The following is a 51583-nucleotide window of genomic DNA, read 5'->3' on the forward strand; positions in this document are numbered from 1 at the left end:
GGCGACTGACAGATACAAGAAGGCCGGCAACCACAGCAATGTATGTGGTCACCGGCCTATTTGGTTCTCAGCGATCAGGCCTGGAACTTGTTGCCGTAGGCGTCGCCTTGGCTGGCGACGACCTCGGCCTGGCGGGCGATGGAGAGCTCCTCGTTGGTGGGGATGACGCAGACGGCGACCGTGCTGTCGGGGGTGGAGATGATCCGGGCCTCCTTGGAGCGCTGGTCGTTCTTCTCCTGGTCCAGTTTCACACCAAAGGGCTCCAACTGCTCGATGACCCGGCGACGCACGATTTCATCATTCTCGCCCACGCCGGCCGTGAAGGTGATAGCGTCCAGACCACCCATCTGGGCCGTGTAGTTGCCGATGTAGCCGACGATGCGGTGGATGTAGATATCCAGGGCCAGCTTGGCGTCCTCGTCACCCTCGGCGATCAGCTTGTGGACCTCGCGCATGTCGCCATGGCCGGTCAGGCCGGTCATGCCGGAGCGCTTGTTGAAGAGGGTGTCCAGCTCGTCAACGCTCATGTGGGCGTTGCGGATCAGGTGGAAGACGACGGCAGGGTCGATATCGCCGGTGCGACCGCCCATGACCAGGCCCTCCAGAGGGGTCAGGCCCATGGAGGTCTCGACGGGATGCCCGGAGACCTGTGCCGAAGCGGAAGCCCCGTTGCCGATGTGCAGGACGATCTGCCGCAGGCCTTCTGCGGGCTTGCCCAGCAGGCCGGGAACCAGCTGGCCCACATACTGGTGGCTGGTGCCGTGGGCGCCATAGCGACGGATGTGGTACTGCTTGGCGATGTCCTTGTTGAGGGCGTAGGTGGAGGCCTTCTTGGGCAGTTCGAAGAAGAAGGAGGAGTCGAAGACGAAGACCTGCGGGGTCTGCGGCATCAGCCGGCTCATGACTTCGGCGCCCTCAGCCTCGGGTCCGTTGTGCAAGGGGGCCAGCACGGCAAGGTCCTTGACCTGGCTCAGGGTCTTCTGGGTCAGGAGGGCAGGCTTGGGGAAGATGGCTCCACCCTGGACGACTCGGTGACCGACGGCGATGATCCCGGCCTTGTCCAGATCAGGTCCATACTCCTTGAAGAAGCCCAGGACGCGCTTGAGACCGACCTCATGGTCGTGGATGGGCTCCTCAAGCTCATGCTTCTCGCCGTTGACCTCGTGCTTGTAATGGCCGTCGGTGGGCTCACCGATCTTCTCGACCAGACCCGAGGCAAGGCTCTGGCTGGTCTCCAGATCGACCAGCTGGTATTTGATCGAGCTTGAACCCGAATTGATGACTAGGACGGTTTTCGCCATTGGGGCATCCTCCTGATGTGCTTGTATAGAGCCTGCGCTCCTCAATCAGTCTTCAAGATTACTCGTCGGCCCTTACAAGGCGCGGTATATTGCCAGGCTGACATGATTTTGGGGCTGCTACTGAGTCCGTGTTGAAGATGGGAATCAGCAACAGCCCCAGGGGGTTTATCGGAACGTTATAGGACGGTGATCAGTCCTGGGCTTCAACGGCGGTCAGAGCAACGGTGTTGATGATGTCAGCCACCAAGGCGCCGCGTGAGAGGTCGTTGACAGGCTTGTTCAGACCCTGCAGGACCGGTCCGATGGCCAGGGCACCCGAGGTGCGCTGTACGGCCTTGTAACCGATATTGCCGGCGCTCAGGCTGGGGAAGACGAAGACGTTGACTGTTCCGGCAACCGGATCGCCTTTGGCCTTGGTGGCTGCCACAGTGGGCGACCAGGCCGCGTCGAACTGGATGGGGCCCACGATAGGCAGGTCCGGCGCCTTCTCCTTGGCCAGGCGGGTGGCCTCTTCGACCAGGTCGACATCCGGACCCTTGCCTGAGCCCAGGGTGGAGTAGGAGAGCATGCCCACGCGCGGGTCCACGCCGAAGGAGCGAGCGGTCTGGGCCGACTGGATGGCGATGTCAGCCAGCTGTTCCGACGATGGATTGAGGTTTATGGCGCAGTCGGCGAAGACCGCCACATGGTCGGGGAAGCACATGAGGAAGGCTCCGGAGACCAGCGAGGCCCCCGGCTTGGTCTTGATCACCTGCAGGGCTGGGCGGACCGTGTTGGCCGTGGAGTTGATGGATCCGGACACCAGGCCGTCGGCCTTGCCCAGCACCACCAGCATGGTACCAAAGTAGGAGGGGTCAGCCAGTTGCTTGCGCGCCTGCCCCGGGGTCATGCCCTTCTTGGCGCGCAGCTGGCAGAGGCGATCGACCATGGGGGCCAGCACCTGCTCGTCGTCCATGGACTGGAATGAGGCCTTGTCGAGGTTGTTGAGGCCAAGCTCCTTGCCGCGCGACAGAATGGAATCCTTGTCGCCCACGATGATCAGGTCGACGATGTCGCGCGCCAGCAGGTAGTCGGCCGCATTGATGATGCGGTCCTCGCCACCCTCGGGCAGGACTATGGTCTTCTTGTTGGCTTTGGCCTTGGCCAGCAGATCGTTCTGGAAGGCCACAGGCGTAGTGGCCTTGGGACTGGCGGCTTCGGCCGCCTTCAGCACCTGGTCGACATCCACCTCCTGCTGGAATGTCTGACTGGTGGCCTGGCGGGCCTGATCGGCGGATGGATCCGTGTCGAAGTCCATCTTGGAGACGGTCCAGGTCGGCAGGTCGTACTCCTGGAAGGCCTGGGTGAGAGGCGCCTTCTGCTCGGTCTGGCATCCGGTGATGAAGACTCCGGCAAGCACGGCTCCCTGGGCCTCGATGGTCCGACGGCAGGCGGCCACGGTCTTCATGACCTGGCCGGGTTCCTTGCCGATGGTGCAGACGGCCAGCATGACTGGGGACCTCAGATCGGCGGCAATCTGCGCATTCAGAGCGAACAGGCCGGGATCGAAGAGTTTTGAAGCATCGCTGCCCACGATCAGGACGCGCTCGGGATGGGTGGCCTCCACCAGCCCGTCATAGGCATTGAGGACATCAGCCCGGGTCTGCATGGGATCCTCAGTGGCGTGCCCGGGGCACTTGCCACGGCAGATCTCCGGATCAGTGTCGGGGAATGAGCTGGCTGCAACCAGTTCCGGGGTCAATGGGTGCTTCCTGCAGGCGATTGGCCTGAATACGGCCGTTTTGGCTTTGGCGCTCAGGGCCTTGGTCAGGCCGTAGGCCACGACATTGCGGCCGTTGGCGGCTTCTGGGCTGATGATGGTGATGCTTGCAAGACTCACTGTGTCTTCTCCTGTCCGGACGTGGTTGCCTTTATGACTGCTTTGTTCACAACCTTGTCCAGTATACAGAAACCGCCCGCCATGCGGGCTGCGCATGACGGGCGGTTCCAGGGGCGGATCAGCGTATCACTCGTTGTCTCCGGCGGTTGCGGCGGTGGCGGAGATGGTCTCCTGACCGGCGCGGTTGGCATCGGGCCAGACCCAATCGGTGTAATCGGGGTGGTCGTAGCCCTTGTCCACGGCGAACTGGAAGGCCTCGTCGCGGAACTTGGTCCACTTGTCGATCTGGTCGGCGTACTTGCCGGCGTCCACCAACTTCAGGGCGGAGGCGGCCAGGCACCAGCGATCCATGTTGTTGACGCGCACCATGTCGAATGGTGTGGTGGTGGAGCCCTGCTCCTCATAGCCGTGCACGGAGAAGTTGTCGTGGTTGGGACGTCCGTGGATCAGGCGGTAGATGGAGCCGGGGTAGGCATGGAAGGCGAACAGGACCGGCTTGTCCTTGCTGAAGAGCTCAGTGAACTCCTCGTCGGACAGGGCCTGATCGTTCTCCTCGGTGTCCTGGATCTTCAGCAGGTCGACCACGTTGACGAACTGGACCTTCACGCCCAGCTTCTGCAGCATGTCGTCAGCGGCCAGGGCTTCCTGGGTGGGGATGTCGCCTGCGGTGGCGATGACGACATCAGCATCCTCGGCATCCTTGGCGTTGGAGGCCCAATCCCAGCGGGCGGCCCCCTTCTCCAGCTCGGCGGCGGCCTCGTCCACGCTCTGGTAGGTGGCGGCGGGCTGCTTGCCGGCGAAGATGGCGTTGATGCAGTTGGTCGACTTGTAGCAACGCTCGCCCACGTTCAGCAGCATGTTGGCGTCGGCGGGGAAGTAGATGTTGACCACATGATCGTTGTTGAAGTTCTTGTTCAGCAGGATGTCAACGAAGCCGGGATCCTGGTGGGAGAACCCGTTGTGGTCCTGACGCCAGACGTGCGAGGTGACCAGGAGGTTCAGGCCGGCGATGGGCTTGCGCCACGGGATCTCGCGGACGGTGGCCTCCAGCCACTTGGCGTGCTGGTTGATCATGGAGTCGATGACGTGCACGAAGGACTCGTAGGAGCTCCAGATGCCGTGGCGTCCGGTCAGCAGATAGCCCTCCAGGAAGCCTTCCATCTGGTGCTCGGAGAGCTGCTCGATGACCTGGCCGGTGTGGGCCATGTGCTCGTCGGTCAGCTCCGACAGGTAGTCGGCATCCCACTGCTTGTTGGTCACCTCATAGGCGGCGGCCAGACGGTTCGATGCAGTCTCGTCGGGCCCGAAGATGCGGAAATCGGTGGGGTTCTTGGCCAGCACGTCGCGGGTGTAGTAGCCCAGGACGCGGGTGGCCTCGGTGGCGCCCCAGCCATGGCCGTGCTTCTTGACATCGATCTCGTAGTCGTGGATGTCAGGCAGCTCCAGCGGCTTGAGCAGACGCCCGCCGTTGGCGTTGGGGTTCTCGCCGATGCGCAGGTCGCCCTTTGGCATGAAGCTGGTGACCTCGGGACGCAGTGCGCCCTTCTCGTCGAAGAGCTCCTCGGGCTTGTAGGAGGCCAGCCAGTTCTTGAGGATCTGGAAGTGGGCCTCGGTGTCGCGGGCGGAGGTCAGCGGCACCTGGTGGGCGCGCCAGGATCCCTCGGTCTTCTTGCCGTCGATGAACTTGGGGCAGGTCCAGCCCTTGGGGGTGCGGAAGATGATCATGGGGTAGAAGGGACGGGTCATGTCGTCGGTTTCGGCCCGGGCCTTGATGTTGCAGATCTTGTCGAAGACGGTCTCCAGCAGGTCGGCGAAGCGACGGTGGATGGACAGGTGGTCCTCGTCGTCGAACCCTGCAACGAATTCGAAGGGCTCATAACCCATGCCGTGGAAGTACTCATGCAGCTCTTCATCGGAGATGCGCGAGAGGATGGTCGGGTTGGCGATCTTGTAGCCGTTCAGGTGCAGGATGGGCAGGACGATGCCGTCGGTGCGGGGGTTGACCAGCTTGTTGGACTGCCAGCCGGTGGCCAGAGGGCCGGTCTCGGCCTCGCCGTCGCCCACGATGCAGGGCACGAAGAGGCTGGGGTTGTTCATGATGGCGCCATAGGCGTGGGAGAGGGCATAGCCCAGCTCGCCGCCCTCGTGGATGGACCCGGGGGTCTCAGGCGCGAAGTGGGAGGGGATGCCGCCCGGGTAAGAGAACTGGCGGAAGAACTTCTGCAGGCCAGCCTCATCGTTGGTGATCTTGGGGTAGTACTCGCTGTAGGTGCCATCCAGGTAGGACTGCGAAGTGCCGGCGGGGCCGCCGTGGCCGGGGCCCATGATGATCACGGTGTTCTGCTGATGGTCGGCGATCAGACGGTTGATATGGCCCAGCAGGAAGTTCAGGCCGGGGGTGGTGCCCCAGTGGCCGACCAGACGATGCTTGACATCCTCCCGGGTGAAGGGCTCCTTCATCAGGGGGTTGCTGCGAAGATAAATCTGTCCGATGGAAAGATAGTTGGCCGCCCGCCAATACTTGTCGACGGCCTCGAGGGTCTCCTCGGCGATTGGGGTCTCCAGCTTCGCCCAAGGGGTGCCGATAACAGGATTCGTCATGTGTACTCCTGCACTTTAGTGCGATTGTTTATTTACCTCGGTTACGGGCTTGTACAGTGTCATTCCAGGCATCTGCCGGGTCCGTACCCAATGCCTACATGGTACGTGAACGAGCAGACTTTTCTGAACGTTTTCTTGCAGTGTGTGTTCGCTCTTGTGAGAAAATGCGATGGAATTGTCTGCTTGCAGGCATGGATTGCCGTCTGGGGTGCCGGTGAGGCCTCAATGACGGTAGCATTGTCGAAAACTGCAACCATACTGGACTTGTCCGAGGGCCTTGAATCGTCGCTCTTGGGCATCCTTGGCAGATACAGCATACATATATAAAGGAGTCTTATGGCACAGGGTCCCGTCCTGGTGGTCGATTTCGGTGCACAGTACGCCCAGCTGATCGCTCGTCGAGTCAGGGAGGCAGGGGTCTACTCCGAGCTGGTGCCTCATTCGATGAGCCTGGATCAGATGCTGGCCAAGGATCCCAAGGCGGTCATCCTCTCCGGCGGTCCGGCCTCCGTCTACGTGGACGGGGCGCCTACCATCGATAAGAGGATTTTCGAGTCGGGTGTGCCTGTGCTGGGCATCTGCTACGGCTTCCAGGTCATGGCCCATGAGTTGGGCGGCGAGGTGGACAAGGCGGCCCTGGGGGAGTACGGCAAGACCGAGGCCTTCATCGACAACGCCAAGGGAATTCTGCAGGATTCCCCCGCGAGGCAGGATGTGTGGATGAGCCATGGCGTCGCCGTCAATCGTGCGCCTGAAGGCTTTGAGGTTTTGGCGCATACCGAGGGTGCTCCTGTGGCAGCCATGCAGGACCCTTCCCGTGGACTGTACGGGGTCCAGTGGCATCCCGAGGTGACCAACACTCCTCTGGGGCAGGACCTGATCGACCGCTTCCTGCATCAGTGCGCCGGACTGCCGTCGGACTGGAACGCCTCGGGCATCATCGAGCAACAGGTGGAGAGGATCCGTAGCACGGTGGGTGACGACCAGGTCATCTGCGGCCTGTCAGGCGGCGTCGATTCAGCTGTGGCAGCCGCCCTGGTCCACAGAGCAGTTGGCGACCAGCTGACCTGCGTCTTTGTGGATCACGGTCTGCTGCGTAAGGGAGAGGCCGAGCAGGTCAAGCATGATTTTGTGGCCGCCACTGGCATCAAGCTGATCGCCGTGGATGCCTCGCAGGACTTCCTGACCGCCCTTAAGGGCGTTTCCGAGCCTGAGCGCAAGCGCAAGATCATCGGGGAGAAGTTCATCCGCACCTTTGAAAAAGCCCAGCGGCAGGTGATCGAGGAAGCCGGCAAGACCGGCAAGGAGGTCAAGTTCCTGGTGCAGGGCACACTCTACCCTGACGTGGTCGAGTCGGGCGGTGGAGACGGAGCGGCCAATATCAAGTCCCACCACAATGTGGGCGGTCTGCCCAAGGACGTCAAGTTCAAGCTGATCGAGCCCCTGCGCACCCTCTTCAAGGACGAGGTCCGGGCCATCGGCACCGAACTGGGCCTGCCTGACCAGATCGTCTGGCGTCAGCCCTTCCCGGGCCCCGGTCTGGGCATCCGCATCATCGGCGAGATCACCCAGGAACGTTTGGAGACCCTGCGCGAGGCCGACGCCATCGCCCGCGAAGAGCTGTCCAAGGCTGGGCTGGATCGGCAGATCTGGCAGTGCCCGGTGGTGCTGCTGGCCAATGTGCATTCAGTAGGTGTGCAGGGCGACGAGCGTACCTATGGCTCGCCGATTGTGCTGCGTCCGGTCTCTTCCGAGGACGCCATGACTGCTGACTGGACGCGTCTGCCCTATGACGTGCTGGCCACTATTTCCACACGCATTACCAACGAGTGCCCGGGCATTAACCGTGTGGTACTGGACTGCACCTCCAAGCCACCGGCAACCATCGAGTGGGAGTGAGCATTTGGGCCGACAAGCCATACGGATACGTTGAAGACGATATTGTCACATATGACTTGTCGGCCCAGTTATTTAGTTCTTGGGTTCTTAAATGTCGATAGTCGATAAAGGAGCTCAGGTCCTGCATTTCATTCAGTTCATTGTTTATTGCTTTGTAATGGCCGCATTGATCCTATTGACCAGCTCGCGGGGTTGCTCCACCCCGAGCACCAGTCGGTCATAGTGTTCGTCCTTGAGTTGGATGACAATGGGACTTTCCGGTCTGGTGACATTCCAGAATGTCTTTTCCCCATGCTCAATGTATGTGCCGGCCCATTTACCGGGGACATGAAGGCCGGGCGCACGCAGCCCCTTGGTATCATCAAGAATGCCCGGATCCTCGCTCGCACCGAGAACATGCTCGAGCGGCACCACCAGTTTCCCTTTGAACGACCACATCTTATCCAGGCCCTGCGGTTCAATCTCCAGCGTTTGTCCGACAATTGCCACCTTGTTGTTCATGACTTATCTTCTTTCATCATCAGACTGCAACCGAATATGTGCACGCTGCAGCAGCGTCGCACCAAGGAGCTTGGCGACATCAACGGTCACAGCATTGGCATCTCCCGATCCCGAGCAGGACAGCTTCGCAAGGTAATCTCTGACCAGCACACGAACCTCAATATCATGATCTGACAGCTCCATGAGTGCTACCAATACCAGATTGAGCACTCTTGAATCGCGCGAATCCGAATCCGTAGCATCACGAAGCGCAGCCACGAACATCCCACGCTTGCTGCCGAAGGCACCGTAGAGACTGCCCCGGAGCAGACCTGTGGCCTTGACGAGGGCATCAATCGACGTACCCTCATAGCCATGTTCCAGGAAAACCTTGCAGGCACGGGCAAGTACCTCATCATCATCGAAACTTCTCTTGCGACCCATGCTCGTCAAGATAGCATTATTTGACTAAACAGTCAAGAATGATAAACGGTATTTTTACCCGCAAATATCGTTTCCTCTTTTTGGAAGCTGTCGGTGCTGGGAATAGTAATTCGTTGGCTGAGCTACCGGTAATGAACGCTAGAATCAAGAGCCATGGAGATGGCCCCCATCCCAGCATGAAGATTGTGATAGGAGAGGGTGATAACCAGTGTAATAATTACGTATCCCAATGACACTGCTGGCCCTGAAGGACTTTCTGTGTTCTGTTTTTCGATTGAATGAAAATATTCACGGTTTCCAGGGAACTGATCAGGAATAAGAGTACCAGCTCGACAGTCACGAGCATTGTTGAAAAGGCCGAAACCGCTCCGCGTCTCTTCCTGGTTTCATTCGACGTTCCTTAATTACCAATAAAGTTGGTGATGACCAACATTTTTGACGTCAGTGGTCGCCAGAATTGCAAATGCCCAGGCCATAAATCAGCTGAAATGCTGTCGTATTACGCAGTCAAATCTCAATTATTCCCAACATCACATTGGGGACAACTTCTCTAGTCGGAGCCTGTTCAATTATTAGCTTCTGCGCAGTTGTAGTGAGTTCTGGGGTGCTAGCTGTTTTAGCAACACCAACATCGGCGCTGCTGACGTGCTTGTTGGTACTTGGGCCAGTAGCTTGTGTTTTCTTTGACCGCATATCAATCTCCTTTGGTTGATATGCATGCCAAACGGCATAGCCCTACTGTAGCTGTGGCAAAAACAAAAATCGACATAATTGCTGATGAGACCAATCCCGCAGGAAAGACACGAGATGATTCACAGTCTTCTACAGCACAATTGGGGAATGCCTCATTGGCTCCGAGTAATGCGCTGGTAAGCTTGGCAAGCGCTCTAAGCCAAGTCGAACCGAGATCTTCAGCAATCCACGCAGGCGTTCTGGTATGCACCATCAGAATCATCAAGACCTGAGTATGGCCATACCGGTGTTACACCGGGTCAGAGCGCAGGCGGCTCATTGCCGCAAAGCAGCGGGGAAGACGAGAAGCATTATCCTCTTGGGACAGAAGGTAGGCCTAAACAAAGAGTCTCAATCACAGTGAGCCGAATATATCGTCTTAGGTGACTTCGAGGAATACCCATATCACCGGTTCGCTTGAATGGGACTGGGAGGGGGCTCACGGAATATTGCGATTGGTGTCCAGCAGACTCTTGATGCCTGTTCCATCTGTGTTGTGTTCGGTTCGGGAAGCTTTCGCTGTCATCTGGGCAAGGTACACGGCGGATTTCAGACTTAGACTCGGCTCCGCACGCCTGAGTTCACGGATAAACACAACTTGATCCTTGCTGGGATTTATTCCCCTGGAACTGGCGATGCTTTGGGCCCATTCCACTGCCGCAGTCATGGGGTGTTCGTAGTCGGCAAATATCTTTGTGACTTCAACCCTCGGATTCTTGTCATTCGTCAAGCTCATGGCTATTCCTCTCAAAATTCCTGGTGCTCATTGTTGGCCGCTGAAGATCTGATCGCTTTTAGAATCCAGCCGCGAGAGTCGTCGTCACAGAAGCCGCCGATACCTCAACGCTTTCATGAATCGCCTATGACTCACTTTCATAACAACTATATAGCAACATCACGAAATCAACAATCGCACGTTTTGTGTCGTCAAACTCTGATGTCGCGGCCTTGGCCACTCTCAACTCCCAACGCCTTCTGGCTCTATCCGTCAGTACGTTGCATATTTCGAACCTACTGATCTGTGCGTAGCAGGTTGCTCCCTGGCCGGTTAGCAGGCTGCTGGTATGGTGTCGACTCAGTCATCTGGCCACGCATATGGGGTGGAATACATGTTGGATGCCAGCCACCGCGCCCAAGGCATGTTGTTCCGGTCCATGAAGGCCTTCATTTTGGTATGAATTTGCTTGCCGTCGCTAAAACTGAGGCGATTGTTTTGCCTTTCTTTGCGAGGAAACCACCTACTACTAACACGCCTCCGCCGATGGTGGACATGTTTTTCTTGACATGATCTACGCGGTCTTTTCTTTTGGCCAAACAGCGGGCGCAGAAGATGCTGTCCGGGTTATCCAAGAAAGTGTGGCATCCGCGGGAGTTGCATACGGTCATCAGTTTTGAGCCGCATTTTGGACAGTAATCGAAGTCTTTTTTATATTTCAAGTTCTCTTTGTAAGAGCCGCATTCCTGGTTGGTGCAGCCTCTAACGCTCTTCATGGCTCTCATCCTTTTTATCAGTTACCTTTAGGTACAAGTGCTTTTCGGGCAACGCTAGGGATTTGCTTAGTTTGGATACGTCAAGTTGGAGTGCGGCCCGAGATCGCCAAATTCCCTGTTCTGTTCCTGTATCGGAGCGATCGCATTCCGCTAGAAGGCCCGCATTGTCTCCTACGGTCTTCTTGATAAAGTGCGAATATGTTTCCAGGGCTTTCACCATGGCCTTGGGCTCTCCCTGTTCGCAAAAAATGGCTGCTCTGGCAATTGACGCCTCGTGTATGGCAGGAAAGCAACCGTTGATGCTCTCCATTCTTTCATCGATGAGTTTTGTACGTTTGCCTTTTTCATGCTCGTAGTCGCCATTTGCGAGATATTTTACGTCAGACTCCATCTTCAGCTCGAGCTGGGCCTCTGCGTCCGATAGAGCGCGCAAAGCCTGAGATATAAGGAGTTTTCTAAGAGTGTCGTCGTCAACTTCACGGGCCTGCAGATAAAGGCGCATGCCGCTCTGTAGGAGGCCGAGCCTGTCGTTCTGTTGCCCCTCGAGTACTTCCTGCACGCGCACATCTATGACTGCAATCTGGCGGGCGATGTCTTCAAGCTGACCTTGAACTGCCCTGAGTTGTATTGCGTTCGCCGCTTGAACGGGATCAATTCCCTCGCTGAAATCCTCGCGCTTGATGGGTAATTTCTTTCCGTATCGCCCGTTGGTATCCAAAAGTTGGGCAAAGGTGTTGCCTGCTCTATCGGTGGTTAGCTTGATGTCACCATTAGCGATGGCATCGAGGGTATTTTTTGGAGCATCTACCACCAAACGAAAATCGCTGTTCATGGCTTTATGGGCCAAGGCGAATTCGGAGGATTCACGTTCCAGTGCATGAACGATATCTTTGATGGCGGTATTGCCTTTAGTGATGCCATTCTTTATTCCGTTCCGGAAAAATGCCAAGGGCGAGTCCGGATCGGCACTGAACTCAGATTCTTCAGGCTTCAACCAAACCCCCTATCGAAGAACATGCCGACTGCACGCTAATAGCTGACGATAATTAATTAGATTATAACCGTCCATTGCTCAAAGGCGTTTAAAGCAATTGCTTTGTTTGGGAGTGGTCAGAGACTGAAACAAATATCAACGAATAGGCGCGGCATAGTATTTGCAATATCCAAACCTAACGTCATTCACACGTCCGTCCTCATCAGCACCAGCCTTAGGCAAGGAAAGTGATGTATATCAGACTCTTGGTATTTCACAATAGCCAGGTCAGAACTTTGCCTCACCAAACTTAAACTTCCTTGCGCACATCTGGCTTCAATGGCGTATTGCTCTGGCACATAGTTTTAGCGTTCAGAGGTCCTTGGCATGGACCATCAGGTAGTCCCAGGCACGGGTGGGGACCAGGGCATGAAGGGCGACCAAAGGTTTGGCGCCGAAGCCCAGAAGGTAGCGTGGACGGGGATGGCGTACCGTTGAGGCACGGACGATGGCCCTGGCGATAGTGGATGGTTTGGTCAAATGCCTGCTCGAGTACAGTTTGCGTAGTCCGGCTGCAGCCCTAGATCCCGACTTTTGATAGGCACTCATGCGGGTGACCGCCTGGAGATGGTCGGCGGCGATTGCGCCCCAGTTGGTGGCGATGGCTCCTGGCTCGATCAGGACCACGTCGATGCCGAAGGGTCGCATTTCCATACGCAGTGCGTCGCTGAAGGCTTCAAGGGCGTACTTGGTGGCGTGGTACCAGGCACCCATATAGGTAACCATCCGGCCTGCCATGGAAGAGGTGTTGACGATCCGGCCGCGTCTGGCCCGGCGCATGGCGGACAGTACCAGCTGGGTCAGGCGGGCAAGGCCGAAGAGGTTGACCTCGAATTGTCGGCGGACCTCATCAATGGAGACCTGCTCGACCGGGCCATAGGAGCCATAGCCGGCGTTGTTGACCAGCAAATCAACCCGCCTCTCCTTCTGCAGGATTCGTGCGACAGCCTTCTCAATGGAGGCGGAATCTGTCAGGTCCATCTGCACGGCTGTCACCCCTTTGTCGCCCAGCGGCTTCAGTCGTTCGACACGTCGTCCTGCTGCATACACCCGGTATCCATGCTCGGCGAGCATTCGAGCGGTTTCATACCCTATGCCGCTGGTGGCCCCAGTGACCAGCGCCACTCGATTGGTCATTTCCTCACCCCTTTTGACGGACATCCAAGAATTCTGTCTCTTGCCTGTCTTTGAGGCAAAGTATATGACGGCGATCTCAATGCAAAGGCCTGTACAGTCAGACAAGGCCACTTTTATGATCGATTTGGTAGTACGATACAGCTTTGACATGACTCTTTACCCAGTTCGTTTTAGCTGGTCATAGCTTGCCGGCCATAGCGAAGAGATGAGCTCAGCATACAACCGATCAATGCTTCGGGATGTAATGGGTCGGAACGAGATGAGAGCTTGTGTGGGGAGGGGGCTATCTCAATATGTCAGTAAAGATCCACAGGCTATGATTTGCCAGCCTGGTGAATGGGTGATCCGAGGAAGCCTACCAGGGAACCTGAAGATTAATCTGGCTTGGCATCGTGTCACCTGCATAAAAACGTGTTTTGGATACCTGTCGTGTCCGCAAAATGGAAGCGCCTGGTCAAATAATGGTCGCGTTTATCGGATTGCCGCAACTTCGCTGTACGCTTACCATCAATGCTGATTGCAGATTCCGCAGGAGGTTTCAGCATGCAGGGCACACGATTTACCTATTGGTGGCACGGATTCGATCTGTGACGCCGCGTGCCTTGTAGGAACGGTTGCATGGATCGGAACCCACCGGCCCTGCAGTCGTCGACAGCATTTCCCGTGCATCGTCACCGCATAGTCGGTAGGGCAGCACCAGCGACAATGGTTGTAGTAACGGCATGGGAAAGGACAAGCCAATGACATTGGCGGATCATATGAATGCCAGGGTCAAAGCTCTGGCGCCGAGCGACATTCTCGAGTTCAACAAGGACATCGCCGGAATAGACGGCATCGTGAAGCTGACTCTTGGGGAGCCGGACTTCTTTACTCCTGAGCACGTCAAGCAGGCGGGTATCCAGGCCATCCAAGACAACCACAGTCATTACACCGAGAGTCGCGGCATGCCCAGTCTTCGCAAGGCGGCTGCCGATTATCTTCAGACCAAGTACGGGCTGGACTACGACCCTGACAGTCAGATTGTGATTACGGCCGGGGCCACGGGGGGCATCTTCTCGGGCCTGACCGCCATGATCAACCCGGGTGATACGGTCATTCTGCCCACTCCCATCTTCCCTCTCTATATCCCTATTGCCCAGCTGAGTGGTGCCAAGACCGTCTTCGTCGACACCTCTGACGACGGCTTCATTCTCAAGCCGGACAAGCTGGAGGCCGCCGTTAAAAACAGCGATGGTCCGGTCAAGGCCCTGGTGCTCAACTACCCGACCAACCCGACCGGTGTGACCTATGCCCGTGAGGATCTGGAGGCCCTGGCCCAGGTGGCACGCAAGCATGGCTTCTTCGTGCTCAGCGATGAGATCTACGCCGAGCTGACCTACCAGGGCACCCATGTGTCCATGGGCACCATCCTGCCCGAGCAGACGGTCGTTCTTGGCGGGGTTTCCAAGTCCCATGCCATGACTGGATGGCGGGTCGGCATCGCCGCTGGCCCCGCTGACGTGATTGATCAAATCAGCAAGGTCAACGAATTCACCATCACTTCGGTTACCACCAATGCCCAGTATGCGGCCCAGGAGGCTCTGACCAAGGGCATGAACGACACGGATCCGATGCGCGAGGCCTACCGCAAGCGGCGGGACTATCTGGTCAAGGCCCTGCCGGAGGTCGGGCTGGACGTGATCGATCCCAAGGGGGCCTTCTATATCTTTGCCCGGCTGCCCGAGGGCATGCGCGACAGCTGGAGCTTCGTCTATGACCTGGCTCACAAGGCCAAGGTGGCGGTAATCCCCGGAGCAAGCTTCGGGCCCGGTGGAGAAGGCTACGTTCGCATCTCCTACGCGGCCTCCATAGAGGATCTGCATACCGCCGTGGAGCGGATCGGCGACTATATGCGCGCTCAAAATCGCAGCTGATTCATCTGGCGATTCATCTGACAACCATCAACGAAGACAGTTACCGAGGACTAGAAAATGACCAGTATTCTCATGTATTCAGTACGCCCCGACGAGCAGAAGGCCATTCAGGCCTGGGCGCAAGCCAATGATATCCAGGTTGATACCACAGACCGCGATCTGGGGATGAAGACCGTGGACATGATCAAGGGCTACGACGGCATCGTCATCCAGCAGCATGCGGCCCTGTCCGAGCCCGAACTCTACCAGCGGCTCAAGGAGTATGGCCTCAAACAGCTGACCCTGCGGATCACGGGCTATGACATCGTCAACCTGCAGGCCGCTCGGGAGAACGGGCTGGTCGTCACCAACGTGCCTGCCTATTCGCCCCGGTCGGTCTCCGAACTGGTCCTGGCCCAGGTCATGCGTCTGGTTCGGCATCTGGGGGAGGCGAGCGCTCGCGAGGCCAATGACGACTATACCTGGGATGGGCTTCAGGCCCACGAGATCCACAACCTGACCGTGGGGATCATCGGAGCCGGCAAGATCGGATCTGCTGTGGCCAGGATCTTCCGTGCCCTGGGTTCCACCGTCATCGCCAACGACCCGGTCCACCGTCCCGAGCTGGCAGACACCCTGGATTACGTGGATCTGCCCACCCTCTTGAAGCGGGCCGACATCGTCACCGTCCATACACCGCTGGACGAGACCACCCACCATCTGATCAACGCGCAGGCCCTGGAAGCCATGAAGCCCTCGGCCTTTCTGATCAACGCCGCCCGAGGCCCCATCGTGGAAACCCCGGCCCTGATCGAGGCCCTGCAGACCAAGTCCATCTCCGGTGCCGCCATCGACACCATCGAGGGTGAGGCCGGCATCTTCGAAAAGAATCTGAGCGGGACCAAGGTCGACAACCAGGCCCTGGAGACCCTCAAGGCCATGCCCAATGTGGAGGTCTCGCCTCATATCGGCTTCTACACTGATGCCGCCGTGACCGCCATGGTCAATATCTCCCTGAACGATGTGAAGACCATCCTGGAGGGCGGCACCAGCGAGCATCAGGTGGACTGACTTGACTATTTCCGCGACCCGGACCAGGTGTCGACCTGCTCAGGCGGGATTGTGAGCAAAGGTGATGGTGCCTCGGTCCGGGTCCATGCTTTCCACGATGGCCAGGGACTGGAGGTTGTAGCCCTCTTTGCGCAGGGTGCGGCCGCCCTCCTGGAAGCCCTTCTCCACGGCGATGCCGATGCCCTCAACGACGACCTTGGCATCATGGCAGATGTCGATCAGACCATGTAGGGCGTTGCCCTTGGCCAGGAAGTCGTCAAGGATCAGCACATGCTCACCCTCTTTGAGGAAGCGCTTTGCCACGATGACAGGGTACTCACGCTGCTTGGTGAAGGAATAAATGCGGGCCGTGTACTGGTCGCCGTCAAGGTTGATGGACTGGGTCTTCTTGGCGAAGACCACCGGCACGTCCCCGAAGTGGCGGGCGGCCAGGCAGGCGATGCCGATGCCGGATGCCTCGATGGTCAGAATCTTGTCGATTTGGTGACCGGCGAACAGGCGGGCCCATTCAGCGCCCATGTGATCGAAGAGCCGCACGTCGCACTGATGGTTGAGGAAGGCGTCCACCTTGAGTACATTGCCAGGCTTGACCGTGCCCTGGCGGCGGATTCGCTCCTCAAGTTCCTGCATGTCATCGTCCTTGTCGTCATGAAAGCGGGGCCCCTCTGGTCCCGACGGATAGACACCAAGATAACCCGGTTCTGGGACTGTGGTCAGAAGGCCCTGATTCGTCAGGTTTCACCTCCAGCGGATTGGAGTGTCTTCCTGGCGTGTCAGCCCGTCAATCCGCGGATTCAAGGCCCTGACTGTTACAGTGAAAATTGACCGCAATGGTCACGCATCGTCGCGGTGCGTTAAAGGACCTAAGGAGGACCATATGGGGATTCTTGATGATGCAAAGGATGCCATGAAGTCTGCCGGCGAGAAGATTTCCGACGTCGCTGGCGATGTAAAAGACACCGTTATGGACAAGGCATCCGATGCCAAGGACGCCGTTGCCGATAAGTTGGGCGACGCCAAGGACGCTGCCCAGGACAAGATGGGCGACGCCAAGGACGCCGCCTCTGACAAGATGGACCAGGCCAAGGCCGATGTCAAGGTCGGCAAGGCCAAGGCTGAGCAGGGCGCCACCGAGGCTGTCAACAACGCCAAGGACCAAATGCGCAACTGACTGGGTCATCTCGACTTCCCCGACTTGCCCCGTTCGCTTTACCTTTCTAAAGCGGACGGGGTCTTTTATGTCTGCCGGCTAACCCGTGAGCCAAGGTTGATGACACCGCTTTGTGGTAGAAATAGTTGTTTGCCGGGTGTGCGCCATCCGGCCTGTGACGGTGACCGAGACCAGATGGCAAGAGGTGGCTTGTGAACGAGGAACCGGACTTGATCCAGCGCAGCGCCAAGGAGCTGCTCAAGGGGCTCAACGATCGTCAGGCCGAGGCAGTGCAATACCAGGGGCCGGCCCTGCTGATCGGGGCAGGCGCGGGCTCAGGCAAGACCAGGGTGCTGACCCGCAGAATCGCCTGGATTCTCAGTCAGTTCGGCGCCTGGCCCAGCCAGATCCTTGCCATCACCTTCACCAACAAGGCTGCATCCGAGATGCGCGAGCGTCTGCGTCGGCTGATCGGGCCCGTGGCCGACCGCATGTGGGTGTCCACCTTCCATTCGGCCTGTGTGCGCATTTTGAGGCGTGACGGCAAGGAGATCGGCCTGCGATCGGGTTTCACCATCTATGACACGGCCGATTCCGAGCGCCTGATCAAGTTGATCGGCAAGGATCTCAACATTGATCTGAAGCGCTACACACCCAGAAACATTCTGAGCCACATATCCGACTACAAGAACAACCTGCAGGATTGGCGCACACAGCTGCAGGAGTACGCCCCCGACTACCGACCCGGGCAGCGCGGCCAGCAGATCACCGCCCGCTTCGGTAACGAGGAAGAGCTCTACTCAGTGATCTATGCCGAGTACGAGCACCGGCTGGCTCAGGCCAACGCGGTCGACTTCGACGATTTGATTGTGCGCACGGTCCAGTTGCTTCAGCAGTCCCCGATGGTGGCGCAGTATTACCACCATCGCTTCCGCTACGTGCTGGTGGACGAGTACCAGGACACCAACCATGCCCAGTATGTGCTTATGCGCGAGCTGGCCGGTGCCGATGCTGGCAAGCAGGACCAGGCCTGGATCACCGTGGTGGGGGATTCGGACCAGTCCATCTATGCCTTCCGAGGGGCCGATATCAGCAATATCAGGGACTTCGAGAAGGACTTCCCCGGAGCCCGGACGATACTCCTGGAGCAGAACTACCGTTCCACCCAGACCATTCTGGATGCGGCCAACGCAATCATTGTCAAGAACGAGGGGCGCAAGCCCAAGAAACTCTGGACCGCCTTGGGCAAGGGGGAGCCCATCGTGGGCTATGCAGCCGACAATGCCCAGCAGGAGGCCGCATGGATTGCCACCGAGATTGCCAGGCTGCGCAGTGAGGAGGGCATTCCATACTCCGACATGGCCATCATGTACCGGGCCAACGCTCAGTCCCGCGCCCTGGAGGAGGGGCTGATCAACGCCGGGCTGCCTTATCAGCTGGTGGGCGGTACCCGTTTCTACGAGCGCAAGGAAATCAAGGACGCCCTGGCCTACCTTCATGCCATTGCCAATCCCCAGGACGACGTGAATATGCGGCGGATACTCAACGTGCCCAAGCGGGGCCTGGCAGCACGTGCCGAGGCGGCGGCGACCTCCTATGCGGATCTGCATCAGGTCTCCTTCTGGGAAGGGGTGAAGCATATCGAGGAGGTGCCCGGGGCCTCTACGCTGATGATCAAGCGGATGAAGGCTTTCAGGGATCTGATCACCTCCCTGACCGACTTTGCCACAGAGCACGATTCCAAGCCGTCTCAGATCGTGGAGAAGGTTCTGGAGGATTCCGGCATGTTGGATGAGCTTCGCAAGTCGGTCGATCCGCAGGATGCTTCCCGGTTGGAGAACCTTGGCCAGCTGCAGTCCGTGGCCGCCGAGTTCGAGCAGAAGACTCCCGACGCTACGTTGGCTGGCTTCCTGGAGACCACGGCACTGGTGGCCGATTCGGACCAGTTGCCGGGTCTGGGTGACGACTCGGGCAAGGTGACGCTGATGACCCTGCACACGGCCAAGGGCCTGGAGTATCCAGTGGTCTTCCTGACCGGCATGGAGCAAGGAACCTTCCCGCACTCCCGCTGCCTTGAGGATGCCGATGAGATGCAGGAGGAGCGTCGACTGGCTTATGTGGGCGTTACCCGTGCTAAGAGGCGTCTTTACCTGACCCGGGCGGCCGTCCGGTCTCAATGGGGGCAGGTCAATGAGATGCTGCCCAGCCAATTCCTGGATGACATCCCTGACGATCTGATTGACTGGAAGCGTCGGCAGGCCGGCAACGAGCGGATGCGCGCAGGCTGGGACCTGGGTGAAGACGAGGACGAATTCGGCGGCTTCGAGGATGAAAGCGATGGCCGTGCATTCGGTCATCGTTCATTCGGCGGTTTTGGCTCTTCTCACAGTGGGTATGGGCGCTCGCGGGCCTCCTCACAGCGTTCATTCGGTTCTTCCGGATACGGCTCTCGTAACTCCTCCTCCAGAAGCGGAAGAGTTACAACCAGGAGGAGCACAGCAAGCTCATCGTCATCCGCACACCCTGGCAAGGCCTCGGCCCAGCCCAAGTCGAATGGCTTGTCCATTCAGGATTTCTCCTTGGGAGACAGGGTGGCCCATGACCAGTATGGCCTGGGCAAGGTGGTCGACATTCAGGACAAAGGGCACAACTCAGTCCTGACCGTGGACTTCGGTTCCGAGGGGACCAAGAGGCTGATGCTGCGCTTGGCGCCGATTGAGAAGCTCTGAGCAATCGGGACCTCAGAAGCTTTATGCTCATGACTCTTGTGAGGACAGCCATTCCACCGCGAGCTGGGTCCGGTTGGCCAGGTTGGTCTTGGCCAGGATGGCTGAGATGTGATTGCGAACGGTGCCTTCGCTGAGATAGAGTCGACTGGCGATGGCCTGGTTGTCGAGGCCGTCGGCCACCAGAGCGACGATTTCACGTTCGCGGTCGGTCAGCGTTTGGAAGCGCCGGGGAACAGGCTCAGCTGTATCCTTTGTATCCTTTCGCGCCTGCTCCTCCTGTTCGCCAAGCGATAGGTTGGCAACGGCTTCAGCCCCAAGAACCGTCTGACCGGCCATGACGGCTTGGAGGGCCGGCACCACTGAGGCCACGTCCTGCTTGATTACATAACCCCTGGCACCCAAGGCCAGTGCGCGGGAAATATACTCCTTGTCGGCAAAGGTGGTCAGAAAGAGTACCCGGGCAGTCGAATCCATGGCGAGGATGTGCTCCGCCGCTTCCAACCCATCCATGCCGGGCATCTGCACGTCAAGCAGCAGCACGTCAGGCCTGCCGTCGGCGGCCTGGTAACAATCCAGGGTTGACTGACCGTCATTGGCAGTCCAGAGCACGTCTGCAGTACCAGTTGCCGTCAAAATCGTTGATAAGGACGAGCAAACGATCGGATCGTCATCAGCGATAGCGACTTTCATGCCATTACCCTCTTATTCTCTACATGGTCTGTTGCGCTTTGGTTGCTCCAGGGTTCCTTAGGCAAGGATACGAAAACCTTCCATCCCTGTCGGTTGGGTCCGCTGTTGGCTGTGCCGCCCAAGGCTCTGGCTCTGGCCTCCATATCGGCCAGCCCCATGCCCCGCTGTAGCCTTGACTCCTTATTAGCCGAGCTGTCAGGCTGCGACTGCTGAATCCCGCCGTCGTCCTGTACCACCATCTGCCAGAAGGCTGGGAGGTCGCGCAGAATGACCTGTGCCGACCTGGCTGAAGAATGCCGGACCGTGTTGGTGAGGGCCTCGCGAACAATGGTGGCTAGGCAACGGCACACTGGTGCAGGGGCTGTCTTAATGCCGTTGTTCAAATCGACCTTTAGCCGCCCCATGGAAGCCTCGGAGCTGGCATCCTCCATCTGGGATGCGAAGTCAGTGCCCTCATCCTCCAAGTCATGCACCGAGCGACGAATCGTAGTCATGGCCTGGTCCAAGGTCTTGCCAACACTCTCAAAGACATGCTCGGTACTCTGATCGCCCTTACTCTTAGCAACCACCCGGCCAGCCTGTGTCTGCATGATGGCTCGGGTGAGCAGGTGGCCCACATTGTCATGAATATCTCGGGCGATCCGGGTCCGCTCCGATAAGTGCGCCATCCGGGTCGCTTGGGCTCTCTCCTCGTCCAGATCGCTGATGCGGCCATGCAGTTGGCGAATCCTGTAGCGCTCGGTGTCTTCAATCTGCCATACGCGACCCTTGGCCACGGCCAAGTGTGCGCACGTCAGTCCGCCGCCTTGCGCCAGTGCCGAGGTCAATAAAGCCAGCAGGGCATAGCGTTGGGGGAGGCCTCTGAAGAGTATGAGGTCTGCCGTGGCAGGTATCAGCCAAAAGAATGCCGGCAGCAAGGCCAAGAGCAACCTGGGCCAGGCCGGTCCGGAGTTCTTGGCTTGGAGATCTTTCATGCCGACTGACCTGGTGGCCGGAACCATGGTTCCGAGTCCGACGCCCGCCTCGAAGGCCAGGGCTGGTAGGAAGAAAAGCCAGTCTGGTATGAACGTTGCCAAAATCGATACCAGAGCGCCGCCCCAGATGGACACCGGCGCAGGCAGCAGCCATTCACACAGGGCACCGGCGGCTACTGAGGCCAGGAGGCCGGTGATCAGGGTTCCTGAAACCCCTGAACTGTACCATGATCCGCATAAGGTCCCCAGGCCAAGCAGGACCAGCCAGCCAGCTATCCTGCCCATGAATGTCTCCTCGCCCTGTTTGACCTATTGTCTCAAATAGTAATTGGCGGGCTACCCGTTCCTGAGCCTTAGCACAGGCGACCACCCATGACAAATGTCATGGATTAGTTTGAGCTTCCATAACATTGATGACGGCTGTCATGGTGTTGGGCCAGCCCTAGCTGGGATGATGGAGTTATGAACAGTTCACGTGAGCAAGAGCCGGCCTTGCAGGTCAGCGCATTGGTGAAGCGCTACGGCGACATGGTGGCCTTGGACCACTTCGACATGGAAGTCAGTCGTGGTGAAGTATTCGGACTGCTGGGCCCAAATGGTTCAGGCAAGTCAACCGCCATCAACTGCATACTGGCCCTGCTCAGCTTTGAATCGGGGACGGTTCGGATATTCGGGCAGGAGATGACCCCGACCTCCTACGACCTTAAAAGTCATATCGGCGTGGTTCCGCAGAATGTGGCCGTCTTCAACGAACTGAGTGTGCAGGAGAACATCGACTATTTTTGCTCCCTCTATGTGCCCAAGAAGGCCGACCGCAAGGATCTGGTTGAGCAGGCCATTGACTTCGTGGGACTGGGCGACTTCCGCAAGTTCCGTCCCGGCAAGCTGTCGGGCGGTCTGCTGCGCAGGCTCAACATCGCCTGTGGCATCGCCCATCAGCCCGACCTCATCTTCTTCGACGAACCCACCGTCGCCGTTGACCCCCAGAGCCGCAACGCCATCCTGGAAGGTATCGAACGGCTGAATGCCCAGGGGGCCACGGTGGTTTACACCAGCCATTACATGGAGGAGGTGGAGCAGATCTGTACACGCATCATGATCATGGACCACGGTCGTCAAATCGCCTTAGGCACTGCCGAGGAGCTCAAAGGCATGGTCCAGGCCGGCGAGCAGGTCACCGTTGAGACCTTGGATCTGCAGGAGTCCACCCTGTCCCAGATTCGTGCCCTGCCCCTGACCCAATCCGTCGACTATGACGGCAAGGAACTGGTCATCCATTGTCGCCAGGGCGAGCACAACCTCCAGGACGTGCTGACTGTCCTGGAATCCACTCAGACCAGCTACGGCCACCTGACCAGCCGTCCGCCATCCCTGAACGATGTGTTCCTGGAACTGACCGGCAAGGAACTGCGCGACTGAGCGCGGTCCCCAGGCTCAATTGCCGTAAGGAGCACCTATCTATGTGGAACTCATTCCTGATCAACGTCAAGACCTCGATACGCAACACCTCCTCCCTCTTCTGGGTCCTGGCCTTCCCGGTCATTCTGGCCGCTCTGATGCTAGGAATCATGGGCAACCTGCAAGACAGTTACACTGCTGAGGCGCAACATTTCGCCATTGTTTCGGATGCCAACTGGAAAGCCAGCCCAGGCGCTGACGAGTTGGTTTCCTCACTATCGAAGAAACCCGAGGCTGGATCCAAGGACACTCAGCTGCTTATCCCGACGACGGTGGCTACCAAGGCCGAAGCAAATACGCGTCTGGATAGCCGGAAGGATATTGGCTACCTGTACGCGAATTCTGACGGACTGGTCAACATGGTCCTGTCCGACCGCGAAGCCGCCAGCATCCAATCCGATGCAACCGCCTCCGAAGGCATAGCGGTCTCCATTCTGTCCGCCTCTCTGGGCAGCTTCAACCAGGCCAACTCCTCAAGGGCAGCCATTGCCCCACCAAGCAACCAAATTCTGCTGCAATCTGGCGGACAGACCTATACCAAGCAAATCCGCCTGACGCACATCCATCCTTCTATGACCGCGCCCTACTTCTTCGCTGTGCTTGCTATGGCCTGCCTTATCGGAGCCAGCACCGCAGCCGAGATGATTGCCAGGACTCAGCCCAACCTTTCAGCCCTGGGAGCCCGACAGGCCAGCTCGCCCAGCCCCAAGTGGAGGCAGGCAGCTGGCGCCTTCCTGGCCTCCTGGCTCGTCTCTGCAGTCAGCCTCCTGGTCGCCTACATCTTCGTCCGCACAGTCTGCGGCGTGCAAAACGGTGGTCGTGACCCGATAGCACTCATAGCCATCGCCGTGGGCACCTTTATGGCCACCGCTTTCGGCTCTATGATGGGCGCTATTCCCAAACTCCTTACCGAAACGAAGGTTGGTCTGGTCATAGGCATCGATTGCACCCTGAGCACCTTTATCGGCCTCTACGGCAGCATGACCATGGACCTCAACAACGCCATCCAGGAGCATGCTCCTATCCTTCACCTGCTCAACCCAGTCAAGCAGGTCTCCAACCTCTTCTACGACATCGTCTACTACGACAGCCTGGCACCCTTCGCCCGCACCTGCGGCATCGTGGCCATTATGGCCGCCATCTTCCTGACAATCTGTGGTCTGCTTCTAAGGAAACAACGGTATGAATACTTGTAAAACAGCACTGCGCGTCATCTGGGCGCATAAGTTCTACCTGCTCCTGTACCTGGTGGGCATGAGCCTGATCATGGTTGTCGTCGGTTCCGCGAATATGCAGGCCACGGTGCGTGCCAATGCCTCAAGCTCGGTTGGTCGCTTTGAACCCGCACGTGCGAAGGTGGTCGTCATCAACAGGGATTGCGGTAACCAGATTGGTTGCGAGCTGGGCCAGGGTCTGAAGAAATATTTGGGCAAGTCGGCCCATCTGGAGACAGTCGACGATAAACCTCAAGCTCTGCAGGATGCCAACGTATCCGGCAAAAGTGATTTAACTGTCATCATTCCTAAGGGATATGGTCAACGGTTCCTTGAGGCGCTTGAAGACACTGCTGCCCAAGCTCACAGCGGCGGTAAGACGTCTGATTTTCCCAAGGTTGAAACGGCTGCCTCCTATAATTCCAGCCGCGGCAGTCTGGCACAATTGCAGGTGGACAGTTATTTTGATGCTCTTCGTACTGCCTTGCTTACGGGTCTGGGCCAAAACGGTTCGATGGATCAGCATTCGTTTACGGCGGTCAAGGATGCTGCTGCCTATGCAGTGGCCCACTATTCCGGCAACCAGCCACATGTGAGCATCCATGCCAGCCCGAAGTCTGATGGACATGGAGCCCTGTTGAAAGGCTTCGCTACGACAGTCGGCCTGGCTGCCTTTCCCCTGATGACGGCATTGACGGTCTGCGTTGCCACGCTCTTCGGAGCTTTCATTTCTCCTGACCGACATCGACGCCTGCTTGCCTCTCCAATGCGATCAACCAGCCTGAACGGACAGGAACTCACAGCAGCCCTCATCCTGGCAGGCTTCTCTTGGGCATACTACGTGGCACTTGTTGCCTTCAGTATGGCGGCATCGGGGGTGTCCCTGGCTTCACTTGGCTGGGATAGGGTGCTGCTGAGTTTTTTCGCCATGCTGGTATTCGCTGTTTCGGCGGCATCCTTTGGATTCGTGCTTGCTCAGTTCAATCCTTCTTCTTCGCTCATAAACTCCGTCGGGGTCACCTTCGGCCTGGTGGTTATGTTCACCTCCGGGTCAAGTTCCGGCGGCCCTCTGCCTCCGATTATGCAGACTATCGGCAAACTGACGCCGGGCTGGTGGTACAACACTGCAGTCCAATCAATCATGGATTCGAGCGCAGCAGATTTGGCCTCTTGGGGTCTTCCGCTGACCGTGGTTTTCCTGTTCGCTCTGGCCTATGCCTGTGTCGGTCTCATGGTCTCCCGTCTGACACGCACCCGGGCCACCCTGGTCGCTCCTGTCAGCTCCGACCCCAGTATGATCGGATGACTCCTGATTTGCCAGTCATTCGTCCGGTTTCATGGCCAGCCTGGCTACCAGGCATGTCAGCAGTGTCACAATGACCACTCCAGTGATAATCAGGGTCATGGGGCAGTGGTCGATCAGCGGGCCGAAAGCGGCCTGCCCCAGCGGAATCGCGCACATGCATAGACTGTTGGTCAGCCCTATCACCTTGCCTATCAGCATTGAAGGGGTATGAATCTGCTCATATGACAGGGAAGTGATGTTGACCGTCTGCACTATTCCCGCAGCCAGAGCCATGCATCCGGTTACCAGGGCGAAGAGGGCATATGTAGGCAAATGCAAAAGCAGTCCTGCCGCAATGGGTAGGAGAACCAGGGCACTGCCCGAGAGCAGTATGGGTATCCGTTGCAGATAGAACCAGTCCGGACGGATGGACACCAAGATGGCTCCAAGTAGGCTTCCGCAGGCCAGTATTCCTTCGGCCAGCCCCTGCATGGCATTGCTCAGACCCAGCGTGCGAGTGACCATGTATGGCAGGGCCACGTTGATGTAGGAGGCAAAGATCAGGTTGGCTGCCAGGCTGAGTCCTATGACCACTTTGAGGTTGCTATGTCTGACGAGGAATTGTGCAGCGGCTTTGGTGTCCGTGACCAGGTGGCCCACCAGCGCTCTTGGGCCTTGTGAGGGGCCCTGCGCTGGTTCGGGAATCCTGACGGCGATCCTGATCCAGACGGCAGAGAGAAGACAGGCCAAGGCGGCAACTCCGACCACTTGCATGATTCCGAAGAATCCCATGACCATGCCGGCCAATACTGGTCCGATCATTCCTACCAGGGAGATCGCCTGGGAAACCAGGGCTGATGCACGGGTCAGGTCTTTTCTGTCTACCAGGCGGTGAAGGGCCGCCTGTACTGTTGGGCTGTAGCAGGCCCTGTAGGCATTAAACAGCATCATGCAGGTCACGGTCAAAAAAACCGGATCAATCTTGTGGCTGATCAGGATATATAAGAAGGCGGTCAATGCTGACAAAATGTCCAGAACCGCCATGGTGGACTGCTTGTGCAGCCGGTCGGCCAGAGCTCCGCCCAGAGGGGTCAGGAGTATGGATGGAAGGACGGCCAGAGCGGATGCCATGCCATAGAGGGATGCCGATCCTGAAATATTGAGCAGGTGAAGCGGCAGGGCGAAGACCAAGCATGTTTGCCCCAGATTGGAAAGAATCTCAGTCGTCAGAAGAGCAATGAAGGGCAGTGTCAGCAGCCCTCTGCCCTTGGAGCGGTCTCTACTTGGACCTTGGTCGTGAGCGGGCGGGTTCATATCGTGACTTCGCTTTCAGTCTTCTCATGGTCGTTGCTTTTGGCGTCGGTGCCGAAGGATGCCAGAAGGTCCGAGAATCCCTGATCTTGTAGGGGGATGCCCAAGCCCTGCATGATCGAGAAGAAACAGGCGGCTCTGGCGCGCAGCTCCGTCTGCGTGCCCCGGCGAAAGAAGGGCAGCAGCCACATGTTGGCCAGTAGGCGGAGGATCTCCGCGGCTTGTTCGACTTGGTCCACGTGCATTGAGCCGTCCTGATTGCCCTGCTTCAAGAGGTCGATAAAGTCGTCCCGCTCATCTACTAAGGCGGTGAATTCCATGCCGATCATCTTGGGATTGGCCTTTGGGCTGAATTCGCGGAACATCAAATTCGCGGCCTCCAGTCTCTTTTGCGCTCGCTTGGGAGAGAAGAGTGACTGCAAATGGTTCAAAGCCGTGCCTTGCTTCGACCGGGTATGGTTCTTGCTGGTCGTCTCGCTCATGGTGTTCATCAACCTGTCGGAAACGGCGTCGAAGAGGTCCTCCTTGGATTGAAAGTGGTGGTAGACGGCCCCCTTGCTCAAGCCTCCGGTCGCATCAATGATGTCCTGCATACTGGTTTTGTCGTAGCCCTGGCGGGTGAAGAGCTCCGTGGCGGCTTTGATGATTCGTTCCTGCGTCAGCTCAGGATGTGCGTTGCGGGCCATGGCCGTTTTCCTTTCAGGTAGATGATGATGAGTCGTTGTTGATTGGTTGGGCAGTCTGCCAGTCTTGACCCAATATCATACCGACCGTTGGTATGAATATATCACAACATACGCTCTGCCGTCGGTCGGGCACATGTGGTTTAATAAAGCCTTGGTTTGCGCATTTGTGCGCGGACCTATCTGGAGTCTCAGCCCATCAATGGGTCGGCGGCCGCAAGGTCGTTCGTGCTTGGCACGGTGAAGCATTGGAGAGGCCTGACTCGACGGTTCCGGCCGTCTTCGTTCAGATAACGACAGAAGCAAGTAAGGATTGCATCAATGACTAACATTCAGCGTGCGCGTCGCCAGGTCCGCCTGTCCCGCGCTCTGGGCATCGCCCTGACTCCCAAGGCCCAGCGCCTGTTCGAGAAGCGCCCCTATGGCCCCGGTGAGCACGGCCGCAGCCGCCGTCGCACCGAGTCCGACTACGCCGTCCGTCTGCGTGAGAAGCAGAGGCTGCGCGCCCAGTACGGTGTTTCCGAGAAGCAGCTGCGTGCCGCCTATGAGCGGGGCACCCACGAGTCCGGCCAGACCGGTGCCGCAATGCTTCGCGAGCTGGAGTGCCGCCTGGACAACCTGGTCCTGCGCGCCGGCATCGCCCGTACCACCGCCCAGGCCCGTCAGTACGTGGTTCACCGCCACATCCTGGTCGACGGCAACATCGTGGACCGTCCCTCCTACAGAGTCAAGCCCGGCCAGACCATTCAGGTCAAGCCCAAGAGCCAGACTATGGTGCCCTTCCAGATCGCTGCTGAAGGTGTCCACCGGGATGTGCTGCCCGCAGTCCCCGGCTACCTGGACGTGGACCTGGCCTCACTGAAGGCCAGCCTGGTCCGCAAGCCCGAGCCGGAGGAGATTCCGGTTCAGATCAACATCCAGTACGTGGTCGAGTTCTACGCTCGCTGAGCACTAAGAACTTTTGGGGCTCCGGTTCGTCCGGGGCCCTTTGCATGTCAGGATTTGCCGCCCCTGCTGGGGTATGGGTGGGATAATAGGGGCATGTTGCTCCATCTGTATGCCGTCCGCCATGGGCAGACCTATTTCAATCGTTACAACCGTCTTCAGGGCTGGTCCAACTCGCCCTTGACTTCATCGGGGCTGGAGGATGCCGACCGTGCGGGTCGTAAATTAAACAAGGTGAGTTTCGCGGCCGCATACTGCTCGGACACCACACGCGCCCAGGAGACAGTCCGCAGGATCCTGGACCAAAACCAGTCGGAGAACAAGCCCGAGCCGGTCAGCGACAGCCACTTTCGCGAGCAATTCTATGGATATTTCGAGGGGCAGGACATGGCCATGGCCTGGTGGGCTGCAGGCGCGCCTCATGGAGCAGGCACCTACCAGCAGATTGTGGACCAGTTCGGTCTGGCCGCCACCAGGGACTTCCTCAAGGAGGCCGACCCCTTTGGGGATGCGGAGTCCGACAGCGAGTACTGGACGCGTATTGCCGGCGGGTTCGCCCTGATTGCAGCCGATTCGCATCTGAAGAACGAGGATCGCGTCCTGCTGATTTCGCACGGCAACACCCTGCTCAGTCTGGTCAACCGTTTCGGCGGCGGCCGTTACGACACCAGCAGCCGTCCGAGCAACGGAAGCGTCACCATATTCGACTTCGATACGGATGCTCCCTTTGAGCGGGCCCTCAAGGTCCGGTCCTTCAATCAATGAATCGGCTTCAACAGGCCGGTCATGGCCTGGACTGATAGACAGCGCGTGCTAGCGTTGTCCCCAGTATCGTACCAATGGAAGAGAGGTAGCAGATGGACGTAGGACAGATTGCCGGCCTGATAGCAGCCATTGCCTTCGCTATCCTGGCAGGGTTTCTGATCTATCCCCTGATTCGTCTGGGGAAGCTCTTCGATCAGCTGGCGCAGACCATCAAGCAGGCGGGCGACCATGTCGTGCCCACCCTGGACGAGTCCGCCAGCACGGTCACCCAGCTCAACCAGACCCTGACCGACGTCAATCGCATCTCCGCAGCGGCTTCGACCACGGCAGGCAACGTCGGCGCCCTGACCGACCTGTATGGATCAATGCTGGGCAAGCCGGTCATCAAGGTGGCAGCCTTCCTCTATGCCCTGCGCAAGACGATCTCGTCATTCCTCTCAGGAGGCCGCAAGAGCGCCGAATCCAAGCCCGCAGCAGCAAAAAAGGCCAATGATGGCCAGGGGAACGAGGGGAGGACCCGCTGATGTTCAAACGGATCTTCTGGATGGGGCTGGGTGTCACCGCAGGCGTGGTCCTGGTGACCAAGGCCGAAGCCTATGTGAGGGCCAATACCCCCAAGCGTGCAAGGGAATTCGTGCTGGGCGAGGACCAGGACCAGGTGGCTTCACGGACCCTGTCCGGTCTGGTGCGCCAGTTCACCCAGACAATGCATCAGCGGCAGGACGAGCTGGACCGCCGCTATCTGGACCGTTTCCAGGGCTGAGCCTGGGGCGGACAGGCCAGGACAGATGCGCCTGGTCGGTGTAAAATCACCATATTCAGCTAAGAGTCCGGAGTGCGAGCAACCTGTCCGCGCCCCGGACAACCGAGTCATTTGGACAACCCGTAATCCAGTCGGCGTTCACCGGGTCTGAAGGAGCAGAAGCAGCATGCGCACATCGGAAATCGCCAAGCGTTTCCTCGATTATTTCCAGGACAAGGATCATCTGGTGGTTCCCTCCGCCTCCCTGATCTCGCCCAATCCCACCACTCTCTTCACCATCGCCGGCATGGTCCCCTTCATCCCCTACCTGCTGGGGGAACAGACCCCGCCCAAGAGCCGGATGGCCAGCAACCAGAAGTGCGTGCGCACCCTGGACATCGACGAGGTGGGCAAGACCACCCGTCATGGCACCTTCTTCCAGATGCTGGGCAACTTCTCCTTTGGGGACTACTTCAAGGAGGAGGCCATCCACTATGCCTGGGACCTGCTGACCAAGCCCCAGGACCAGGGCGGCTACGGCTTCGACCCCGAAACGATCTGGGTCACCACCTACACCGACGATGACGAGGCCCGCTCCCTGTGGAAGAACGAGGGCTTCGACCCCGAACACATGGAGATCCTGGGCATGGAGGACAACTTCTGGACCACCGGCGGCCCCGGTCCCGGCGGTCCCTGCTCCGAGATCTACGTGGATCGCGGCCCTGCCTACGGCAAGGAGGGCGGCCCCTCGGCCGACGAGAACCGTTATATCGAGATCTGGGATCTGGTCTTCGAGAACTATGAGGTGGACAACGTCCGCTCCAAGACCGACCTGCACATTGTAGGGGAGCTTGAGCACAAGAACATCGACACCGGCGCCGGACTGGAGCGCTTGGCCTACCTGCTCCAGGGCAAGCAGAACATCTATGAGACCGATGAGGTCTATCCCGTCATCCAGGCTGCGGAGGGTCTGTCTGGCCGACATTACGGCGACGATGCCCAGGATGACGTGCGCTTCCGTGTGGTGGCCGACCACGTCCGCTCGGCCCTGATGATCATGAGCGACGGAGTTCGCCCCAGCAACGTCGGCCGCGGCTACGTGCTGCGCCGTCTGCTGCGCCGGACCATCCGCTCCATGAAGATGCTGGGCGTGGACCAGGAGGTTCTGCCCCAGCTCTTCCCGGTTTCCAAGGAGGCCATGGCTCCCAGCTACCCTGAGCTCAACGACACCTTCTCTGATGTTGCCGAAGCTGCCTATGGTGAGGAGCTGGCCTTCCGCCGGACCCTGGACAAGGGGACCACCATCCTGGACACGGCCGTCAAGAAGGCCAAGAAAGGCAAGGGCGATCCCGAGGTCTCCGGCAAGGATGCCTTCACCCTGCATGACACTTATGGGTTCCCCATCGAACTGACCCTGGAGATGGCCGCCGAGCAGGGTGTCAAGGTGGATCAGGATGAGTTCCGAAAGCTCATGAACGAGCAGAAGTCCAGGGCCCGCGCCGATGCCATGAAGAAGCGGCACAACGTGGACCTGAGCGTCTACGACGATATGCGCAAGAGTCTGGACGAGCCCCAGGTCTTCCTGGGCTACACCGACTTCTCCAGCCGTTCGACCGTCCTGGGAATCATCCAGGAGGGCAAGGGAGCGGTTCCGGCCGTCAAGGCGCCTGCCCAGGTTGAGGTGATTCTGGACCGCACGCCCTTCTACGCCGAGGCCGGTGGTCAGCTGGCCGACCAGGGGGAGATACTGACCGATGATGGGGCCGTCCTTGAGGTGGATGACGTACAGAAGCCCATCAAGGGGCTGACCATCCACCGTTGCCGGCTGACCGAGGGAACGCTGACCCTGCAGGCCAAGGTCACAGCCACCATCGACAGGAACCGGCGCGGGGCCATTGCTCGCTCGCACACCGCCACGCACATGGTCCACAAGGCCCTGCGCGAGGAACTCGGTCCCCAGGCCACGCAGCGCGGCTCCGAGGATGCACCCAACAGGCTGCGCTTTGATTTCCAGTGGTCGCAGGCCCCCAGCCGTCAGGCCATGGAAGCGGTGGAATCCCGTGTCAACGACCGCCTGCGTGACAACCTGGCCGTGACCGCACAGGAGATGAAGTACGACGACGCTATCGCCCTTGGTGCCATGCACCTGTTCGGGGAGAAGTACGGCGATGTGGTCCGTGTGGTCTCCATTGGCGAGGACGGCTGGAGCCGGGAGCTGTGCGGGGGAACCCATGTGGATCACGTGGGCAAGATCGGTGCAGTCTCCATCATGTCCGAGGCCTCGGTGGGCACCGGCGTCCGTCGTGTGGATGCCGTGGTGGGCCAGGGGGCCTATGAGTACAACGCCCGTGAGCATGCCCTGGTCTCCCAGCTCTCCGACAAGCTCAACGCCCGCCCCGACGAGCTTGAGTCCAGAATCTCGGCCCTGCTGGCCAAACTCAAGGAGTCCGACCGCCGACTGGCGGCCACCTATGAGCGGCAGATGGCGCAGGCTGTGCCCGAGCTGGCCAACCAGGCCCTGCACGCCCCGGGGGATGTCAAGATAGCATCCCGGAATATGGAGCATTTCGGTTCGGTCGATGCCCTGCGCAAGGCGGTGACCGACACAAGGGCCCGCATGGGCGAGGAATACCCGGTTGTGGTCGCCCTGGCCGGTGTCAGCGAGGATGAGAAGCCTGTCATCTTCGTGGCCACCAACCAGGTGGCCCGTGACCGGGGTCTCAGGGCCGGTGACCTGGTCAGGACGGCATCCAAGGTCCTGGGAGGCGGCGGCGGTGGTAAGCCTGACTTCGCCCAGGGCGGCGGCCAGGATGCTTCGGCCATCGATCGGGCCTTGAAGGCCCTGAGTGATCAGGTCCGAGAGGGCTGAGCTTTCCCGTGGGATCGCAGACAGCCGTGTGGCTGGGGGTGGATCTTGGTGAAGCCAGGGTGGGTCTGGCCCTGTCGGACCCGGAGCTGACCCTGGCCTTTCCCGCTGGCAACATCAGGGTTCAGGGCGACTACTTCCAGGCCCTGGACCAGGTGGAAGACCTGATTATGGATAAATGTGTGTCCAAGGTCGTAGTCGGATACCCCCTGCTGCTGAGTGGCCAGGCTGGTCGCAGCGCCAAAAAGGCGGCCCGCTGGATGCGTGCCCTGGCCGGTCGCCTGCAGGAGGCTGCACAAGATTCTGGCGTTGCTCCTGAACAACTGCCCAGTGTAGTATTGCGAGACGAACGACTGACGACCGTCAGCGCCCATCGTCAGCTGTACGATGCCCGCGTGGACGGGCGAAGACATCGTCCCGTGGTCGATCAGCAGTCCGCTGTTGTGCTGTTGCAGTCGGCCCTGGACGACCAACGTGCCGACAAGGAGTACTAATTGGCCGACGACATGCAGGATTTCTTCCAGGACAAGGTCCAGTGGGTTGCCGATGGGCAGGCCCCTGTTTCCGCTATGCCGCCGCGTCCTCCTCGTTCACGTCGTGAGATGCGCCGTCGGCGGGAAAGGCGTAAGCATCGCAAGCAGATCATGATCGTCATCATCGCCCTTGCGGTCGTGCTGGCCACCTCCTGCGTGGCGATTCTGGTGGGCGGGCTGCGCCATGGCGCCCCCCGGATCGTAGCCACCAAGGAGGTCGCCCCCGACTATCCAGGCCCGGGCGGTCAGCCCCTGGAGTTTACTGTCGAGAGCGGCGAGGGGGCTGATCAGGTGGGTGCCAATCTGGTCAAAGCCGGGGTGGTCAAGTCCACGGCCGCCTTCCTGCATGCCATCACTAGCACCCAGTCCGAATCCAGGCTCCTGCCTGGCACCTTCGATTTACGCCTGCGCATGAAGGCATCTGACGTGGTGGCCATTCTTACTGACCGGAGTAAGGCTGGAGGTTTCCTGCAGGTGAGGGCCGGCGAACGGGTCCGCGATGTGGTTGCCCGGGCCGCCCAGCTCTCCGGGGTTCCACAGAGCGAATTCGACGCTCTGATCCAGGCCAAGGGCGAGGACATCCTACCCCAGGAGGCACAGGGTAACTTCGAGGGGTGGCTGCAGCCTGGCGAGTATGACGTGCGCAAGGCCGGGTCGGCCGAGGCCATCCTGGGCAACCTGGTCTCCAAGCGGATCGAGCATCTGGACCAGTTGGGCGTGCCCGGGGGTCAGGATCGGCAGACCATACTCAACACGGCTTCCATAACCGAGGCCGAGGTCAACAAGTCGGAATACTACAGCAAGGTGGCTCGGGTCATCGAAAACCGATTGGCCAAGGGAATGCCCCTGGGCATGGACAGCACCGTGGCCTACTCCAACAATGTCTCCGCCCTGAAGCTGACCGACGCCATGCTGAAGAACACCAACGACCCCTACAACACCAGGGTCCACCAGGGTCTGCCACCCGGACCCATCGGCAGCCCGGGGGACGAGGCCATCCAGGCGGTCATGCACCCCGAGTCAGGCGACTGGCTCTATTTTGTGACCGTCAACATGGATACTGGAGAGACCAGGTTCAGCGACAACACGGATCAGTTCAACCGTGATGTCAAGGAGTACAAGGCCTGGGAGTCCAAGCACAACGAGCAGAGCAAGTAGCACCTTGTCCCCGAATCTCAGTTGCCGGTCCTAGACGGCTTCAATGATCAGAGCCATCACCGCTGCGGCTAGGATGACCGGGACATAGGGCAGCGTGAGAGGGCTGTCTGTCCTTGGTGACCCGCGGCGGCGAGCCAACCAGACCAGTGCCAGGGCGACCAGTCCCAGCAGGCCCATCATCAGCCACCAGACCAGTATGGTCGTCCATCCCAGAACTGACAGGCTCAGGGCTACCAGACCCGTAGCCGTCACGTCACCCAATCCCAGGGCGCCGGGTCGGACCAGGGCCAGCAGGAGCTGGAGTCCTGCACATGCCAGAGTCAGCAACAGACACTGCGCGAGCATTATCGGCCGGGCCTGGATCAGTGAAAAGACCAGCAGGGTCACGGTCTGCAGCACCAGGCCCAAGAGCACCAGAAGACGGGGGACTCGCCGGGAGCGGATGTCGATCAGGGCCAGGAGGAGGGCGGTCAGCAGTCCCGGCGCTGGGATGAGGTAGACCATCTTCTAAGATAATCATAGGTAGCCCTAACCTGGCAAACGAGGAACGAACGAGGAGCTTGAATATGTTGCGCTGGCAGACGGCAGGGGAATCCCACGGAGAGGCCCTGGTGGCCATGATGGAGGGTCTGCCCGCAGGGGTCGCAGTATCCACCAAGGATATCGAATCGGCCCTGGCCCGTCGTCGGCTGGGCTATGGCCGTGGGGCCAGGATGGGCTTTGAGCAGGACAAGGTTCGGCTGCTGACCGGAGTCAGACATGGACGGACGCTGGGCTCACCAGTGGCCATCGAAATCGGCAACACGGAGTGGCCCAAGTGGGAGCGGATCATGAGCGTGGACGAGCTGCCCGCCGATCAGGAGCCCCCGGCGACCGGTCGCAATGCACCCCTGACCAGGCCTAGGCCGGGCCATGCAGATCTGACCGGCATGCGCAAGTACGGGTTTACGGATGCGCGTCCGGTCCTTGAGCGCTCCTCTGCCAGGGAGACCGCTTCCAGGGTGGCCCTGGGATCGGTGGCCGCCGACTTCCTGCAACAGGCCCTGGGCATACGGACCGTCTCCCATGTCATCTCCATAGCGGGGGTCGGCCTGGAGGGGCATGAGGCTACGCCCGGCCCTGAGGACGGACCCGCCTTGGACGCTTCCCCGGTCAGGACCCTGGACAAGGACGCCGAGAAGCGGATGATGGCCAGGATCGACCAGATCAAGAAGGACGGCGACACCGCCGGTGGGGTCTTTGAGGTCATCGCTTATGGCGTTCCAGCAGGCCTGGGCACCTATGTGGAGGACGACCGGCGTCTGGATGCCGCCCTGGCCAGTGCCTTCATGGGCATTCAGGCCATCAAGGGTGTGGAGATCGGCGATGGATTCAGCGAGGCTGACCGACCCGGTTCACAGGCCCATGACGAGATGGAGCCCGGTCCGGACGGCACCATTCGCAGACTCAGCAACCATGCGGGCGGCCTTGAGGGCGGCACCTCCAACGGCCAGCCCATCAGGGTGAGGGCCGCCATGAAGCCCATCTCCTCGGTACCCCGGGCCCTGCGCACGGTGGATGTGGCCACCGGCCAGCCTGCCCAGGCCATCCATCAGCGTTCCGACGTGACCGCCGTGCCTGCCGCCGCAGTGATCGGCGAAGCCATGATGAACCTGACATTGGCGCGATTCGCCTTGGAGAAGTTCGGCGGCGACTCGCTCGAGGAGGTTCGGCGCAACGCCCAGGCCTACCTTCAGTCCTGGCCCGAGCATCTTCGGTGAAGGGCGTAATCGCATGATTGACAGCAGCAGCATGCCCAAGGCCGTCGTCATCGGCATGCCCGGCGCGGGCAAGACCCGTCTGGGCAGGGAGACGGCCGCCCTGATCAAGGCGCCCTTCCGGGATACGGACCAGTGTATCGAAGAAGAGGCAGGCCAAACGGTCAGTGAGATCTTCGACACTCAAGGCGAGCAGGCTTTCCGTGACATGGAAACCCGGGCGGTCCTGGACCTCCTGAAGGATTTTCCCGGCGGCATCCTCTCCCTGGGGGGAGGGGCTCCCATGAGTACCGGGGTCTTCCAGGCGCTACAGGACTATCGGCGGGCAGGCGGTGCTGTAGTCTACCTGCAGATCGACCCCGAGGAAGGGGTCACCCGGGCGGCTCGCTCGGATCATCGTCCTCTTCTTCGTGGCGGTGCATCGGAGCGCTGGATGGCTCTCTATCGCGAGCGTCGCAGCGTCTACCAGGAGCTGGCCACCATCACCCTCAAATCCAGGAACACCACCCCCCGTGCCCTGGCCCGACGGCTGGCCGATGCCCTGACTGAGCGGGTGGTTCACGTCAGCGGTCCCGACCCCTACGATGTGAGGATCGGTGCAGGCGTGACCGGGCGACTGCATGAGCTGCTTGGTGACCAGACCATGAGGGTCGCTCTGATTCACACCCAGCCGGTCCAACGCCATTCCGACCATGCCCGGGCCCTGCTTCGACAAGCCGGGTATCAGGTAGTGGATCTGACCATTCCCGACGCGGAGGCCGGCAAGACCATCCAGGTCAGCCAGGGTATCTGGGAGCGCCTGGCCACTGAGGGCTTCACCCGCTCCGACGCGGTCGTGGGACTGGGCGGGGGAGCGGCCACAGACCAGGCCGGGTTCATCGCCGCCACCTGGATGCGGGGCATCCGCTATGTGAACTGCCCCACCTCCCTGTTGGCCATGGTCGATGCCTCCACCGGGGGCAAAACGGGCATCAACCTGGAGCAGGGCAAGAATCTGGTCGGCAGCTTCTATACCCCTGCCGGCGTATTGGCTGATTTGCGGACCCTGCGGACCCTGCCCAATGACATCTTTGTAGAGGGTCTGGGCGAGGTGGCCAAGTCCGGATTCATCATGGACGGAGGCATCCTGCGCGAGCTGGAGGAGCGAGCCGAGTCCTTGCGTGCCTTCGATGGTCAGGAGTCCGACCAGTGGCTGGGTACGGTTGTTCAGGATCTGATCGAACGCACCGTCGAGGTCAAGGCCCGGCACGTCTCTGTCGACCTCAAGGAGTCCGGCTTGCGGGAGTTCCTCAACTACGGGCACACCCTGGGCCACGCCATCGAAAAGATCGAACACTTCACCTGGCGGCATGGTCAGGCCGTGTCCGTGGGCATGGTCTTCGCAGCCGAGCTGGCCAGGATCACCGGCCACCTGGATCAGGATGCGGTCGACTATCATCGGCAGCTTCTGTCCTCCCTGGGACTGAGGACCTGGTGGAATGGGGGAGACTTCGACCAGGTGCTGGCCCTCATGCATCGGGACAAAAAGGCCCGTGGCAACAAGTTGCGGTTTATCATTCTTGATGGTTTGGGCAAACCCACCCACCTGGACGACCCGCCGGTCTCGGCGATCAAGGAGGCCTTCCAGGCCATACGCAAGGAGGAATGACAGATGGCGGATGCCGACAAGGGCATGCAGAAGGTTCTGGTGGTCAACGGACCCAACCTGGGTCGGCTGGGTGTGCGCGACCCTGATGTCTATGGTCGTCAGGATCTGGCGACTCTGACCCGGGACTGCGAAGACTGGGGTCAGCAGCTGGGTCTGGATGTTCAGGTGCTGCAGTCGGACGACGAGGGCCAGGTCATCCGCTGGATGCACCAGGCGGTGGATCAGCGCAGTGCAGTGGTGCTCAACCCCGCCGCCTTCACCCACTACAGCTATGGGCTTGCCGATGCCGCCGTCCAGGTCACCCAGGTGGGGCTGCCGCTGATGGAGGTCCATATTTCCAATCCCTCGTCCAGAGAGGCCTTCCGTCGGCGCAGTGTCATCTCGCCGGTGGCCACCGGCACCATCACCGGCATGGGCTTCTACGGCTACCGGCTGGCCCTGGAGGCTGTGGCCCACCTGCTGGAGACCGCATGAGCGACAGCGGGGAGACCGGCAGGAAACTTTCCGCACCGCCCGAGGCCATCCTTGTCCGTGGCGCCAGGGTCCACAACCTGCGCAACCTGGATGTCGACATTCCTTTGAACCGCCTGGTGGGCATCGCCGGGGTCTCGGGCTCCGGCAAGTCCTCCCTGGCTCTGGGGGTCCTCTATGCCGAGGGTTCCCGCCGCTACCTGGAATCCCTGTCCACCTACACCAGAAGGCGGATGACCCAGGCCCAGCGTCCCCAGGTGGAGTCGGTGCGTTTCCTGCCTCCTGCCCTGGCCCTGCGCCAACGCCCGGGTGTGGGCGGCATGCGCTCCACCTTCGGCACCGCCACCGAGCTGCTCAACGTGCTCAGGCTGATGTTCTCCCGGCTGGCCAGCCATGTCTGCCCCAATGGCCATCGCCAGGAGCCCACCCTGGCTGTGGCGGCCGAGATGCCCATCACCTGCCCGGTCTGCGGCGCTGAAGTGGAGCCTCCCAGCGCCGAGGAGCTGGCCTTCAACTCCCTGGGAGCCTGCCCTACCTGCCAGGGGACCGGGACCGTGCGCGAGGTGGACGATGCCACCCTGGTTCCCGATGACAGCCTGACCATCGACCAGGGGGCCGTGGTGCCCTGGCGGACCTTCGGCTTCAACGTCCAGCCCGACATCGTGCGCGAGTTCGGAGTCCGCACAGATGTGCCCTGGCGGGATCTGACCGATCGGGAGCGGAAGATCGTCTTCGAGGGGCCGGCCGAGAAGAAGCACATCACCATTACTTCGATCAAGGGTGTCCACGAGCTGGACTTCACCTTCCGCAACGCACGGCTGACCGTGACTGAGGAGCTCAAGAGGGCCAACGACGACAAGCGCCTGGCCAAGGTGGCCAAGTTCCTGACCGAACGGACCTGCCCGGACTGCAACGGCACGAGGCTCAACCAGCGGGCGCGTCTGCCAGAGATCAACGGTGACAATCTGGCCGAGGTTACCTCCTGGCCCTTGGATCGGGTGCTGGACTGGGGTCGGAAGCTGCCGCCCACGCTGCCCGCACCCATGCGGCCCATGGCTTCGGCCCTCTGCAAGACTCTGGACGAGATGGGCAGACGGTTGATCCAATTGGGACTGAGCTACCTGACCCTGGACCGCTCCAGCGCATCCCTATCCACAGGTGAGCGGCAACGGGCCCAGCTGGCCAGGGCCGTGCGTAATGAGACCACAGGCGTGCTCTATGTGCTGGACGAGCCCTCGACCGGCCTGCATCCTGCCAATCTGGAGGGGCTGATAGGGGTCATGCGCGATCTGCTGGCTGACGGCAATTCGGTGGTTTTCGTCGACCACGACGTCAAGGTTCTGGAATCAGCCGATTATTTGATTGAAATGGGTCCCGGAGCTGGGGAGCGCGGCGGCAGGATTCTGTCCCAGGGGGCCCCTGAACAGATTGCCGCTAATTCGGACTCACGCATAGCCGGCTTTTTGGATGGACGCGAATCCGTTTTGGTACGGGACCGGCATCCCATGCCTGCAGAGGATGAGTGGATCCGCATGCAGTCAGGGCCCATTCACACGGTCCATCCCCTGGACCTGGCCATTCCGCGTGGGTGCATGACGGCTGTGACCGGCGTCTCCGGCTCCGGCAAGACCACTATGATCCTGGAGTCCCTGGTCCCGGCCCTGCAGGCCCGCATCCAGGGCGACTCCATGCCCAAGCATGTGCACAGTCTGGACCCGGCCGGCATCGACAGAGTTCGCCTGGTGGACTCCTCGCCCATAGGCATCAACGTGCGCTCCACAGTGGCCACCTACTCGGGGCTCATGGACCGGCTGCGCCGCCTCTTCGCGGCCACTGACCAGGCGAAAAAGGAGAAGCTGGGCATTTCGGCTTTCTCCTACAACACAGGATCGCTGCGCTGTCCCCAATGCGACGGCACCGGCCAGATCAGTCTGGATGTGCAGTTCCTGCCGGACATCCCCATCACCTGCCCCAGTTGCCATGGTCGTCGATACCGTCCGGAGGCCGAGCACTACCGCCTGTCCACGCCGGCCCACCCGGAGCCGATGAGCCTGCCCGATCTGCTGGCCATGGAGGTGGGCCGGGCCCTGGAGGTCTTCGCACAAGTCCGTGAGTACACGGCCATCCGCCGAGGCCTGCAGACACTGAAGGACCTGGGCCTGGACTACCTGACTCTTGGGGAGGACACCCCTTCCCTGTCTGGCGGGGAGGCCCAGCGTCTGAAGCTGTCCAACGAGCTGGGTCGCAGGCAGAATGGCTCCATGTTCGTCCTGGACGAGCCCACCACCGGCCTGCATCCCTTGGATGTGCGCGTCCTGATCGGAGTGCTGGAGCGCCTGGTCAGCAAGGGGGCCACGGTGGTCTTCATCGAGCACGATCTGGACATGATCGCCAACGCCGACCATGTGGTCGACATGGGCCCGGGCGGCGGCGATCGTGGAGGAAGAATCGTGGCCCAGGGCGACCCTGAATCAGTGGCCCGCAACCCGGATTCAGTGACCGGCCGCTACCTGGCCGACCACCTGCATCTGGAGCGTGTCTGAATTCGTCCTTCCTCCTCGAGTGTTGGCAGCTTTCTGGTCGTTCCTGCCTGATAGGCTGAAGTTCCATGGTCAGAGAACATGGAAATTCGCAAGGGCATATCACCAAACACATTTTCGTCACCGGCGGCGTGGTCTCTTCACTAGGCAAGGGACTGACCGCATCCTCTCTTGGCCGGTTGCTGAGAAGCCGCGGAATCCGCGTTCTTCAACAGAAGCTGGATCCATACATCAACGTCGATCCGGGAACCATGAACCCCTTCCAACACGGCGAGGTCTACGTGACCGAGGACGGGGCCGAAACCGATCTGGACATCGGCCACTATGAGCGTTTCACCGACGTCTTCCTCTCCCAGAAGGCCAACGTGACCACCGGTCAGATTTATCAGTCCGTTCTGCGCAAGGAGCGGGCGGGGGAGTACCTGGGTCAGTGCGTCCAGGTCATTCCCCACGTTACCAACGAGATCAAGAGCCGCATGCGGGCCCAGGCCAGCGACGATGTGGATGTGATCATCACCGAGATCGGCGGGACTGTTGGCGACATCGAGTCCCAGCCCTTCATGGAGGCCGCACGCGAGGTTCGTCGGGACATCGGCCCGGACAACTGCATGTTCGTCCATGTCTCCCTGGTGCCATACGTGGCCGCCGCCCACGAGCTGAAGACCAAGCCCACCCAGCACTCGGTCATGGCCCTGCGCCAGCTGGGCATCGCCCCCGATGCCCTGGTGCTGCGCTCGGACCGGCCGCTCAACCAGGCCATCAAGGACAAGATCTCCCTGATGTGCGACGTGGATGCTGAAGGTGTGGTCAACTGCGTGGATGCGCCCAGCATCTACGACGTGCCCAAGATCCTCTACAAGGAGGGTCTGGATACCTACGTGGTCCGCAAGCTTGGGCTGCCCTTCCACGATGTCGATTGGAACGAGTGGGAGGACCTGCTGGATCGGGTCCACAATCCCCGTACCAAGGTGGCCATCGCCATCGTGGGCAAGTACATCGACCTGCCTGACGCCTACCTGTCGGTCATCGAGGCGTTGAAGGCCGGCGGCTTCGCCAACCGGTCCCAGGTGGAGGTCAAGCTGGTGGCAGCCGACACCTGCGAGACCATGGATGGCGCCCGGAAGGCCTTGGAGGGTGTAGACGGCATCGTGGTCCCCGGAGGCTTCGGCATCCGTGGCATCGAGGGCAAGATCGGTGCCCTGCGCTACGCCCGCGAGACCGGCTTGCCCGCCCTGGGTCTCTGCCTGGGACTGCAGTCCATGGTCATCGAGTTCGCCCGCCACGTCCTGGGGCTGGAGGATGCCAACTCCTCGGAGTTCGAGCCTGACTGCGAGAACCCGGTCATCGCCACCATGGAGGAGCAGAAGGACATCGTGGCCGGCCATGGCGACATGGGCCACACCATGCGGCTGGGCGCCTACCCGGCAGTGCTCAAGCCCGACTCCCTGGTGGCCCGACTCTACGGTTCCACCGAGATCTCCGAGCGCCACCGCCACCGCTATGAGGTCAACGTGGCCTACAAGGAGCGGCTGGACAAGGCCGGCCTGCATATCTCGGGCACCAGCCCGGACGGGCAGCTGACCGAGTTCGTGGAGCTCTCCCAGGATCAGCACCCCTTCTATGTGGGAACCCAGGCCCACCCGGAGTTCAAGTCCCGGCCCACCAAGCCGCACCCCCTCTTCGCCGGTCTGGTCAAGGCCAGCCTGGAGCACGGAGGTCAGGAGGCCGCCTGAGGTCGATTCGTTTTCAAAAACGTTGACTATGATCGCCCGTTTCCCTCTTATGGGGAGGCGGGCGATTGTCCGTATTAGCGCTTTTGTCAAGAGGGCGGGCTGGATTCCTTAGAGAGCGTAAGCCCAGGTCTGGCGGTTCACTACGGTCCCGGTTATCCTGTAATGGTGTGAACGGCCGCATATGGCGGCCGTGCGTGTGTTAGGAGGTCTCAGCTCGTGGACAGCACCTCGCAGCGGACAGACACATCGCGGGATGTGGAAATGAGCCAATACGTGGCCGACCGCTCCCGCGTCAATGAAGAAAAAATCAAAAAAGACGACCAGATCATCTCCGAGTTCGGCGACTATACCTATGGTTGGCACGACTCCGACGATGCCGGGCGCAACGCCCACAAGGGCATTGACGAGGACGTGGTCCGTGCCATCTCGGCCGACAAGGGCGAGCCTGACTGGATGCTGCAGATGCGTCTCAAGGGTTATCGGGCCTTCATGGAGAAGCCCATGCCCAAGTGGGGCGTGGATTTAAGCGGGTTCGACGCCGACGACTTCAAGTACTACGTCAAGCCCTTGAAGGAGCAGGCCAAGGACTGGAAGGACCTGCCCGACGACATCCGCACCACCTACGATCGGCTGGGCATCCCCGAGGCCGAGAAGAAGCGGCTGGTCTCCGGAGTGGCCGCCCAGTACGAATCCGAGGTCATCTACAACTCCATCCGCGACGATCTGCGCAAGCAGGGGGTTATCTTCCTGGATACGGATACGGCTCTCAGGGAGTACCCGGACCTCTTCCGCAAGTACTTCGCCACGGTCATCCCTCCGGACGACAACAAGTTTGCGGCTTTGAACACGGCGGCCTGGTCAGGCGGCTCCTTCGTCTACGTACCCAAGGGGGTCCATGTGGACATCCCCCTGCAGGCCTACTTCCGTATCAACACGCCCAACATGGGTCAGTTCGAGCGCACACTGATCATCGCCGACGAGGGTTCCTACGTCCATTACGTGGAGGGCTGCACGGCCCCCATCTACTCCACTGACTCCCTGCATGCGGCCAATGTGGAGATCGTGGTCGAGCCTCACGCCCGTGTGCGCTACACCACGGTCCAGAACTGGTCCAACAACGTCTACAACCTGGTCACCCAGCGCGCCTATGTGCGCGAGGGCGGTACCATGGAGTGGGTGGACGGCAACATCGGATCCAAGGCCACCATGAAGTACCCGGCCTGCATCCTGGCCGAGCCCTACGCCAAGGCCGAGACCCTCTCCCTGGGCTTCGCCGGCAAGGGACAGTACCAGGATACGGGCGCCAAGATGATTCACCTGGCACCCCACACCTCCTCCACCATCGTCTCCAAGTCCATCTCCCGCAACGGGGGAAGGGCCGCATACCGAGGCTTGGTCAAGATCATCAAGGGCGCTGAGAAGTCCTCTTCCTCGGTGGTCTGCGACGCCTTGCTGGTGGACGACTACTCCCGCTCGGACACCTACCCGCACGTGGACGTTCGCGAGGACGACGTCTCCATGGCCCACGAGGCCACCGTCTCCAAGGTCTCCGAGGACCAGCTCTTCTATCTGATGAGCCGAGGCCTTGAGGAGAAGGAGGCCATGGGCATGATCGTGCGCGGGTTCGTAGAACCCATCTCCCGGCAGCTGCCTATGGAGTACGCGTTGGAGCTCAACCGCTTGGTCGAATTGCAGATGGAGGGTTCGGTAGGCTGATGTCACAAAACAGCGAAATAACCATTCCGCATGCGGATCCCAAGGATCCCTATGCTTTCCCGGCCACCATGCCGTCTAGCGCCGACAAGGAGCCACGTTCCTTCAACCCTGATGACTTCCCCATGCCCACCCGCAAGCAGGATGACTGGCGGTTCACCCCCATCGACCGGATGGAGGAGTTCTTCACCGTCTTCAAGCCCAGCGGCCTGACCAAGGTCTCGGTCTCCATGATCGACGGGTCCGAACCGCCCGCAGATCAGGTCAGCTACAGCCAGATTCCCATGAATCAGGCCCCCTGCGGCACCGTCCTCAAGCCCAGCGACCGAGCAGCCGCTGTGGAATGGGCCAGCGGCAAACAGGCGACTGTGGTCAACCTCAAAGGCACCCTGGACCAGCCTGTGCTGGTCCGTGTCAACGGTGGCGGCCCTGAACTGGACGCCTTCCACCTGGTCATCAAGGCAGAGGCTGGCACCAAGGCCGATCTGGTTGTCGAGCACCAGGGCCAGGCCCGTCTGGCTGAGGGCGTTGAAATCGACATCGGTGACAATTCGCAGATGTCGACCACCTTCATCCAGGAGTGGGACAAGGGCAGCAAGCATGTAGGCAACCACCGTATTCACCTGGGTGCCGAGGCATCCCTGCGCCACTCTGTGGTCAGCCTGGGCGGCGATGTGGTGCGGCTGCGCATGGACCAGGACTTCGGCGGCGAGCAGGGTGACCTGAACATGCTGGGTATCTACTTCGTCGATCCCGGCCAGCACATGGAGCACCGGACCATGGTGGTGCACAACCATCCCAACTGCAAGTCCCGTGTGGTCTACAAGGGGGCCTTGGACGGCATCGGCGCGCACACAACATGGGTGGGCAACGCGCTCATTCAGCCCACTGCGCCTGGAACCGACTCCTATGAGCTCAACCGGAACCTGGTGCTGACCCCTGGGGCCATCGCCGATTCCGAGCCCAACCTGGAGATCGAGAACGGCGACATCATCGGGGCAGGCCATGCCAGCTCGGTTGGACGCTTCGACGACGAGGAGCTCTTCTACCTGCAGTCCCGCGGCATCCCCGAGCAGGAGGCCCGCAAGCTGGTGGTTCGAGGCTTCTTCGGTGAGCTGGTGGAGGAGATTGACGTCCCCAGCGTCTCCGGGCACCTGATGGGGGTCATCGACCGCAGGCTGGCGGCCGGCGAGGATCAAGAGATGCAGCACGTTTTGGAGGAGAACTGACATGTCCACATTGGAAATCAAGGATCTGCACGTCTCAGTGGAGACGAAAGAGGGTCGCAAGCAGATCCTCAAGGGTGCCACGCTGACCGTCCACTCCGGCGAGACACACGCCATCATGGGGCCCAACGGGTCGGGCAAGTCCACCCTGGCCTACACCTTGGCCGGACATCCCAAGTACGAGGTGGATTCGGGCCAGGCCCTGCTGGATGGGCAGGATCTGCTCAAGATGACCCCGGACGAGCGGGCCAAGGCCGGGCTCTTCCTGGCCATGCAGTACCCGGTCGAGGTGCCGGGTGTGTCCATGACCAACTTCCTCCGTACCGCCAAGACCGAGGTCGACGGCAAGGCTCCGGCTATCCGCCAGTGGACCAAGGATCTGAATGAGGCCATGAAGCGGCTGCGCATGGATCCCAAGTTCGCACAGCGCTCGGTCAATGAGGGCTTCTCCGGCGGCGAGAAGAAGCGGGCCGAAGTCCTGCAGTTGGAGCTGCTCAAGCCCAAGTTCGCCATTCTGGATGAAACCGACTCGGGGCTGGACGTGGACGCTCTGCGCATCGTCTCCGAGGGGGTCAACAGAGCCAAGGAGAACACGGGCATGGGTGTGCTCATGGTCACCCACTACACCAGGATTCTCAAGTACATCAAGCCAGACATCGTCCACGTCTTCGCCGATGGCCGCTTTGTGAAGACCGGCGGCCCCGAGCTGGCCGACACCCTGGAGGAGACCGGGTACGACCAGTACCTGCCCGAGGGTGCCGACTCCGAATCGGCTCTGGCCTGAGGATAAGAGAAGAGGTCCGCAATGGTTATCGATGACAGCATTCGGCAGCAGTTTCCGATTCTGGACCAGCAGGTGCATGGCCACCCCCTGGTCTATCTGGATTCGGCCGCCACTGCCCAGAAACCCCTGGCGGTCATCGATGCCGTTCGGGACTTCTACTTGAAGGACAACGCCGGGGTGCACCGAGGGGCCCATGAGTTGGCAGCCCGCAGCACCATGGCCTTTGAGCATGCCCGCTCCCGCGTGGCCGCCCTGGTCGGCGCGGAGGGCCGGGAGGGCGGCGAGGAGATCGTGGTCACTGCCGGGGCCACTGCCGCTCTGAACCTGCTGGCCACTGCCTTCGGCAATGCCAGCCTGGGTCGCGGAGGCAAGGCGGCACAGCGATTCGCCCTGAAGCCCGGGGATGAGGTCGTGGTCAGCAAGGCTGAGCACCACTCGGTCCTCCTGCCCTTCCAGGAGCTTTGCTACCGGACTGGGGCGGTCCTCAGGTACTTCGATCTGGATCCGGAGGGCCGCGTTCTGGCCGATACTGCCGATCAGGTCATTACGGAGCGGACCAAGGTGGTCGCCGTCACCCACGTCAGCAATGTGACCGGTGCCATCACAGACATCAAGCCCATCGTCCGCCGTGCCCACCAGGTGGGCGCCCTGGTGGTGTTGGATGTTTGCCAGTCGGTGCCTCATCTGCCTGTGGACCTGCACGCCATGGACGTGGACTTCGCCGCCTGGAGTGCTCACAAGATGTATGGCCCCACGGGCGTGGGCTTCCTCTATGGCCGCCGAGAGCTGCTCGAGGCCCTGCCTCCGGCATCGTTCGGCGGATCCATGGTGGAGCTGGCCTACCTGGACCGTCCAGCCAGTTATATGGATCCTCCGGCCCGGTTCGAGGCCGGCACCCAGCCGGTTGCACAGATGATTGGGGCTGGTGCGGCTGCCGATTGGCTGATGAATTTGGGCATGGAGAATGTGGCCGAACACGAGAAGGCCATCACCATCGGTCTGTTGAGGCTGGGGGAGTTGGACGGAGTACGCATCCTAGGGCCAACCACCCCAGAGGACCGGATCGGTACGGTCGCCTTTGATGTGCAAGGTGTTCATCCCCATGACGTGGGCCAGTATGTGGATTCGCGCGGCATTGCCATCCGCGTAGGGCACCACTGCGCCCAACCGGTGCATCGTCACTTTGGCTTGATGGCATCCAACCGGGCCTCGACCGGCGTTTACAATACCGTGGCCGACACGGATGCCCTGCTGGATGCCGTCTCTGGAGTCCGCAAGTTCTTCCGAGTGGCCTGAGGGCATTCACCGGCAGCGCATAGACGGATTTAGCAAAGACATACTGGTAGGTTTAAGGACATGGCGGATTTCGGGATGGATGACGAGGAACTGGAGCAGATGTACCAGGAGGTGATCCTGGACGCCGCCCGGAAACCTCACGGACGTGTAGGGGATCAGGCTGATGCGGGGGAGGACCCGGATGGCGACGGCGTGACCATCAGGGTGGAGCACGAGGCCTGCTTGGCTGCCGAGTCCCATCAGTTCAATCCCACCTGCGGGGATCAGGCAACCATCCATGTGGAGGTGGCGCCCGGCGAGCAGGGAGGCCCCGACCTCATCCAGCGAATCGCCTGGCAGGGTTCGGGTTGTTCAATCAGTCAGGCCAGCCTGTCCATCATGGTGGACCTGGTTCAGGGGCAGACCGTTGATCATGCCTTGGACCTGGCTGCCGACTTCCGCAAGCTCATGGAATCGCGTGGAGCTGGACTCGAGGACGAGCAGGTCCAGGACGCTCTTGGCGATGCCATGGTCTTCCAGGGCGTGTCCAAGTACCCCATGCGAATCAAGTGCGCCCTGTTGGGCTGGGAGGGCATGAAGGCTTCGGTGGCCCAGGCTCTGTCGGCTGGGCAAAAGGGCGACAAAGGTGAGAAGGAGGAGCAGGTATGAGCGGCAATACGAATCTGGTGCCCGAACCCCAGGACTCCATCCTGGCCTCGGTGGGCAGAGCCATCAGCGATCCAGGTACGGCACAGGCCTTGGCCAGCAATCCCCTTGGCGCGGAAACGGTTCTGAAATCGGCCGAGGGTGGTTCCATGCGTCAGGTTGATGGCCAGGCTGACAAGAAGTCCGATTCGGCTAAGTCCGACGATCAGCCTGCCGACCACGATGCCCCTGACGCTTCCGCTGAAAGTTCAGCGACGGTTCAGGGTTCGAATGATGAATCCTCGACTAGTGCCTCAGCCGCCAATGGTGAGAAGGCTGCGGATCAAAATGCCGCTGATGCCGAGGCTGCCGCTGAGGAAGCCATCCCTCTGAAGGCCGTCGACGACATAGGCCGGGCCACCGCCGAGGATGTCAGGGAGGCCCTGCACCAGGTCATCGATCCCGAGCTGGGCATCGATGTGGTCGACCTAGGGCTGGTCTATGGCATAGAAATCGACGAATTGGGACGAGCCATCATCACCATGACCCTGACCACGCCGGCCTGCCCGCTGACTGATCTGATTGAGGACCAGTGCGCCAGCGTCCTGGCGGGCCTGGTCGAGGAGTTCCGCATCGACTGGACCTGGTCGCCGCGCTGGACTCTGGACATGATTACTCCTGAAGGGCGCGAGCAGCTGGCCGCCATCGGCTTCAACTTCGATAATATGCCCACCTATCAGTGAGACCATCCTCCCGGTAGACTATCCCGGGTCCTCCCATGCGAATATACTGATGTTTCCGGTCCGCCGTGACCGGCACGGCGCATGAGAGAAAGCACAGTGAAATGGCATTGTCCATGGGCTGGAAACTGCATGGGGACGGGAAAACATTGGCTCCGGGCGAAGTGGTGGAACCCGATGAGCGACTCACATGGCCACGTACGGCGGGAATCGGTGCCCAGCATGTCATCGCCATGTTCGGCTCCACATTCCTGGTTCCTATTCTGACGGGCTTCGACCCCTCTACAACCCTCTTCTTCACGGCCATGTCCACGGCCCTCTTTCTGCTGATCAACCGTAACCGTCTGCCCTCTTACCTGGGCAGCTCCTTCGGCTTCATCGCCCCGGTTCTGGCGGTGACCACCGCCCACAAGGGTCTGGCTGTGGCCTCCTTCGGAATCATGGTCACCGGCGCCCTGCTCTTCCTGATCGGCCTGATCGTCCACTTTGCCGGCTCGCGATGGATCGATATGATCATGCCGCCGGTGGTCAACGGTGCCATTGTGGCCATCATCGGCTTCAACCTGGCTCCCTCGGCATGGAAGAACTTCAAGTCGGCCCCGCTGACCGCCCTGGTCACCCTGGTGGCCGTCATGCTGATAGCAGTCCTCTTCAAGGGTCTGATCGGCCGTCTCAACATCCTTCTAGGTGTCATCGTCGGCTACATCTTCGCGGTCACCCAGGGGCAGGTCGACTTCGCGGCTGTGGAAAAGGCCGCCTGGTTCGGTCTGCCTCACTTCCACACACCTCAGGCCGACCCATCCGTCCTGGCCATGTTCATCCCCGTGGTGCTGGTCCTGGTGGCCGAGAACATCGGTCACGTCAAGTCGGTGGCCCTGATGACCGGCCGCGATTATGACGATCAGATCGGCACCGCGCTGATGGCCGACGGACTGGGCACCACGCTGGCCGGACTGGGCGGAGGCTCGGGAACCACCACCTATGCAGAGAACATCGGCGTCATGGCCGCCACCAAGGTCTACTCCACGGCCGCCTACTGGTGCGCCGCCATTTTCGCTTTCCTGCTCTCCCTCTGCCCCAAGTTCGGAGCCATCATCAACACCATCCCCACCGGCGTTCTGGGCGGGGTCACCACCATGCTCTACGGCATGATCGGCATGCTGGGCATCCGCATCTGGGTTGAGAACAAGGTGGACTTCGGCAAGTCCGTCAACATGACCGTGGGTGCCGTCGTCATGATCGTGGGCATAGCCGACTTCACCTTTGCGGTTGCCGGGGTCAGTTTCAACGGCATCGCCATCGGCTCTGTGGCTACGCTGGTCATGTACCACGGTCTCAAGGCCATCGGCCGCTGGCGGGGAACCATCGACCCTGACGACTACATTCATGAGGATTCGCAGGCCGTCTCCCAGCAGAGCTGATTGCGCCTGGGTTGCCAACCTTCCTTGGTTACTTGACACGCGAACTTTGGTCTGTTGCCAAGTATTGCCTGATGTTAATGGTTACCCGATATTGAGCCATGAAGTGAATAAACTCAGGTCAGCAGGAATTTGCTACGCAGCAGAGGGCCCAGTTGGTTGGTTGGTGCAGCCAGCTGGCAAGGCTCAGCTACCATGCTGGGGTCTGGTTGCGTAGAAGGCTACGGCGCTTGAGGCGGCCACATTCAGGCTGTCCACCTCGTGGCTCATGGGGATGCGCACGGTCAGGTCCGCTCGGGCAATGGTCCTGTGGCTTAGCCCATCGCCTTCGGTACCAAATATTAGGGCCAGGCGATCGATCTGGTCGGGCCCAGGCCCCAGCCGCTCCGTCAGTTCATCCAGGCTGATGGCATCCCGGTTCAGGGCCATGGCTGCCGTGGTGAAGCCCAAATCGTGTAGTTGGTACATGCCCTGGTCGGGCCAGGCGTGGACGTCGTCGCCACCAATCCTGGTCCAGGGAACCTGAAAGACAGTGCCCATGGAGACCCTTGCAGCCCTGCGGTAGAGAGGGTCAGAGCAGGAAGGGGTTACCAGTACCGCATCCACCTGCAGGGCTGCCGCTGAACGCATCAGTGCGCCGATGTTGGTGTGATCAACAATGTTCTCCATGACGGCCACCCGCCTTGCCGAGCGGCAAACCTGCTCCACAGTGGGCAGAGGCCAGCGCCTCATGGCGGCTAGTGCGCCCCGATGCAGCCGGTAGCCGGTGATGGCTTTGAGCTGCGCTGGGCTGGCGACGTAGACGGGAATGTCGGGTCCGAAGGTTGCGTCCACCTGGTCGAACATGGAATGCATCCCCTCCAGCCAGGGCTCTTCCACCAGGAAGGAGATAGGCTCAACCCCGGCATCCAGGGCGCGGGCGATGACCTTGGGGGACTCGGCGATAAACAGGCCCTTGGCGGGTTCCAGGCGGTTGCGCAGCTGAGGCTCGGTCAGCCTGGTGTAGGCCTCGATTCTGTCATCCTCGATGGAGTCGATTCTCACCTTGAGCACGCCTTCAGTTCCTCCTTCTGGTCCTGGTAACAGCATAGGCGGCGCGACCGAAAACCGAGCATGAGACATTTTCGATGGAGAGCTCGAATAATAGGTCAGAAAGAGCCGTACCGATCA

The 51583-nt window shown here is 60.3% G+C and carries 45 protein-coding genes (1 of these 45 only partly in view); 28 read left to right on the forward strand and 17 right to left on the reverse strand.

All coding sequences use genetic code 11. The features are described 5' to 3' along the window. Window positions 1–9 carry the 3' end of a histidinol-phosphatase gene (gene hisN, locus P272_RS0105420; RefSeq protein ID WP_029678528.1) on the forward strand. The gene continues 792 nt to the left of window position 1, outside the view, so only the last 9 of its 801 coding nucleotides appear in the window; its start codon lies off the left edge, out of view; its stop codon occupies window positions 7–9. Between the two features lie 65 nt (window positions 10–74). Here hisN and P272_RS0105425 read toward each other — a convergent pair whose 3' ends face one another. From P272_RS0105425 to P272_RS0105435, 3 genes are all read right to left on the reverse strand, one after another. Next, window positions 75–1301, reverse strand: coding sequence for an acetate/propionate family kinase (locus tag P272_RS0105425; protein WP_029678529.1), 1227 nt, complete (start codon window positions 1299–1301; stop codon window positions 75–77). Window positions 1302–1491: 190 nt separating this feature from the next. After that, complete coding sequence (pta, locus tag P272_RS0105430) at window positions 1492–3180, reverse strand: phosphate acetyltransferase (RefSeq protein ID WP_029678530.1); 1689 nt, start codon at window positions 3178–3180, stop codon at window positions 1492–1494. 126 nt (window positions 3181–3306) lie between these two features. Continuing rightward, on the reverse strand, window positions 3307–5781 hold the full coding sequence (locus P272_RS0105435; protein WP_029678531.1) for a phosphoketolase: 2475 nt from the start codon (window positions 5779–5781) through the stop codon (window positions 3307–3309). Between the two features lie 336 nt (window positions 5782–6117). Here P272_RS0105435 and guaA point away from each other — a divergent pair, with 336 nt between their 5' ends. Beyond that, the gene (gene guaA, locus P272_RS0105445; RefSeq protein WP_029678533.1) at window positions 6118–7680 is read left to right on the forward strand and encodes a glutamine-hydrolyzing GMP synthase; all 1563 of its coding nucleotides are present in this window, start codon (window positions 6118–6120) and stop codon (window positions 7678–7680) included. Between the two features lie 144 nt (window positions 7681–7824). Here the strand turns inward: guaA and P272_RS0105450 are convergent, their stop codons facing one another. From P272_RS0105450 to P272_RS0105490, 7 genes are all read right to left on the reverse strand, one after another. After that, a complete protein-coding gene (locus P272_RS0105450; RefSeq protein ID WP_029678534.1) occupies window positions 7825–8181 on the reverse strand; it encodes a hypothetical protein in 357 nt (118 codons plus the stop codon). Between the two features lie 3 nt (window positions 8182–8184). Continuing rightward, window positions 8185–8604 carry a TetR/AcrR family transcriptional regulator gene (locus tag P272_RS0105455; protein WP_029678535.1) on the reverse strand — a complete coding sequence of 140 codons (420 nt, stop codon included), beginning with the start codon at window positions 8602–8604 and terminating at the stop codon, window positions 8185–8187. 507 nt (window positions 8605–9111) lie between these two features. Then, on the reverse strand, window positions 9112–9297 hold the full coding sequence (locus P272_RS0105465) for a hypothetical protein (RefSeq protein ID WP_029678536.1): 186 nt from the start codon (window positions 9295–9297) through the stop codon (window positions 9112–9114). A gap of 478 nt (window positions 9298–9775) precedes the next feature. Next, entirely contained in the window at window positions 9776–10072 is a 297-nt protein-coding gene (locus tag P272_RS0105470) for a hypothetical protein (protein WP_029678537.1), read from the reverse strand. A gap of 428 nt (window positions 10073–10500) precedes the next feature. Next, entirely contained in the window at window positions 10501–10827 is a 327-nt protein-coding gene (locus P272_RS0105480) for a hypothetical protein (RefSeq protein ID WP_029678538.1), read from the reverse strand. Then, window positions 10814–11821 carry a hypothetical protein gene (locus P272_RS0105485; protein ID WP_029678539.1) on the reverse strand — a complete coding sequence of 336 codons (1008 nt, stop codon included), beginning with the start codon at window positions 11819–11821 and terminating at the stop codon, window positions 10814–10816. The genes P272_RS0105480 and P272_RS0105485 overlap by 14 nt, the downstream gene beginning before the upstream one ends. 351 nt (window positions 11822–12172) lie before the next feature. After that, complete coding sequence (locus P272_RS0105490; RefSeq protein ID WP_029678540.1) at window positions 12173–12997, reverse strand: oxidoreductase; 825 nt, start codon at window positions 12995–12997, stop codon at window positions 12173–12175. A 740-nt stretch (window positions 12998–13737) separates the two neighbouring features. Here P272_RS0105490 and P272_RS0105495 point away from each other — a divergent pair. Beyond that, a complete protein-coding gene (locus P272_RS0105495; protein WP_029678541.1) occupies window positions 13738–14910 on the forward strand; it encodes an aminotransferase class I/II-fold pyridoxal phosphate-dependent enzyme in 1173 nt (390 codons plus the stop codon). Between the two features lie 57 nt (window positions 14911–14967). Further along, window positions 14968–15960, forward strand: a complete 993-nt coding sequence (locus tag P272_RS0105500) for a D-2-hydroxyacid dehydrogenase (RefSeq protein WP_029678542.1) — start codon at window positions 14968–14970, stop codon at window positions 15958–15960. A gap of 39 nt (window positions 15961–15999) precedes the next feature. Here the strand turns inward: P272_RS0105500 and P272_RS0105505 are convergent, their stop codons facing one another. Continuing rightward, window positions 16000–16590 (reverse strand): xanthine phosphoribosyltransferase, encoded by a 591-nt coding sequence (locus P272_RS0105505; RefSeq protein WP_029678543.1) that lies wholly within the window; start codon window positions 16588–16590, stop codon window positions 16000–16002. 247 nt (window positions 16591–16837) lie between these two features. On the opposite strand from P272_RS0105505, the gene P272_RS0105510 reads away from it, so the two are divergent. Beyond that, a complete protein-coding gene (locus P272_RS0105510) occupies window positions 16838–17131 on the forward strand; it encodes a hypothetical protein (protein ID WP_029678544.1) in 294 nt (97 codons plus the stop codon). A gap of 191 nt (window positions 17132–17322) precedes the next feature. Continuing rightward, the gene (locus P272_RS0105515; protein ID WP_029678545.1) at window positions 17323–19839 is read left to right on the forward strand and encodes a UvrD-helicase domain-containing protein; all 2517 of its coding nucleotides are present in this window, start codon (window positions 17323–17325) and stop codon (window positions 19837–19839) included. Between the two features lie 27 nt (window positions 19840–19866). Here the strand turns inward: P272_RS0105515 and P272_RS0105520 are convergent, their stop codons facing one another. Together P272_RS0105520 and P272_RS0105525 are read right to left on the reverse strand one after the other, a co-directional pair. Continuing rightward, a complete protein-coding gene (locus tag P272_RS0105520; protein ID WP_029678546.1) occupies window positions 19867–20529 on the reverse strand; it encodes a response regulator transcription factor in 663 nt (220 codons plus the stop codon). Then, the gene (locus P272_RS0105525; RefSeq protein ID WP_044097812.1) at window positions 20526–21788 is read right to left on the reverse strand and encodes a sensor histidine kinase; all 1263 of its coding nucleotides are present in this window, start codon (window positions 21786–21788) and stop codon (window positions 20526–20528) included. Before P272_RS0105525 ends, P272_RS0105520 begins: the two co-directional genes overlap by 4 nt. Before the next feature lie 177 nt (window positions 21789–21965). Here P272_RS0105525 and P272_RS0105530 point away from each other — a divergent pair, with 177 nt between their 5' ends. From P272_RS0105530 to P272_RS0105540, 3 genes are read left to right on the forward strand one after another with little or no spacing between them, the layout of a single operon-like run. After that, on the forward strand, window positions 21966–22922 hold the full coding sequence (locus P272_RS0105530) for an ABC transporter ATP-binding protein (RefSeq protein ID WP_029678548.1): 957 nt from the start codon (window positions 21966–21968) through the stop codon (window positions 22920–22922). Window positions 22923–22963: 41 nt separating this feature from the next. After that, window positions 22964–24157: an ABC transporter permease gene (locus tag P272_RS0105535; protein ID WP_029678549.1), complete on the forward strand. Its 1194-nt coding sequence runs from the start codon at window positions 22964–22966 to the stop codon at window positions 24155–24157. Next, entirely contained in the window at window positions 24144–25481 is a 1338-nt protein-coding gene (locus P272_RS0105540; protein ID WP_029678550.1) for an ABC transporter permease, read from the forward strand. The genes P272_RS0105535 and P272_RS0105540 overlap by 14 nt, the downstream gene beginning before the upstream one ends. A 15-nt stretch (window positions 25482–25496) precedes the next feature. Here the strand turns inward: P272_RS0105540 and P272_RS0105545 are convergent, their stop codons facing one another. Both P272_RS0105545 and P272_RS0105550 read right to left on the reverse strand, forming a co-directional pair. Next, entirely contained in the window at window positions 25497–26774 is a 1278-nt protein-coding gene (locus P272_RS0105545; RefSeq protein ID WP_052323210.1) for an MFS transporter, read from the reverse strand. Beyond that, the gene (locus tag P272_RS0105550; RefSeq protein WP_029678552.1) at window positions 26771–27457 is read right to left on the reverse strand and encodes a TetR/AcrR family transcriptional regulator; all 687 of its coding nucleotides are present in this window, start codon (window positions 27455–27457) and stop codon (window positions 26771–26773) included. Before P272_RS0105550 ends, P272_RS0105545 begins: the two co-directional genes overlap by 4 nt. Window positions 27458–27775: 318 nt before the next feature. On the opposite strand from P272_RS0105550, the gene rpsD reads away from it, so the two are divergent. The 7 genes from rpsD to mltG all read left to right on the forward strand — a co-directional run bounded on the left by rpsD (window position 27776) and on the right by mltG (window position 34463). Then, window positions 27776–28402, forward strand: a complete 627-nt coding sequence (rpsD, locus tag P272_RS0105555) for a 30S ribosomal protein S4 (RefSeq protein WP_015021916.1) — start codon at window positions 27776–27778, stop codon at window positions 28400–28402. Window positions 28403–28495: 93 nt separating this feature from the next. Continuing rightward, window positions 28496–29164, forward strand: a complete 669-nt coding sequence (locus P272_RS0105560; protein WP_029678553.1) for a histidine phosphatase family protein — start codon at window positions 28496–28498, stop codon at window positions 29162–29164. A gap of 92 nt (window positions 29165–29256) precedes the next feature. Next, on the forward strand, window positions 29257–29688 hold the full coding sequence (locus P272_RS0105565) for a DUF948 domain-containing protein (RefSeq protein WP_029678554.1): 432 nt from the start codon (window positions 29257–29259) through the stop codon (window positions 29686–29688). Next, the gene (locus P272_RS0105570) at window positions 29688–29927 is read left to right on the forward strand and encodes a hypothetical protein (protein ID WP_024627396.1); all 240 of its coding nucleotides are present in this window, start codon (window positions 29688–29690) and stop codon (window positions 29925–29927) included. The genes P272_RS0105565 and P272_RS0105570 overlap by 1 nt, the downstream gene beginning before the upstream one ends. 166 nt (window positions 29928–30093) lie before the next feature. Continuing rightward, complete coding sequence (gene alaS, locus P272_RS0105575) at window positions 30094–32775, forward strand: alanine--tRNA ligase (protein ID WP_029678555.1); 2682 nt, start codon at window positions 30094–30096, stop codon at window positions 32773–32775. Between the two features lie 8 nt (window positions 32776–32783). Beyond that, a complete protein-coding gene (gene ruvX / locus P272_RS0105580; protein WP_029678556.1) occupies window positions 32784–33266 on the forward strand; it encodes a Holliday junction resolvase RuvX in 483 nt (160 codons plus the stop codon). Further along, window positions 33267–34463 carry an endolytic transglycosylase MltG gene (mltG, locus tag P272_RS0105585; RefSeq protein ID WP_029678557.1) on the forward strand — a complete coding sequence of 399 codons (1197 nt, stop codon included), beginning with the start codon at window positions 33267–33269 and terminating at the stop codon, window positions 34461–34463. It abuts the gene before it with no gap. 30 nt (window positions 34464–34493) lie between these two features. Here the strand turns inward: mltG and P272_RS0105590 are convergent, their stop codons facing one another. Continuing rightward, window positions 34494–34967, reverse strand: coding sequence for a prepilin peptidase (locus P272_RS0105590; protein WP_029678558.1), 474 nt, complete (start codon window positions 34965–34967; stop codon window positions 34494–34496). Between the two features lie 62 nt (window positions 34968–35029). Here P272_RS0105590 and aroC point away from each other — a divergent pair, with 62 nt between their 5' ends. The 12 genes from aroC (at window position 35030) to P272_RS0105650 (ending at window position 50416) form a co-directional block, all read left to right on the forward strand. Next, window positions 35030–36223, forward strand: a complete 1194-nt coding sequence (gene aroC / locus P272_RS0105595; RefSeq protein WP_029678559.1) for a chorismate synthase — start codon at window positions 35030–35032, stop codon at window positions 36221–36223. Between the two features lie 13 nt (window positions 36224–36236). Beyond that, window positions 36237–37868, forward strand: coding sequence for a bifunctional shikimate kinase/3-dehydroquinate synthase (locus tag P272_RS0105600; RefSeq protein WP_029678560.1), 1632 nt, complete (start codon window positions 36237–36239; stop codon window positions 37866–37868). Between the two features lie 24 nt (window positions 37869–37892). Further along, window positions 37893–38342 (forward strand): type II 3-dehydroquinate dehydratase, encoded by a 450-nt coding sequence (gene aroQ / locus P272_RS0105605; RefSeq protein ID WP_029678561.1) that lies wholly within the window; start codon window positions 37893–37895, stop codon window positions 38340–38342. Further along, entirely contained in the window at window positions 38339–40882 is a 2544-nt protein-coding gene (locus P272_RS0105610; RefSeq protein WP_029678562.1) for an excinuclease ABC subunit UvrA, read from the forward strand. Before aroQ ends, P272_RS0105610 begins: the two co-directional genes overlap by 4 nt. A 65-nt stretch (window positions 40883–40947) precedes the next feature. Next, window positions 40948–42612: a CTP synthase gene (locus P272_RS0105615; RefSeq protein WP_029678563.1), complete on the forward strand. Its 1665-nt coding sequence runs from the start codon at window positions 40948–40950 to the stop codon at window positions 42610–42612. Window positions 42613–42873: 261 nt separating this feature from the next. Next, a complete protein-coding gene (gene sufB / locus P272_RS0105620; RefSeq protein ID WP_216476236.1) occupies window positions 42874–44328 on the forward strand; it encodes a Fe-S cluster assembly protein SufB in 1455 nt (484 codons plus the stop codon). After that, window positions 44328–45554 (forward strand): Fe-S cluster assembly protein SufD, encoded by a 1227-nt coding sequence (gene sufD, locus P272_RS0105625; protein ID WP_029678565.1) that lies wholly within the window; start codon window positions 44328–44330, stop codon window positions 45552–45554. The genes sufB and sufD overlap by 1 nt, the downstream gene beginning before the upstream one ends. A 1-nt stretch (window position 45555) precedes the next feature. Continuing rightward, entirely contained in the window at window positions 45556–46335 is a 780-nt protein-coding gene (gene sufC, locus P272_RS0105630) for a Fe-S cluster assembly ATPase SufC (protein WP_029678566.1), read from the forward strand. 21 nt (window positions 46336–46356) lie between these two features. After that, window positions 46357–47631: a SufS family cysteine desulfurase gene (locus P272_RS0105635; protein WP_029678567.1), complete on the forward strand. Its 1275-nt coding sequence runs from the start codon at window positions 46357–46359 to the stop codon at window positions 47629–47631. A 60-nt stretch (window positions 47632–47691) separates the two neighbouring features. Further along, complete coding sequence (gene sufU, locus P272_RS0105640; protein WP_029678568.1) at window positions 47692–48279, forward strand: Fe-S cluster assembly sulfur transfer protein SufU; 588 nt, start codon at window positions 47692–47694, stop codon at window positions 48277–48279. After that, complete coding sequence (locus tag P272_RS09630) at window positions 48276–48998, forward strand: metal-sulfur cluster assembly factor (protein WP_029678569.1); 723 nt, start codon at window positions 48276–48278, stop codon at window positions 48996–48998. The genes sufU and P272_RS09630 overlap by 4 nt, the downstream gene beginning before the upstream one ends. Window positions 48999–49099: 101 nt before the next feature. Next, window positions 49100–50416: a uracil-xanthine permease family protein gene (locus tag P272_RS0105650; protein ID WP_029678570.1), complete on the forward strand. Its 1317-nt coding sequence runs from the start codon at window positions 49100–49102 to the stop codon at window positions 50414–50416. A gap of 183 nt (window positions 50417–50599) precedes the next feature. On the opposite strand, the gene P272_RS0105655 is transcribed toward P272_RS0105650, so the two are convergent. Then, a complete protein-coding gene (locus P272_RS0105655; protein WP_029678571.1) occupies window positions 50600–51466 on the reverse strand; it encodes a TrmH family RNA methyltransferase in 867 nt (288 codons plus the stop codon). Window positions 51467–51583: the final 117 nt, after the last annotated feature.

The sequence above is a fragment of the Bifidobacterium sp. 7101 genome, assembly GCF_000499285.1.
Lineage (GTDB): Bacteria > Actinomycetota > Actinomycetes > Actinomycetales > Bifidobacteriaceae > Bombiscardovia > Bombiscardovia apis_A.

Bases quoted from the DNA above. Each gene is read 5' to 3' on its own strand.
- P272_RS0105435 (WP_029678531.1), bottom strand. From the start codon at position 5,781: ATGACGAATCCTGTTATCGGCACCCCTTGGGCGAAGCTGGAGACCCCA.
- sufB (WP_216476236.1), top strand. From the start codon at position 42,874: ATGAGCCAATACGTGGCCGACCGCTCCCGCGTCAATGAAGAAAAAATC.
- P272_RS0105510 (WP_029678544.1), top strand. From the start codon at position 16,838: ATGGGGATTCTTGATGATGCAAAGGATGCCATGAAGTCTGCCGGCGAG.
- P272_RS0105545 (WP_052323210.1), bottom strand. From the start codon at position 26,774: ATGAACCCGCCCGCTCACGACCAAGGTCCAAGTAGAGACCGCTCCAAG.
- aroQ (WP_029678561.1), top strand. From the start codon at position 37,893: ATGCAGAAGGTTCTGGTGGTCAACGGACCCAACCTGGGTCGGCTGGGT.
- P272_RS0105525 (WP_044097812.1), bottom strand. From the start codon at position 21,788: ATGGGCAGGATAGCTGGCTGGCTGGTCCTGCTTGGCCTGGGGACCTTA.
- P272_RS0105480 (WP_029678538.1), bottom strand. From the start codon at position 10,827: ATGAAGAGCGTTAGAGGCTGCACCAACCAGGAATGCGGCTCTTACAAA.
- alaS (WP_029678555.1), top strand. From the start codon at position 30,094: ATGCGCACATCGGAAATCGCCAAGCGTTTCCTCGATTATTTCCAGGAC.
- sufD (WP_029678565.1), top strand. From the start codon at position 44,328: ATGTCACAAAACAGCGAAATAACCATTCCGCATGCGGATCCCAAGGAT.
- P272_RS0105495 (WP_029678541.1), top strand. From the start codon at position 13,738: ATGACATTGGCGGATCATATGAATGCCAGGGTCAAAGCTCTGGCGCCG.
- sufU (WP_029678568.1), top strand. From the start codon at position 47,692: ATGGCGGATTTCGGGATGGATGACGAGGAACTGGAGCAGATGTACCAG.
- guaA (WP_029678533.1), top strand. From the start codon at position 6,118: ATGGCACAGGGTCCCGTCCTGGTGGTCGATTTCGGTGCACAGTACGCC.
- P272_RS0105550 (WP_029678552.1), bottom strand. From the start codon at position 27,457: ATGGCCCGCAACGCACATCCTGAGCTGACGCAGGAACGAATCATCAAA.
- P272_RS0105530 (WP_029678548.1), top strand. From the start codon at position 21,966: ATGAACAGTTCACGTGAGCAAGAGCCGGCCTTGCAGGTCAGCGCATTG.
- P272_RS0105650 (WP_029678570.1), top strand. From the start codon at position 49,100: ATGGCATTGTCCATGGGCTGGAAACTGCATGGGGACGGGAAAACATTG.
- P272_RS0105465 (WP_029678536.1), bottom strand. From the start codon at position 9,297: ATGCGGTCAAAGAAAACACAAGCTACTGGCCCAAGTACCAACAAGCAC.
- sufC (WP_029678566.1), top strand. From the start codon at position 45,556: ATGTCCACATTGGAAATCAAGGATCTGCACGTCTCAGTGGAGACGAAA.
- P272_RS0105570 (WP_024627396.1), top strand. From the start codon at position 29,688: ATGTTCAAACGGATCTTCTGGATGGGGCTGGGTGTCACCGCAGGCGTG.
- P272_RS0105505 (WP_029678543.1), bottom strand. From the start codon at position 16,590: ATGCAGGAACTTGAGGAGCGAATCCGCCGCCAGGGCACGGTCAAGCCT.
- P272_RS0105600 (WP_029678560.1), top strand. From the start codon at position 36,237: ATGATTGACAGCAGCAGCATGCCCAAGGCCGTCGTCATCGGCATGCCC.
- P272_RS0105565 (WP_029678554.1), top strand. From the start codon at position 29,257: ATGGACGTAGGACAGATTGCCGGCCTGATAGCAGCCATTGCCTTCGCT.
- P272_RS0105490 (WP_029678540.1), bottom strand. From the start codon at position 12,997: ATGACCAATCGAGTGGCGCTGGTCACTGGGGCCACCAGCGGCATAGGG.
- P272_RS0105615 (WP_029678563.1), top strand. From the start codon at position 40,948: ATGGTCAGAGAACATGGAAATTCGCAAGGGCATATCACCAAACACATT.
- P272_RS09630 (WP_029678569.1), top strand. From the start codon at position 48,276: ATGAGCGGCAATACGAATCTGGTGCCCGAACCCCAGGACTCCATCCTG.
- P272_RS0105470 (WP_029678537.1), bottom strand. From the start codon at position 10,072: ATGAGCTTGACGAATGACAAGAATCCGAGGGTTGAAGTCACAAAGATA.
- P272_RS0105425 (WP_029678529.1), bottom strand. From the start codon at position 1,301: ATGGCGAAAACCGTCCTAGTCATCAATTCGGGTTCAAGCTCGATCAAA.
- P272_RS0105590 (WP_029678558.1), bottom strand. From the start codon at position 34,967: ATGGTCTACCTCATCCCAGCGCCGGGACTGCTGACCGCCCTCCTCCTG.
- rpsD (WP_015021916.1), top strand. From the start codon at position 27,776: ATGACTAACATTCAGCGTGCGCGTCGCCAGGTCCGCCTGTCCCGCGCT.
- aroC (WP_029678559.1), top strand. From the start codon at position 35,030: ATGTTGCGCTGGCAGACGGCAGGGGAATCCCACGGAGAGGCCCTGGTG.
- P272_RS0105520 (WP_029678546.1), bottom strand. From the start codon at position 20,529: ATGAAAGTCGCTATCGCTGATGACGATCCGATCGTTTGCTCGTCCTTA.
- P272_RS0105610 (WP_029678562.1), top strand. From the start codon at position 38,339: ATGAGCGACAGCGGGGAGACCGGCAGGAAACTTTCCGCACCGCCCGAG.
- P272_RS0105500 (WP_029678542.1), top strand. From the start codon at position 14,968: ATGACCAGTATTCTCATGTATTCAGTACGCCCCGACGAGCAGAAGGCC.
- P272_RS0105635 (WP_029678567.1), top strand. From the start codon at position 46,357: ATGGTTATCGATGACAGCATTCGGCAGCAGTTTCCGATTCTGGACCAG.
- P272_RS0105560 (WP_029678553.1), top strand. From the start codon at position 28,496: ATGTTGCTCCATCTGTATGCCGTCCGCCATGGGCAGACCTATTTCAAT.
- P272_RS0105455 (WP_029678535.1), bottom strand. From the start codon at position 8,604: ATGGGTCGCAAGAGAAGTTTCGATGATGATGAGGTACTTGCCCGTGCC.
- P272_RS0105450 (WP_029678534.1), bottom strand. From the start codon at position 8,181: ATGAACAACAAGGTGGCAATTGTCGGACAAACGCTGGAGATTGAACCG.
- P272_RS0105540 (WP_029678550.1), top strand. From the start codon at position 24,144: ATGAATACTTGTAAAACAGCACTGCGCGTCATCTGGGCGCATAAGTTC.
- P272_RS0105535 (WP_029678549.1), top strand. From the start codon at position 22,964: ATGTGGAACTCATTCCTGATCAACGTCAAGACCTCGATACGCAACACC.